Consider the following 57383-nt stretch of genomic DNA (forward strand, 5'->3'; position numbering starts at 1 on the left):
AATCCGGCTATGCGGTCGAAAAGGTCGAGTACCTCTTCGACATGTATGCGAGCCCCGGCACGCTGACGGAAAAGGTCAGTCTCTTCGTCGCCCGCATCGATCTTGATGTGCAGGCCGGCAGCGGCGGCGGGCTGGAGGACGAAGGCGAGGATCTGGAGGTCCTGACCTACGGGCTCGATGAAGCCTTCGCAATGATCGCATCGGGTGAAATCGCCGATTCCAAGACGATCATTCTGCTGCAATGGGCGATGTTAAATCGCGCCCGGCTTTGAGGGCAGGGTTATTCGAGCGCATCTGGTAAACTCGTACATCGAGTAATACCGTCGCAATCAGAAGCGTCCTTTCACACCCATCCCCACGAAAATCGACTGCAAGTCACCGCCGCCGGCATTCTTTTCCGATGACAGGTTTCCGGCGCCTGCGCCGCTGTAGTGGGTGTCTCCGCGTCCGAGGCTGGTATAGTCATACGCGCCGTCGAGATAGACCGAGGCATTCTCGGTCAGGTCATAGGCAACGCCCGCCTTCACCCCGAACATGCCGGCAACGTCGAATTTGTCGGTGAAGCGCATGTCGCGCAGATGATGATCGTCGGTCGCCTTGCCATAGACCATCGCGCCGCCTTCTAGGCCGGCATTCAGCGACCAGTTGCCGAACCTCTGGCCGCCGGTCAGGTTGCCGTAGAAAACCGGTATCTGCTGACGATAGGTGATGCCTTTGACATCATCCTTGAATTTTACACTCAAATCCCTTGGCGAGAAAAGACTGTAGACGCCTCTGCCGCCATAGGCAGACCATTGCACATCCGTGTAACGGAAGCCGACGCCGGCGCTGAGATATTGCTGGGGATCGTCCAGCAGCATGCGGTTGAGTTCGAGGCTTCCCGAAAAATAATGGTCGAGCCGCGTATCGTCGTGCTGGGAACGATGGCTCCAATTGTCCTTGGAGCTATCCCGGGAAAAAGGCCATATCCAGTCATAGTCGGTCATGTAACCATCGCCTTCGAAGCCGACGCGGCCTTCTGCCTTCACGCGCCAGCCGGGCGCAAGCTCAAGCCCGAGCGAGCCGCGCAGCGCCATGGCATTCTTGGTTTCCCATTCGAGTTCACTGACCTTGCGACCGCGCAGATGAACGGTTTCCGTCGCGCGGAGATTGAGGACACCGGCATCCAGCGAGGCTGTAACACCGCCTTGCTCGGCCAGGACCGGCAGGCTGGCACTCATCAGCAAAACCGCCGAAAGCGGCAGGAAGAATCTCGAAAATGGCATAATCGCTCCTGAATGACCGGAGGGCCCGAAATAGGGGCCGTTACGGGCATTAAAGATGATTATGGTAAATGATCGGTTTATTTCGCCGAAAATACCACTTATGATTATCGCTGTACTTTAGGTATAGCTTTATCAGAAAGCGGAAATCAGGTTGGAATACTCGGATTTACTCTCGTTATCCATGGATATGGCTTTGCCGTCTTCCATCCGCACCTTGCCTTCCGCAAGCCGCTTCAGCGTCAGCGGGTAAAGCTGGTGCTCGACGGTCAGGATGCGTGCCGCAAGCGTATCGGCCGTGTCGCCGGAAATGACCGGCACCGCTCCCTGCGCGATGGTCGGGCCTTCATCCATGCCTTCGGTAACGAAATGCACGGTGCAGCCGGAAATCTTCATGCCGCTGTCGATGGCGCGCTGATGGGTGTGTAGGCCCGGAAAGAGCGGCAGCAGGGAAGGGTGGATATTGATGATGCGGCCTTCATAGGGAGCAATGAAATCCCCCGATATCAGCCGCATGTAACCGGCAAGGCAGATGATATCAGGCGCGATTTCGCCAAGAGCGGCCAGAATGGCGCCCTCGTGCTCGGTCTTGCTGGCATAGGTCTTGCGTTCGAAGACCAGCGTGGGAATGCCCATGTCCCGTGCCTTTTCCAGCCCGCCCGCAGACGCCTTGTCCGAAATCACGCAGACGATTTCCGCCGGAAAATCCGCCGCCTGGCAGGCCTTGGCCAGCGCCACCATGTTGGAGCCGCTGCCGGAAATGAAAACGACGACGCGTTTGCGGCCGGTCGGGAAGGCGGCGCTCATCATAGGCCGAGGGCGCCCTTGTAGATCGTGCCATGTGCGCCCTCTTCGCGGGCGACCATGCGGCCGAGCGGGAAGACGGTCTCGCCTTCGGCCGTGAGCGCGTCGGTGACCTTGCCGGCATTTTCAGCCGAAACGACGACGATCATGCCGACACCGCAATTGAAGGTACGCAGCATTTCCTTGGCTTCAACGCCGCCGGTTTTCGCCAGCCACGAGAAGACGGCGGGAACCTTGATCGCTTCGAGATCGATCTCGGCAGCGAGATGCTTGGGCAGAACGCGCGGAATATTCTCCGGGAAACCGCCGCCGGTAATATGCGCCAGCGCCTTCAGCGCGCCGGTCTCGCGGATCGCCTTCAAAAGCGGCTTCACATAGATGCGGGTCGGCGTCAGCAGCGCTTCACCGAGCTTCTTGCCGTCGGCGAAGGGGGCGGGGGCGTTCCAGTCGAGACCGGAGACCGATACGATCTTGCGCACCAGCGAAAAGCCGTTTGAGTGAACGCCGGAAGAGGAAAGGCCGAGAATGACGTCGCCTTCGGCAATGTCGCCGGCCGGCAGAAGCTGACCGCGTTCGGCCGCACCCACGGCAAAGCCCGCGAGATCGTAATCGCCATCGGAATACATGCCGGGCATCTCAGCGGTTTCGCCGCCGATCAGCGCACAGCCGGATTCGCGGCAGCCGGCGGCGATGCCGGAAACGATGGCCGCACCCTGATCGGGGTCCAGTTTGCCGGTTGCGAAATAATCGAGGAAGAACAGCGGTTCTGCGCCCTGAACGACGAGATCGTTGACGCACATGGCGACGAGATCGATGCCGACGGTGTCGTGATAGTTGGCGTCGATGGCGATCTTCAGCTTGGTGCCGACGCCGTCATTGGCGGCCACCAGAACCGGATCGGTGAAACCAGCAGCCTTCAGGTCGAACAGGCCGCCGAAGCCGCCGATTTCGCCATCCGCGCCGGGACGCCGTGTCGAGCGCACCGCCGGTTTGATCTTTTCGACCATCAGGTTGCCGGCGTCGATATCCACACCCGCATCACTATAGGTAAGACCGTTCTTGCCCGACTGGCTCATGGCTCTCGTCTCCGCTGGTTCCTTTGGCGTCGCCATTCGCACGGGACGGGGCCTGATGCAAGGGTTTGAGTGGCAATAGCTCCGGTTTTTAACGGCTTTGGCGGGGTTAGCCGGATTGGGTGCTCACGATGGCTGCGGCGCGGCGCGACAGACGAGATTGAGCAGGCCGTCATTGGAAGTATCGGAATTTTCCTCGATCAGCCGTCCGTTCTCGCCATAACGTGCGGCGATCTCAAAACCAGCCGCTTCCAGCTGGCGGGTCTGGGCGGCAAGGTCGATGAAATAAAACAGGCCGCTCCAGCGGTGCGCCTGATCCGCGAGAATGGCATATTCCGGTGTCCGCCGTGTCGAAGCTTGCAGGCGCAGATAATTGATCCAGCTTTGCGGATGCAGCGAATTCACCACCTCGCGCGGGTGCCAGGAACGCCGGTGCAGCGGCATGCCGCCGGCCCGCTTCCATTGGCGATTGTGAAACGAAAAGATGAAATATCCGCCGGGTGCGAGAATGCTTCGCACGGCATGGATGATGGCAAGCCGGTCTTCATGGCCGAAGGCGCTTAGAATGGCGAGCGCGCCGAGCACGCAATCGAAACGCTCCGCGCCGAACTGGCCGATCGACCGCACATCCATGTCGAGAAACGTGGCTGAGGGAAAATTGCGCCGCGCCAGCGCCAGCATCGGCTGCGAGCGGTCAATGCCGATATAGTCTGCCACCAAGGGCAGAAGCGGCTTCGTCGTTCGTCCGGTGCCGACGCCGAGGTCAAGCAGCCGCTTGCCCGCATAGGCGTGGCGGAACTGATCGAGAATGATGCGTTCGGCCGGGTAAAGCTGCTGGTTGTCGTACCATTCGGCAACTTCGGGATTGTCGAAGAGACCGGCATTATATTCCGCGATGCCATTTTCACTGGTGCTCTGCATCGTGCCCCCCCGGCCGCCGGACAGGAAGGAGCGCTGCTGGCTCGCCCGGCAATATTTGATAGTTGTCTAATATTTACCGCCGGTCAACCTGCCGTTGCGAGGGGCGGCCGGAAATGAGGGATTTTGCCGCTGTGCCGGCAGTCTCCTTCTGTCGGCGTAGGAAAGCGCCGGTCTTGACCATGTGCATATGCGCATCCTATCTCCATCATGGGCGGTGACGGTGCGGCGATAAAGGATGAACGGATGCAACCCCATGTAAGCGGTACGAGCCTGCGCAGGCAGGTGTTTTTCTGGGTCGGCGTGCTTGCCGTCTTTATCCTTTTCCTGATGGTCTTCAGCTCCATTCTCCTGCCCTTCGTGGCGGGCATGGCGCTTGCCTATTTTCTCGATCCGGTTGCCGACTGGCTGGAGCGGCGCGGCCTGAGCCGGTTGATGGCCACCGTCGTCATCCTCGTTTCCTTCGTGCTGATCTTCGCGCTGTCGCTCATCATCATCATTCCGCTGATCGCCGCCCAGGCCTCGGAATTCATCACGCGCATCCCGCAATATATTTCGTCATTGCAGCAGCTGATTGCCGGCGCCGATACCAATCTTCTGCCCGATTGGGTGAGCAGCCAGATCAACTCGGTAAAGGAGAATTTTTCAAAGCTGCTGACCGAAGGCGCAGGTTTCATCGGCACGCTGCTGACGCAGATCTGGAATTCCGGCAAATCGCTGGTCGATGTCATGTCGCTGCTGGTCGTCACGCCCGTGGTCGCCTTCTATCTTTTGCTCGACTGGGACCGGATGATCGACAAGGTCGATAGCTGGATACCGCGCGACTATGTCCATACCGTCCGCCAGATCGCCCGCGACATGGACAAGACCATTGCCGGTTTCGTGCGCGGGCAGGGGTCGCTCTGCATCATTCTCGGCGTTTATTACGCCGTCGGCCTGTCGCTGGTGGGCTTGAATTTCGGCCTGCTGATCGGCCTTTTTTCGGGCCTCATCAGCTTCATTCCCTATATCGGCTCCATGGTCGGCCTCATCCTCGCCGTCGGCGTCGCCATCGTGCAGTTCTGGCCTGATTACATCTATGTCTTCCTGACGCTCGTCGTGTTCTTTTCCGGCCAGTTCATCGAAGGCAACATCCTTCAGCCGAAACTTGTCGGTAAAAGCGTCGGCCTGCATCCGGTCTGGTTGATGTTCGCGCTCTTCGCCTTCGGCGCGCTTTTCGGTTTCGTCGGCCTGCTGGTCGCGGTTCCGGCGGCGGCGGCGGTCGGCGTGCTTGTCCGCTTCGCCTTGTCGCGGTATCTTGAAAGCGATCTCTACCACGGGCACGCCGCCAACCTTCCCTGGGACACCAATCCTGCCCTGGAAGAAGGGGAAACGTCCTCCGGCAAGGTTGACTCTCAGAGCTGACGATGACTGACCAAATCAAAACCGACAACGCCCGGTCGAAGGCCGAGCAGCTGCCGCTCGCATTCTCGCACCAGCCCGCCTCCGGCAGGGACGATCTTCTCGTCTCCGCCTCCCTTGCGGCTGCCGTCAGCCTCGTCGATGAATGGCCCAACTGGCGCTCGCCGGTCGTCGTGCTGGCCGGGCCGCCGGGCTCGGGAAAATCGCACCTCGCCAATATCTGGAAAAGCATCGCCGGCGCCCGGGATATCCACCCGCAGGCGGGCACGGATGCCGCGCGCTTGGCCGAGAGCGGTGCCGTTCTTTTCGAGGACGCGGACCGCCGCGGTTTTAACGAGACCGAACTGTTCCATGTCATCAACAGCGTGCGTCAGCACGGGACCACGCTTTTGATGACGAGCCGGCAATGGCCGGCCGCATGGCCGGTGACGCTGCCGGACCTGCGTTCGCGCCTGAAGGCCGTGACGGTGGTGGAAACCGGTGAACCGGACGAGGGGCTGCTGGCACAGGTGCTGGTAAAACTCTTCGCCGACCGGCAGCTTTACATGGATGACAAACTCGTAGGTTACATCGTCAATAGAATGGAGCGTTCGCTCGATACGGCGCAGACGATCGTGGACAGGATCGATCGGCTGGCGCTCGCGCGTGGAACGAGAATTACACGTCCGCTGGTGGCGGAAGTCCTCAACGCGATGGACAAAGCACCGGCGGGCAGCGGACTGGACGTCGATTAACTGTCACAGTTCCGTCGTCAAACTGTTATACGGGCAAGAAGGACGATCGCGCGATGCAGCAGGATCACGGGACGGAAACAGGTCAGGGGATGGAACAGGGAATGGACGCTATCGTGCAGGAAGACTTCAACAAGGTTCAGCCGGCAACCGAGGGCGAAAGCCTGTGGGACAGCCCGGCGCGTTTCATCAACCGCGAATTCTCCTGGCTCCAGTTCAACCGTCGCGTTCTCGAAGAAACGCTGAACACGGATCATCCGCTGCTGGAGCGGCTGCGTTTCCTGTCCATTTCCGCCGCCAATCTCGATGAATTTTTCATGGTCCGCGTCGCCGGCCTCGAAGGGCAGGTGCGCCAGAAGATCACCGTCAAGACACCCGACGGCAAGACGCCGGCCGAGCAGCTCGAAGATATTCTGAAGGAAATCGACAATCTGCAAATGGAGCAGCAGGCTTCGCTTGCCGTTCTGCAGCAATATCTTGCCAAGGAAGAAATCTTCATCGTGCGCCCCGCCGCACTTTCGGATGCGGACCGGCTGTGGCTCGGCACCGAATTCGAGGAACGTATTTTCCCGGTGCTGACACCGCTGTCCATCGACCCTGCGCACCCGTTCCCCTTCATTCCGAACCTTGGTTTCTCGATGGGCCTGCAGCTCGACAGCGTCAACGGCCGCGAGCCGATGACGGCGCTCCTGCGCCTGCCGCCGGCGCTCGACCGCTTCGTGCGCCTGCCGGATGACAAGAACGCCATCCGCTACATCACGCTCGAAGATGTGGTCGGCCTGTTCATTCATCGGCTCTATCCCGGCTATAGCGTCCGGGGCTTCGGCACGTTCCGCATCATCCGCGACAGCGATATCGAGGTGGAGGAAGAGGCGGAAGATCTGGTCCGTTTCTTCGAAAGCGCGCTGAAGCGCCGCCGCCGCGGTTCCGTGATCCGTATCGAGACCGACAGCGAAATGCCGCAGTCCCTGCGCCAGTTCGTGGTGCATGAACTCGGCGTGCCGGATAACCGCGTCGCCGTTCTGCCCGGTCTGCTTGCGCTCAACACCATTTCGGAAATCGTGCGCGCGCCGCGCGACGACCTGAAGTTCGAACCCTATAACGCCCGTTTCCCGGAGCGTGTGCGCGAACATGCCGGCGATTGCCTTGCCGCCATCCGCGAAAAGGACATGGTGGTTCACCACCCCTATGAAAGCTTCGACGTTGTGGTGCAGTTCCTGCTGCAGGCGGCGCGCGACCCGGATGTGCTCGCCATCAAGCAGACGCTCTACCGCACCTCCAATGACAGCCCGATCGTTCGCGCGCTGATCGATGCGGCCGAGGCCGGCAAATCCGTCACCGCCCTGGTCGAGCTGAAGGCGCGTTTCGACGAAGAGGCGAATATCCGCTGGGCGCGAGACCTGGAGCGCGCCGGCGTGCAGGTCGTCTTCGGCTTCATCGAGCTCAAGACCCATGCCAAGATGTCGATGGTTGTGCGCCGCGAGGATGGCAAGCTCAGAACCTATTGCCACCTCGGCACCGGCAACTATCACCCGATCACGGCCAAGATCTATACCGACCTGTCCTTCTTCACCTGCAACCCGAAGATCGCCCATGACATGGCGAATATCTTCAACTTCATCACGGGTTACGGCGAGCCGGAAGAGGGCATGAAGCTCGCCATTTCGCCCTATACGCTGCGCGCCCGCATCGTGAAGCACATCAATGAAGAGATCGAGCATGCCAAGCGCGGCGCGCCGGCGGCGATCTGGATGAAGATGAATTCGCTGGTCGACCCTGAGATCATCGATGCGCTCTACCGCGCCAGCGCGGCGGGCGTGGAGGTCGATCTCGTCGTGCGCGGCATCTGCTGCCTGCGCCCGCAGGTTCCCGGCCTGTCGGACAATATCCGCGTCAAATCCATCGTCGGCCGCTTCCTCGAGCACAGCCGCATCTTCTGCTTCGGCAACGGTTTCGGCCTGCCTTCGGACAAGGCGCTGGTCTATATCGGCTCGGCCGACATGATGCCGCGCAACCTCGACCGGCGCGTGGAAACGCTGGTGCCGCTCACCAATCCCACCGTGCACGAGCAGGTTCTTTCACAGATTATGCTGGGCAATCTCATTGACAACCAGCAGAGCTACGAGATACTTGCGGACGGAACGTCGAGGCGCATCGAGGTGCGTAAAGGCGAAGAACCGTTCAACGCGCAGCACTATTTCATGACCAATCCCAGCCTTTCCGGACGTGGTGAAGCCCTGAAGTCCAGTGCGCCCAAATTGATTGCCGGGTTGATTTCGTCCCGCAAGAAACAGGCTGAATGACTCGATCAGAAGCACAGGGGCGGCTGACCGGCCTTGCCCCCGTTTCCGTCATAGATATTGGTTCGAACTCCGTTCGTCTCGTCGTATATGAAGGTCTTTCCCGCGCCCCCGCGGTGCTGTTCAATGAAAAGGTCCTGTGCGGCCTTGGCAAAGGGCTGGCGCTGACGGGGCGTATGCATGAGGAAGGCGTCAGCCGGGCGCTGATGGCGCTCAGGCGTTTTCATGTGCTGTCCGAGCAGGCGCAGGCGCAGAAGCTTTATGTGCTGGCGACGGCTGCGGCGCGTGAGGCGGAGAACGGCCCGGATTTCATCCGCGAGGCCGAAGCCATTCTCGGCTGCGAGATCGAGGTTCTGTCAGGCGAAAAGGAAGCGCTTTATTCCGCCTATGGCGTGATCAGCGGTTTCCATGATCCGGACGGCATCGCGGGTGACCTCGGCGGCGGTTCGCTCGAACTCATCGACATCAAGGGCAAGAGCTGCGGCGAGGGCATTACCCTGCCGCTCGGTGGCTTGAGGCTTTCCGAGCAATCCGATGGCTCGCTGGAAAAAGCGGCCACCATCGCCAGAAAACATGTCAAATCCTTTGCAAAGCTTCTGGCGGCGGGCGAGGGGCGCACCTTTTATGCCGTGGGCGGCACATGGCGAAATATCGCCAAGCTGCATATGGAAATTACCGGCTATCCGCTGCACATGATGCAAGGATATGAATTGCCGCTGGAAGAAATGCTGAATTTCCTGGAGGAGGTCATCGTCTCCCGGGACAGCAAGGATCCGGCCTGGCAGGCGGTTTCCAAGAACCGTCGTTCGCTGCTGCCCTTCGGCGCGATTGCCATGCGCGAAGTCTTGCGGGTGATGAAGCCGGCAAAGATCGCCTTCTCCGCGCAGGGCGTGCGTGAAGGGTATCTCTATTCGCTGCTGACGGAAGCCGAGCGCGAATCCGATCCGCTGCTGGTCGCGGCAGATGAGCTTGCCATCCTGCGCGCCCGCTCGCCGGAACATGCGCGCGAACTGGCGGATTGGAGCGGCCGCACCTTCCCGGTCTTCGGTGTCGATGAGACGGATGAGGAAAGCCGTTACCGGCAGGCGGCCTGCCTTCTTGCCGATATCAGCTGGCGCGCCCATCCGGATTATCGCGGATTGCAGGCACTCAACATCATCGCGCATTCTTCCTTCGTCGCAATCACCCATCCCGGCCGCGCCTATATTGCGCTTGCCAATTATTATCGCTTCGAAGGTTTGAACGACAACGGCACCACCCAGCCGCTCGCCGTCATGGCGGGCGACCGTTTGCAGGAGCTTGGGAAATTGCTCGGTGGCCTGCTGCGTGTCGTCTACCTCTTTTCGGCCTCAATGCCGGGTGTCGTCGATCACCTGAAATTCCGCAAATCCGGCAATCCCGATCTGGACCTGGAATTCGTCGTGCCGCACGATTATTGCGATTTCGCCGGCGAGCGGCTGGATGGCCGTTTGCAGCAGCTGGCGAGACTGACGGGCAAGCGGCTGGCCTTCGTATTCGAGTAACGAACGGCGATGCCCTGTTTTGCGGCGCTGGTTACGACCAGCGCTCGCAAAAGGCTTCGATGTCGCTCGACTGAAAGTCGGAAAGCCTGGCCATGATCGTTTCGAAGGGCCAGTCCCACCATGCGAGTGAAGCAAGTTTTTCCGCGATGGATCGCGAAAATCGCTCGCGAATGATTTTCGCGGGGACGCCGCCGACGATCGTGTAGGGTGGCACATCTCTGGTAACAACGGCCCCGGCGGCAAGTACGGCGCCATCTCCAACCTTAACGCCCGGCAAAACGATAACCCCGTGACCGATCCAGACATCGTGCCCGATGATGGCGCGATCCTGTCTCCGCTGGTCGAAAAAGGCGTCGTCGCGCACCGTATCGGCGGCGTAATATTCCGGGCAATAGCTGAAACGATGCATCGATGGCCGGTCCATCGGATGGTTGGGGGCGCCTATCCTGACCTCCGCGGCGATGGCGCAGAACTTTCCGATTGTCGCATCTCCCACCATGCAACGGGGGCCAAGATAGGAATAATCCCCGAGTTCGGCGTTGTGCAGGGAGGTGTCAGCCAGAATTTCGCAGCATTCGCCGATATTTGAATCTCTTATGCTCGCCGTCGCATGGATGACGGTCTCTGCGATTTTCGGGCGCTTGATCTGTGCGGTCGAATCCATTCCAGCCTCCGGATTTGCGTCTGCTTAACCGGCGATGATGAAGGCGCTGTGACGTGGAATGGCCAAAGAAGTCCGGTCAGGCCGGGCATTCCTTCCAAATGCAGGCCTCGCGCGATGCCGCGTGAACCGAATCTTGTCTTCCCGCAGGATGTGTCACTCGCCCGGGACATCCGCAGCGGCAGGTTTTTTCTTAAAGTAGTGGTCGGATATGTTCTGAGCGTTTCGAATGATGTGGCCGGCGATTTCGGGGTCTCCCCCCTCGAAGGTCTCCGGGTTCGCCCCGCATAACATCAGGAAGAGTTGCTGGTGTGCGACAGCGGCAAAATAGTCATGAGGCGGCGGCTGCATGTCTGAATCGGCGGCCTGGAATGCCTCGGCGACCTCCTTGCTGGTGCGCTCGAGCGCCGCGTGAATGGTGGCCATCATCGCGGCTTCTTTGCGGTGCAATAGATCCTGAATTTGCCGCTCCGCCGGTGTCAGGACCGGGCAACTCTCATTCATCGAAATCTCTCCTGTCGGTGCGCCCATTTCGCTGACCGATAGTATCGTATGGATTGTGTCGGCTTTGCGGGAAAGACTGAAATCGTGGTGGCGAAACGAAACACAATAGCTGAACGCATGCTGGGTTTCGCCGGGCGAAACGGCAACAGACTGGCAGTCCTCGCGCAAACGGCTCAGCCGTGCCCCAGCGCCTTGCGGATACACGCGCTGAGATAGGCATATTGCAACGGTGTTATCGTCGCCATGGCTTCCGTGCGGCTGGCAAGCCTGTCCTGATAGCCGACCGGAATATCGAATTGGCTAAAGGTGAAATCCCAACGGGTGCCTTCGACGATGTTATAAAAATGGTCGGCACCGCTGACCGCCGTTTTGGCAAGCTCACCGCCAAAAATATCCTGCACCACCAGCGCGGTGACGCTGCCTTGGCCCTTGGCGGGGTTTTCGCGCGACCAGAGGCCGCTCGTCTCGCCCGACCAGCTTTTCTTCAGGGCGTAATAAAGTCTCTCTGCATGGTCCTGCATGAAACGTCTTCTTTTCCGCAAGCATGTTTCGGTTAAAGCATTTCCAGCAAAAGTGTACTCGGTTTTGAGTCCGGAAATACGTAAAAACAAAGAGTTAGAGTAATGGAGGTGAACCGGTGTTCACCGGAATTGCTCTAGCTCCGGAGAATCGGAACGGAGCGCCCTGCAGACGTTGTGTCTGCCGGGCGCTCCGTCCGGATCATTGGCGGCTGCCAAAGTAAGTGACAGCAGCCCTGGTCTTATTTCGCGTCGAGCAGGTCCTTGACTTCCAGCAGCACGAATTCGTTGTCGTCAGCCTTGTCCAGCGCACGGCCGGCCGAGAAGGGCAGGTTGTTGTCATTGCCGACGATGATATGCGTGGCATCGACGCGGTCGACATTCTCGATGGTAACGAAAGGCATGTCGTAATAACCGTTGCCGCCACCCTGACGCTTCTTATTGTCAGGATCGGAAACCTTCATCAGGTCGATATAGCCGATCTTGCGCGCGGCCTTGCCGACATTGGCGTCGTTGAGTTCGATCTTGTAGATGCGCTTCAGCTTGGCAGGGCGGGCGAAGCAGTCCGCAGCCGGAGCCTTGGGGTCGGCGCAGGCCTTGTCGGCCGTGCCGGCGCCATTGTCGCGCTCGATGACGAGGGCGGTGGCCTCGTCCAGCATGTTGAAGTCGCCGATCGCCTCGCCGCCTTCCGCCAGCGGATAAAGCCAGCTGCGGCCGGTCCATGCCTTCTTGGCGGTGTCGAGTTCGATGATGCGCAGCGCGGTGGCGCCGTCTTCGGTTTTTTCCACCTGGCCGTCGGCCATGTAGAGCGGGCCTTCCAGCAGACCGTAAAGCTTCGAGCCATCCTTGGAGAGGGCCATGCCTTCATAACCGCCGGAACGCTTGAGATTGAAGGCAGGCATTTTCTGCGTCGGGTTGCCGGGCAGGGCGAGAGCCGGATGATCGGGAGACTTGACCTCGATGTCGCCAGCCTTGGTGGAAATCACGTCGGTCAGCTTGCCGTCGCGGGTGAATTTCAGGATGTAGGGGCCGAATTCCTCACCCACCCAGAAACCGTCAGCGACCGGCTGAATGGATTCGACGTCGAAATCCGCACCCGTCAGGTAACGCTTTTCGGTGCCTTCGAGAACGATGGGGAAGGGCGCCTTCATGTCGGGGTCGGAGAGGAACACGGTTTCAAGCGCGTTGACCTTGCCGGCATCCCAATCGAGTTTCAGATGGTGAAGCATCAGCATGGCGTCGCTGGAATTGAGCTTGGAACCGAAACCGTTGTCGGAAAGGCTCCAGAAGCTGCCGTCGGGCATGGTCTTGATGCCGGAAAAGCCCTGCATCGGCTGGCCGTTGAACGGCATGGAAAGGCCGGTCAGGCGCACGCCATCCTTGCCCGGCACGGTGCCGAGACCTTCGGCGCGCTTGCGGTCGGCGGTCGTGAACTTGGCGGAGGTCTTGAGATGTTCAGGCGCATCGGCCGGTGCCGCGATCATGGTGTTGGCCGGCAGAATGGCGTGGGAGACCAGCTTTGCCGGAAACTCCTTCTCAGCCGCATAAGAGGTGGTGGCAAGCGCGAGAACCGCGAAAGGCGCGAAAAGAATGTGCTTCATGATGGAGACCCCTCGATACCTGTTGAAGACAGGATTGACGCGATAGGGTCGTCGCATGACAGGCAGGTGATTGCCGTTTGAAGCTTTGATGAATTTTGATGACGGCCATCATCGGCAGACGGGCCGCATGGCTTTTTTGCCGCCGATGGCGCTTATGCGGCGGGCGCCTGATATTGGCTGAGCGTGCAGACACCGAGCGTCTGGCCACGGCCCTTCACCGCATGTTCGCCGAGATATTCGCTGCGCACGCCCTTGGGAAGCACCAGCTGATGGGCGAGATCGGCGGAAATCAGCACGGGATGGCCGAGCATCTTGCTCAGCGATTCGAGCCGCGAAGTCGTGTTCACCGTGTCGCCGAAATAGGTGATCTTGTGATGGTCGACGCCGATTTCCGCCGTGATGACCGGCCCGCCATGGATGGCGAAGCGCAGGCGCGGCACCTCGCCGAAGCGGGAGAGCCACATGTCGCGGGTGTTTTCAATGGTCGCCTGAATATCGAAAACGCAGCGCACACAGGCCGCCCGCCGGATCGCCATGTGATAGGGCCAGGTGATGATGGCGGCATCGCCAATATAGTCGTCGATGACGCCGCCGTGTTTTCTGACCGGCGCCGCATAGCTTGCAAAGATTTCGCCGAGAAATTCCTGGGCCTTCAGGTCGCCATGGGTTTCGGCGAAAGAGGTGGAACCGACGAGATCGATGAAGATGAAGACGCGGTCTTCGCTGACCGGGCGGCGATAACGGCCAAGAATGAGATCGATGAAGATATCGCGGCCGAGAAGCTCACGCACCCGCATGATGAAGACGATGATGCCGCAGACGATGAGGGTGAAGATCAGCGTCTGCACTTCCGCATGCACCGCCCGTTTCCAGGTGCCGGGAAAGATCCCGCTCAGCCACAGGATCGTGCCGCCGAGCCCGAAGCCGCAAAAGACGAGGATGGCGTAGATGATGAGGCCGACGGCGATATAGGCCGGTGTCGGCAAGGCGCTCACCTGCCGCGACAGGCCCGGCATGATATAACCGCGCTCGAATGCGAGGATGGGCGCGCAGGCAAACAGCGCATAGGTCGCCCCGATGAGTGCGCCGCCACCATATTCCAGAAAAGCGTAGGCCACGCCGCTGCCGGCCACGGCAACGAAGAGCACCACGTAATCCAGAATGGGCAGCAATTTTCTCATATCGGTTCTTGATCTCGGGAAGGGGAGGCTTTGGTCTCGGGAAAGAAAGGCAGGCCGCTCCCTTCGGGCGAAGCTTCTGTTCAGGTCATATGCGACATTAGTGTGGAAAAAGCGCCGCAAAAAGTGAGCAATCGGTAAGGTTGCATGAAGGATTGGTAAGGCTGTTGCGCTGTTGCCGCAAAATCGGCGTTGCCGCCGCTCTACGCCTAATAGGATGTTCTGTAATAGACGGTTTCAAGCGGGGATTGCGGCCGGTCGTCCTGCGAGCGGTTCGACCATTTGACGGGGAAGGCGGCAAAACGCAGCCGGTTGCCGTCGATCCATGCCCGGTCGAACAGGGTTTCTCCCTTGCGGGCGAAGGTGATGGCGGCGCAGGTGCGGCCGTCAACGTCGAAGGGAATGTTCTCCTTCCAGCCGCTCAAGCCGCAGCCCATGCCTTTCGGGTCGCGATTATAATGGTCGACGACGTCGCCGTCATTCGCTGTCATGGTGATCGCGGTGACTGTGTGGGCAAAGAGCAGGCCATCCTGGTCTTTCAGCCCGCCATCCAGCGTGCCTTCGTAACGCACCTGCACCGTGGGCTGCTGGCAGCCGCTGCGGGCATAGACCTGCGACACCGCATGCATGCGATTGTCGCGAATGGTGATGCGCGTGACAATGCCATGCCGGTCATTCTTGCCGATCTTCAGGCAGTCTGTCGTCCATTCACCCTGGAGGTCGACCTTGTCCTCGCCAGCCCGGGTGGGAAGCGACGGGAGAATGCCTGCCGCCGCGACAAGCGTGGCGAGCAGCAGCGTGCGGGCAGGTTTCATGGCAAGACCCTCAAAGCGCGACCATCGACAGAGAGATGGGACGCGATGCGGGCGAAATTGGGGTGAGAAAGGCGGGCGGTTACGACTCGCTCGCCGCAACCTCAACTTCCACCGCCTCGACCTTCTTGCCGGCAAAACGCAGGGCGACTTCGCCATTGATGAGTTTCAGGGCCACATCGCCGAAGAGTTCCCGCCGCCAGCCGGTGAGTGCCGCAACGGTTGCCTTCTCGCCCTCGGCGGCGATCTTGTCCAGATCGTCGCTATTGGCGATGACCTTGGCGGCGACGCCGTGCTTGTCGGCCGTCAGCTTAAGGAGAACCTTCAAAAGCTCCACGGCAGCGCCGGAACCTTCCGGCGCGTGGCTATGACGCGGTGCCTTCGGCATTTCTTCTTTCGGCAGCGCCAGCGCCGCATTCACGGTTTCGATGATGGCGGTGCCGGAGGCGGAACGCTCCCAGCCCTTGGGAATGGTGCGCAGCCGCGACAGCGCCTCGGCGTCCTTCGGCTGCTGCTGGGCGATTTCAAAGATCGCATCATCCTTGAGGACCCGCGAGCGCGGCACGTTGCGCGACCGCGCCTCACGCTCGCGCCAGGCGGCGATGAATTTGAGGATGGCGAGTTCCGTCGGCTTGCGCAGGCGCGATTTCAGCCTGAGCCAGGCATCGTCGGGATGCATGTCATAGGTGTCGCGTGATTCCAGAACATCCATCTCTTCGGTCAGCCACAGCGAGCGGCCTTCGCGCTCCAGCTGTGCCTTCAGCGAGAGATAGACATCGCGCAGATGGGTCACGTCGGCCAGCGCGTAATCCAGCTGCTTTTCGGTCAGCGGGCGGCGGCTCCAGTCGGTGAAACGCGAGGACTTGTCGATCTGCACGTTCTTGATCTTCTGCACCAGCTGGTCGTAGGAGATCGAATCGCCGAAACCGCAGACCATGGCGGCGACCTGCGTGTCGAAGATCGGATGCGGAATGAGCCCGCCGAGATGGTAGATGATCTCAATATCCTGCCGCGCGGCGTGGAAGACCTTCACGACATTTGGATTGGCCATCAGTTCGAACAGCGGCGTAAGGTCGAGACCCTTGGCGAGCGGATCGACCAGCACTTCCAGCGTCGGGCTCGCCATCTGTACGAGGCACAGCTCCGGCCAGAAGGTCGTTTCCCGCAGAAATTCGGTGTCGATGGTGATGAATTCCGATTTCGCCAGTTCCGTGCAGGCTTCGGCGAGGGCGGCAGTCGTTTCAATCATTGCAAATGGCCAATCGTGAAAATTATCCGTCTTACTTTCCCTTTGCCGGGCGCATGTCAATACAAAGCCCGCTTTTGAAGGCTCAAGGGTCGTTTTTCTCGGGCGGATCGGGCTCTGGCCCATCCTTTTTGGGTGGTGGAGGCGAAGCGAGCTTCTGGAAATAGGCTGAGGTGCGCAAAAGCGAACTGAACCGCCAGTTCCGCTCCTCCACGGGCACACCTTCGCGCACCTGCAGCCGGTAGATGGTATAGGCGATGAAAACGATCTGGATCGCGGCCGTATAGCTGAACAGCGCCTTGGGGCCAAACTGGTCGATCAGCAGCGAAGCGAGAAGCGGTCCGACCGTCGCGCCCACCGACCAGAAAAACAGGAGCCCGGCCGACATCATCGCATGTTCGCCTTCCCTGGCGTGATCGTTGCCGTGCGCGGAACTCAGCGAATAGAGCGGTAGCGCGAATGCACCGAAAATGAAGACACCGATGATGTTGCTCCACTCGTCGGTGCCGGCGAAGAAGGCGAGGAACAGGCCGACAACGACCGAGCCGGCGGTGGTGGCGAGAATGATGATGCGGCGGTCATAGCGGTCGGAATAGACGCCGAGCGGATATTGCAGCACCACGCCGCCGATGATGCCCGCACTCATGAAGGTCGCGATGGCGGTGACGGACATGCCGATCTGTTCGGCATAGATCGGCCCCATATTGCGAAACGCCGCCATGCTGAGCCCGACGGCCACGCAGCCGACAACGGCAAGCGGCGAAATGCGCCAGACCGCGAAAAGATTGAAGGGGATCTGTTTCGGCGGTGCGGGGTTGGATTTGTCTGCAAGCGAGATCGGCACCAGCGAAAGTGTCAGCGCCATGGCAATCAGCGAAAACACCACCGGCCCGCCAATGCCGGCGATGGGAATGATATATTGCGCAAGCGTCACGGAGCCGAGATCGACGAAACGATAGATGGAGAGCGTGCGCGCCCGGTTGGAATTCGTGACCTGCGCATTGATCCAGCTTTCGATCACGGCGAAAAGACAGGCGACCGCAATACCGATGACGAAACGCATCAGCATCCAGAATACGGGATGGATGACGAGTGGCATGGCGATCGACGCCGCGGAAGCGACCGCCGCCATGGTGGCGAAAGTTCTGATATGGCCGATCCGGCGCATCAGTTGCGTCACCGAAATGCAGCCGAGCGCAAATCCGATGCTGTAGGCGGCGCTGATGAGGCCGATGGTGCTGGCCGAAAATCCCTCGGAGAGGCCGCGCAGCGCAATATAGGTTCCCTGCAGGCCGTTGCCGCCGATCAGGATACCGGCGGTGACGAGAAGCGGGATAAGAGGTCTGATCTGGCTCATTGCGGGCCGACTCGGTTTGGCGGGCTGAATAAGCACTATCTAAAGCCAAGGCGGGGGAAAGGACAGGCGGAAGGCGACAATCTTGCGCTTTGCCTTGACAAATCAGGCTGGCCATGCGCTTTTCCGGCAAATTTCGACAGTGCCGCCCATCTGGCCTCCATCAGGCCCACGACACGTTCCAGGATAAAAAAATGCATCGTTACCGCAGCCACACCTGTGCCGCTCTCCGCAAGTCCGACGTCGGCGAAACCGTTCGCCTTTCCGGTTGGGTTCATCGCGTGCGAGATCATGGCGGCGTTCTCTTCATCGACCTTCGCGACCATTACGGCATCACCCAGGTGGTGGCCGATCCCGATAGCCCGGCCTTCAAGGTTGCCGAGACCGTGCGCGGCGAATGGGTCATCCGCATCGACGGCCTCGTCAAGGCGCGCTCGGAAGACACCGTCAACAAGGGCATGGCGACCGGCGAGATCGAGCTTTATGCGCAGGAAATCGAGGTTCTCGGCGTTGCCAAGGAACTGCCGCTGCCGGTCTTCGGCGAGCCTGAGTACCCTGAAGACGTTCGCCTGAAGTACCGCTTCCTCGACCTGCGTCGCGAAACGCTGCACAAGAACATCGTTCGCCGCACGCAGATCATCTCCGCCATGCGCACCGGCATGGCCGATGCCGGTTTTGCTGAATATACCACGCCGATCCTGACGGCCTCTTCGCCGGAAGGCGCGCGCGACTTCCTCGTGCCCTCGCGCATCCATGAAGGCAAGTTCTTCGCGCTGCCGCAGGCACCGCAGCAGTATAAGCAGCTTCTGATGGTGGCCGGTTTCGACCGTTATTTCCAGATCGCGCCGTGCTTCCGCGATGAAGACCCGCGCGCCGACCGCCTGCCGGGCGAATTCTACCAGCTCGACGTCGAAATGAGCTTCGTGACCCAGGAAGATGTCTGGACCACGATGGAGCCGATGATGACGGCCGTGTTCGAGAAGTTCGCCGAAGGCAAGCCTGTCACCAAAGAATGGCCGCGCATTCCCTATGACGAGGCAATCCGCAAATACGGCTCCGACAAGCCCGACCTGCGCAACCCGATCGTCATGGAAGCCGTGACCGAACACTTCGACGGTTCGGGCTTCAAGGTCTTCGCCAACATGATCGCCTCCAACCCCAAGGTTCAGGTCTGGGCAATCCCGGCCAAGACCGGTGGTTCGCGCGCTTTCTGCGATCGCATGAACGCCTGGGCGCAGTCCCAGGGTCAGCCCGGCCTCGGTTACATCTTCTGGAAAGAAGAGGACGGCAAGGTTGGCGGCTCCGGTCCGCTCGCCAAGAACATCGGCGAGGAACGCACCGAGGCGCTGCGCCAGCAGCTCGGCCTCGAAGCGGGCGACGCCTGCTTCTTCGTCGCCGGCGATCCCGCCAAGTTCTACAAGTTCGCCGGTGAGGCGCGCACCCGCGCCGCCGACGAACTGAACCTGATCGACCGCGATCGTTTCGAAATGTGCTGGATCGTCGACTTCCCCTTCTTCGAATACAATGAAGAAGAAAAGAAGATCGACTTCGCCCACAACCCCTTCTCCATGCCGCAGGGTGGTCTGGAAGCGCTTGAAGGACAGGATCCGCTGTCCATCAAGGCGTTCCAGTATGACGCGGTCTGCAACGGCTTCGAAATCGCCTCCGGCTCGATCCGTAACCAGTCGCCCGAGCTGATGGTCAAGGCCTTCGAAAAGGTAGGACTCAGCCAGACGGACGTGGAAGAGCGCTTCGGCGGTCTCTACCGCGCCTTCCAGTACGGCGCGCCTCCGCATGGCGGTTGCGCTTTCGGTATCGACCGCGTGGTCATGCTGCTGGTCGGCGCCAAGAACCTGCGCGAAATTACCCTGTTCCCGATGAACCAGCAGGCGCAGGACCTTCTGATGAACGCGCCGTCGCCGGCAACGCCGACGCAGCTTCGCGAACTGGCGCTGCGTGTGGTTCCGTCCAAGAAGGACTGATCGGGATCTATTCGGGTTTCAAACAAAGGGCTGGCGGCGACGCCGGCCCTTTTTGTTTTGCAACGAACGCGGCAAAGTCACAATTTTACCGCGCATTAAACCGAATTCCGCGCACAATCAGCCGAAATCCGATCCCAGTATAGGCGCCGCGTTCACCTCGGGGACGCAAGACTATTTGGGGTTTTAAACTTGGGACAGCGCCGGCCGAACTTCGATTTCGGTTCCGGCGCGATCATATTTAGAAGGATTTCAGAATGGTACATGAAACGGAAAAAGATGCCGTCCCGGCGGGTGGGCAGGTTCCTCCAGCCCCGCCGCGCGGCAATTTCGCTGTCAGCCTGCGTTCGCCCGGCGCCAAGTTCCTGATGATCGGTTTCATATCGATGGTTCTGCTCGTGCCGCTCCTGCTCGTCTGGGGTTTGACGGAAGAGCGCGCCTCGCGGGCGGAAGACGTTTCGGGGCGGATCGCCAGCGGATGGGGTGGCGACCAGGTGGTGAACGGCCCCTATCTTGCCGTGCCCTTCGACATGGAGCGCCGCCGCGAGGTGGATGGCCGCAGCATAGTGGACCGAACGACGGAATGGGTGCTGGTCATGCCGGAAACGCTTGATGTCACGGCTGACCTCAAGACCGAGGAGAAGCGTCTGTCGATCTACAGCCTGCCGGTCTATAACGGCAACCTCATGCTGAAAGGCCGTTTCGGTTCCGGCATCCTGCAGGACCTTGCGCGCTTCTCCGGCACGCCGCGGCTGGACAGCGCCATTCTCGTCCTCAGCATTCAGGATATTACCGGCATCCGGTCCAGCGCCGGCGTCAAAATCGATGGCGGCCCGGTTCTGCCTTTCGATCCCGGCATGCGGGATATTTCGGTAATGACCAACCGCGGCGGTTCGGAGATCGCGATCAGGTCCGATGCCGGTGTGCACAGGCCGATTGAGAAAAACCTCATCGAAACGGGATTCGCCTTCGACATCGCCTTTTCCCTGAATGGTTCCGGCAGTTTCGCCGTGGCGCCGGCCGGTCAGACGACGAGCTTTGCGGCAAACGCCGATTGGCCGCATCCGGGCTTTGAAGGCCTGTTCCTGCCCGAGCAGAAGACCGTCACCGCCACGGATTTCAAGGCCAGCTGGACCATTCCCTATCTTGCAAGGGGCATAGACCGGGTGGTGGAGGGCAAGCGCCTGCCGCTGTCGGGCAGCCTGATGACGATCAATCTCGTCGAACCCGTGAAGTTCTACCAGATCATCGCCCGGACGCTGAAATATTCGATCGGCTTCATCTCGCTGGTCTTCCTCGCCGTCTTCATCGTCGAACTCAAGGGCGGTAGCGTCGTGCACTGGATACAATATGTGCTGACGGGGCTGGCGCTGGTCATATTCTACGTTCTGCTGCTCGCACTCTCCGAACATACGGGCTTTACGATCGCCTATGCCACGGCATCGATATCGACGGCGGCGCTGATCGCATCCTATCTCGGAAGCGCAACCAATAGTCGTAAAAGCGGTATGGCGCTGTTTACGGTTTTGGCGGTCGCCTATGGCGTCATGTACCTGGTTCTGAATGAAGATGAATATGCGCTGCTGGCCGGCGCGGTGATTTCCTTCATTGCCATAGCCGCGACCATGTATGCCACAAGGCAGGTCGACTGGTCGGGCACGGGATCCTCAAGAACGGGCAACGCCACAGGCAATATGGCATAGTCTCCGCCCGCTCCGAAGGGGTTCGGACCGGATGCCACAACGCCTTATTTTCCTTATCCGGCTTGGCATTCGGCGTGAAAGACGGGAAGCACGAGGCGAGGCGGGAAAGCGATGTTTTCCCGTCTCTTATCTGCTCTTTTTACTGCCGGCAACTTGGTCGTACGGGGCCTGTTGCTTGCAGGTATCGTATGCTTCTTTCGATTTGACCTGTGGATTGTCATAAAAACTTAATCGAACTGACAAATCCGGTAGAGAACTTCTTAAGCCTTGTCGATCATTCATCGCCCCATTAAATTTCGCAAACGAGGGTTGAATGTTTTCGCTGGTCTCGACGTTCAAAATAGCGCATCGCGTCTCTATGCTGGCGCTGGCCGCGCTGTGCGGTATCGCCGTCATCGCGGGCATGCTGCTGTGGCAAAGGCAGATGGAGGCGCGTTATCGCGTCGCTGAAGATACGCTGATCCAGAGGGACGGCGTGTTGACGACGCTGGTGGATGCGCTGCATGAAAGCCGCCTGCACCAGAAGGACTTCCTGCTATCAAGGGATATGAATTCCGTCGCGCAGTTCGACCAGACGATGGCGAAGGTCGAGCAGTCCGTCGCTTCGCTTGAAAGCGGTGCGGCGTCGCAGACGCGTGCGAAGCTCGAGGCGCTGGCGCAGGGCGTCGTTGCCTATGGTGACCGCATGAAGGCGCTGGTTGCCAAGAACCGGGAGCTGGGTCTCACGCCCACGGACGGTCTTGAAGGCGCCATGCGCAATGGTGTGCATTCCATCGAGAAACTCATCGACGCCGTCGCCAATGCCGAAATCCGCGCCAGCATGCTGATGATGCGCCGGCACGAAAAGGACTTCATCCTGCGGCGCGACGAAACCTATGCGACGAAACACGCCACCGAGGTGGAAACCTTCAAGGCGCTGGTGAAGCTGGAATACCGGCCGGGAGCGGAGCGCCAGCGCATCATGGATGCCCTGGAAATCTACACCGCATCCTTCCGCTTTTACGCGCAGGCGGTGCTGGAGGAGCAGAAGGCACGCGAAACGGTCGCCACTGCCTATAAGGCGCTGCTGCCCGTCGTCGCCGATATTTCCTCGACCTATCGGCAGGAGCGGCAGGCCAGCGCGCTCGAGAACAAAAACGCGGCGGAAAGCACGGTTTCGATCGTCGTCGTCCTCATCGCCCTGACCGTTCTGGTCCTTTTTGCCGGTGTCTATCTCATTGGCCGGTCGATAACGCGACCCGCGACGGCAATAACCGGCGCGATGCGTCGCCTTGCCGAAGGCGAGACCGACTTCGCCGTTCCCGGTCTGCGCCGCAAGGATGAATTTGGCGCCATGGCGCACGCGCTGGAAGTCTTCCGGCATGCCGCCATCGCCAAGATCGAACTGGAGAACCAGACGCTCGCGGCCCGGCAGCAGGCCGAGGCGGAAAAGGCCCGCTTCCAGCGTGAGGCGGAGGCCGAAGCGCAGGCAAGGCTGATACAGGCGACGACCGGGCTTGCGGCGGCGCTTCACCGCCTTGCAGCCGGCGATCTTTCCTTCGAATTGAGCGAGCCTTTTGCCCCGGATTTCGAGGCGTTGCGCCACGATCTCAACCGGACGATCCGCCAGCTCGATACCGCCATGTTCGGTGTTGTGCAGTCGGGCGTAGCCATTGATGGCGGCAGCCAGGAAATCAGCCAGAGCGCTGCCGATCTTGCCCGCCGCACCGAGCAGCAGGCCGCCTCGTTGGAGGAAACAGCCGCGGCCCTCGATGAGCTGACGGCCAATATCCGCATCTCGGCGGAACGCGCGGTGGAAGCCCGTGCGGTTGCCCATTCCGCGGATGAGGATGCCAGCCGCACGGCCGATCTCGTGGTCGATACGATCATGGCCATGGAAAAGATCGAGCAATCGTCCGGCAAGATCGGCAATATCATCAGCGTCATCGACGAAATCGCCTTCCAGACCAACCTTCTTGCACTCAACGCCGGCGTGGAAGCGGCGCGCGCGGGTGAGGCGGGGCGCGGTTTTGCCGTCGTCGCGCAGGAGGTGCGGGAGCTGGCGCAGCGCTCCGCGAAGGCCGCTGCGGAAATCAAGCAGCTCATCCGGACCTCCGGGACGGAGGTGAAGGAGGGCGCGCGCTTCGTTCGGGAAACCGGTGCGGCCCTGTCGCGCATCGGCGGCTCGGTGAAGACGATCAACGACCATATCGAAGCCATCGCTGCCGCCACGCACGAACAGTCGCTGGGTCTTTCCGAGATCAACACCGCCGTCAATCATCTGGATCAGGGCACACAGCAGAACGCCGCCATGGTGGAGGAAAACAATGCCGCGAGCGCCATGCTGGCGGGCGAGACCGCGCGTCTCAAGGAACTGGTCTGCCAGTTCCGGCTGAGCGAGATGGAGATGTCGGACTATCACGCGCGGGAAGCGGCCTGAGACACCATTGCAGTCATCGAAAAGCGGGCGCGCAACTTGCGGCCCGCTTTTTCGCCGTTTATAGGTGGGGACACTCACCACGGACCCGGTGAAATTCCGGGTGGCTCTTCTGGCCGCCGATCCGCCAGACAACGCAAAGCACCGACATTCCTTTTCAATCTACCGGACATGGCTCCGGCCGGTGCGTCATTCTTTGCGAAAAAAATCAGATGAACAGATTTCAGACTTACAGACGTGAGTGGTTTTCCAATATTCGCGGCGATCTCCTTTCCGGCATCGTCGTGGCACTCGCCCTCATTCCCGAAGCGATCGGCTTCTCCGTCATTGCCGGTGTGGATCCGAAAGTGGGGCTTTTCGCCTCCTTCGCCATTGCCTGCGTTTCCGCCTTCACCGGTGGTCGTCCCGGCATGATTTCGGCGGCAACCGCCGCGACGGCCGTCCTGATGGTCACGCTCGTCAAGGAACACGGGCTGCAATATCTCTTTGCCGCCACCATGCTCATGGGCGTGCTGCAGATCGCGGCGGGCTTTGCGAAACTCGGCCGGGTGATGCGCTTCGTCTCGCGCTCGGTCATGACCGGTTTCGTCAATGCGCTGGCGATCCTGATCTTCATGGCGCAATTGCCCGAACTGATCGGCGTGCCGGTTGAAACCTACGTCATGATCGCGGCCGGCCTTGCGATCATCTATCTCTTCCCGCTGGTCACGAAGGTCATTCCCTCGCCGTTGGTCGCTATCGTCGCCATGACCTGCGTGGCGGTTTTCTCCGGCATGGATATCCGCACCGTCGGCGATCTCGGCGAATTGCCCTCGACATTGCCGATATTCGCCCTGCCGCAGGTGCCTCTGACCTTCGAGACGTTGCAGATCATCTTTCCCTATTCCGTGGCGCTCGCCGCCGTCGGCCTGCTGGAATCGCTGCTGACGGCCCAGATCGTCGACGACATGACGGATACCGGCAGCAACAAGAGCCGGGAATGCATCGGGCAGGGGACGAGCAATATCGCGTCCGCCCTCATCGGCGGCATGGGCGGTTGTGCCATGATCGGCCAGTCCGTCATCAATGTCAGTTCCGGGGGAAGGGGACGGCTCTCCACCTTCGTGGCGGGTGCTTTCCTGCTGTTCCTCATTCTGGTGCTGGATGATCTCGTGCGCATCATTCCGATGGCAGCACTGGTGGCTGTCATGATCATGGTCTCCATCGGCACCTTCTCGTGGCGCTCCATCCTTGATCTCCGCCGCAACCCGCCATCGTCAAGCATCGTCATGCTGGTGACGGTCTGCACGGTGCTTGCGACCCATGATCTCGCAAAGGGCGTGCTGGCCGGCGTCCTTCTCTCCGGCGTGTTTTTCGCGGGCAAGGTGTCTAAACTCTTCCATGTCAGCCAGGAGCTTTCAGCCGATGGCCGCGAGCGGATATACCTTGTCGACGGCCAGATTTTCTTTGCCTCGACGGAAAGCTTCATCGCCGCCTTCGATTTCGCCGAAGAGGTGGAGGCGGTGACGATCGACGTCACCCAAGCGCATCTTTGGGATATTTCCGCAGTCGGCGCGCTGGACAAGGTGGTGATGAAATTCCGCAAGGCCGGCAAGCGGGTCGAGGTGATCGGCGTCAACGAGGCGAGCGCCCACATGATCGACCGTTTCGCCCTGCATGACAAGCAGGATGCGGCGGCAGCCCCGCTGCACTGAGCGCAAAAGAAAAGCCCCGGAAAAACCGGGGCTTTTTTGTTTATTCGTTTGCCGTCACCGTCACGCCGAGCATTTTCGGCAGGGTGTTCGGCGCGCCCATCGCAGCGCCCATGATCATCGGGAACGGAACCGGCTTTTCCGGCTCTGCCGTGATCGAGAAGTTCTTCGGATTGTCGACATAGGCGTTGACGGCCGCAGACACCATGTTCTGCAACTCCGGAACATTGAGCGAGGCCATCATGATCGGGGCCATGCCCTTGATGGTCTGGGCAAGCTGATCGCCCGTCATGCCCTGCTGGCTTGCCGCATAGTCGATGGCGCGCTTGGTGATGCTGGCGTCCTCGAAGCTGATTTCGGCGTTGATGAAGGAAAGCTGCTGCATCAGGCCGAGCATGGCGAGGCTGGCTGCCTGATCCGCCTGTTCCTTGTTCGGGTTGGCGGCCTGCGCCTTCACCGTTTCCTGCATCGACTTGATGAAGTCGAGCGTGTAGCCCGAGAAACCGAACGACATGTTGAGACGTCCGACATCATCGAGATCGATGGCATATTCCTCGACATCGACGGTGCCGGAGGCCACTTCCCAGCTGCCGCTCATGGTCATGTCGCCGGAAAGCGCCTGCAGCTTCAGCTTTTCGACGGCGTCCTTGGTCGCGGGATCGGTGACTTCGCTGAGATCGGCCTTGAAGCCGGATGCATCGAGTTCGAAACCGATCGAGTTCTTGTCGTCGCTGACGGACATCGTCGCGCTGGTTTCCTCAAGCGAGAAAGCCTGCTTGCCGTCGATGGCAACGGAAACAGGGCCGCTATGGGCTTCGTCATAGAACATCAGCGCATCGACGGTGCCGGTGGTCGCATCGGCCGGAATGACGAGACCGGACATGTAGATGTCGCTCGCCTTGATCTCCACGTTTTCCTGCTTGTAGTCGATATTGTCGAAACGGGCGTTCTTGATCTTGTAACCGCCGTTATTTTCCTCGACGCCTTCGAGCGTCACATTGCCAACCGGGATTTTCTTGGCCGGATCTGCGACCGCGTTGAAGGTCACGCTGTTCAGGGTCACCGTCGAGCCGTTGACGGCGACGGAACCGGCGGCGATCTCGCCACCCTGTGCGGCATAGGCCGCATTGATCTTCTTCAGCACATCCCCGCCATCCAGCGCGAAAGCCGGTGCCGAAAGCGTAAGAAGCGCGGCGCTCGCGAAAAGAACCTGCCGGGTGGATTTCAGTCTCATGATGTTTCTTCCCTCAACGTACGGCTGTGCACCGTGTTCGAATTCGAATGGTGATACTTATATTCGCGATTATTCAAAGGTCTATAGGATTTAGATCGATTCCCATGACGGCGGCATTGCGGCATTTGCAACGCGGTTAACAAAAAATCGCATGAAAAGGTTGCTTTCATCCACAGCTGCACCCCCTGAATTTCTTGCCGGTTATCGGCATTTCCGCTAGTCAAGCACCATGGGAAAAGATCTTGTACCTCCGTCCGGCGGAGACGATAATATTCATCCGGTCGATTTGAAGGCGGCGCTTGAAGAGCGCTACCTCGCTTACGCCTTGTCGACGATCATGCATCGTGCGCTGCCGGATGTGCGCGACGGCCTGAAGCCGGTTCACCGCCGCATCATTCACGCCATGAGCGAAATGGGCATTCGTCCCAACTCGGCCTTCAAGAAATGCGCCCGTATCGTCGGTGACGTTATCGGTAAGTTCCACCCGCATGGCGACCAGTCGGTCTATGATGCGCTGGTGCGTCTCGCGCAGGATTTCTCGCAGCGTTACCCGATCGTCGACGGGCAGGGCAATTTCGGCAACATCGATGGTGATGGCGCCGCCGCCTATCGTTACACGGAAGCGCGCATGACCGAGGTGGCGGCACTGCTGCTCGAGGGCATCGGCGAGGATGCGGTGGATTTCCGCGCCACCTATAACGAGGAAGATGAAGAACCGGTCGTTCTGCCCGGCGCTTTCCCCAATCTGCTCGCCAACGGTGCCTCCGGCATTGCGGTGGGCATGGCGACATCGATCCCGCCGCACAATGCCCACGAACTTTGCGACGCGGCGCTCCATCTCATCAAGCACCCCGATGCGACGGTGGAAAAGCTGGTGGAGTTCATTCCCGGCCCCGACCTGCCGACCGGTGGCGTGATCGTCGAAAGCCGCGAGAATATCCTCGATGCCTATAAGACCGGCCGCGGCGGTTTCCGCGTGCGCGCCAAATGGGAAACGGAAGATCTCGGTCGCGGCGGTTACCAGATCGTCATCACCGAAATTCCGTTCCAGGTGCAGAAATCGCGCCTGATCGAAAAGATCGCCGAGCTGCTGATCGCCCGCAAGCTGCCGCTTCTCGAGGATGTCAGAGATGAATCGGCCGAAGACGTCCGCATCGTGCTGGTGCCGAAGAGCCGTACCGTCGATGCGACGCTCTTGATGGAATCGCTGTTCCGCCTGTCCGACCTCGAAAGCCGCCTGCCGCTCAACATGAACGTGCTGTCGCTTGGCAAGGTGCCGAAGGTGATGGCGCTGAACGAGGTGCTTAGCGAGTGGCTGGCACACCGCAAGGACGTGCTGGTCCGCCGTTCCCGCCATCGTCTGGCGGCCATCGACCGCAGGCTGGAGATTCTGGGCGGCCTGCTCGTCGCCTATCTCAATCTCGATGAGGTGATCCGCATCATCCGCGAAGAGGATGAGCCGAAACAGGTGATGATGGCCAAGTGGTCGCTCACCGACAATCAGGCCGAAGCGATCCTCAACATGCGGCTGCGCAATCTGCGCAAGCTCGAGGAAATCGAAATCCGTAAGGAACACGACGAACTCAGCAGCGAAAAAGCCGAGATCGAGGCGCTGCTGGCTTCCGATGAAAAGCAATGGCAGACCGTCGCCTGGGAAATCGGCGAGGTCAAAAAGAAATATGCCAAGGCAACCGAGATCGGCCGCCGCCGCACGCAGTTCGCGGATGCGCCGGACGCCGATATCGAGGCCATCCAGCAGGCGATGATCGAAAAGGAACCGGTCACCATCGTCATCTCGCAGAAGGGCTGGATCCGGGCGCTGAAGGGGCACATGTCCGATACATCGGCGCTGACCTTCAAGGAAGGCGACGGCCCGAAGCTCGCTTTCCCGGCGCAGACCACCGACAAGCTGCTGCTGCTGACGACCGGCGGCAAGGCCTATACGCTCGGCGCCGACAAGCTGCCGGGCGGTCGCGGCCATGGCGAGCCGATCCGCATCATGGTCGACATGGAAAACGATCAGGATATTCTGACCGCCTTCGTGCACGATCCATCGCGCAAGCTGCTGCTCGTCTCTACTGCCGGAAACGGTTTCATCGTACCCGAGAGCGAAATGGTCGCGAATACCCGCAAGGGCAAGCAGATCATGAATGTCTCAATGCCGGATGAGGCCAAGCTCGCCGTGCCGGTCACGGGCGACCATGTCGCCGTCGTCGGCGAAAACCGCAAGCTGCTCGCCTTCCCGCTGGCGCAGGTGCCGGAAATGTCGCGCGGCAAGGGCGTGCGCCTGCAGCGCTACAAGGATGGCGGCGTCGTCGATGTGAAATGTTTCGCGCTCGCCGAGGGCTTGTCATGGTCCGACACGGCCGGGCGTCTCTTCAACAAGGTGGGTGAAGAACTGCGCGAATGGTTGGCCGACCGCGCAACAGTGGGCCGCACTGTGCCGAAGGGATTTCCACGTAGCGGGAAATTTGGCGGGTAAAACTGTCCGACACCGACCGGGTATCGAAGAAACGCCGCGCATCGGAATGATGTGCGGCGTTTCGGTCTAGCCTAGAGGGACAACGTGGTCCTTTAGAAACAGGTATGCGCCGTCTTCTTCAATTTCGCCGGCAGCGACAGCAAGAACAAAAGTATAGAGGGTAGCCTCGTCGGTTTCGATCATATAGCCGTTTTCCATCAGGAAAACGCCGGCGGTAACAATGGCGATACGCTTGTTGCCGTCCACAAAGGCGTGATTGCGTGCCAGACCGAACAGGTAAGCCGCGGCGAGTTCACAGACGTCATCGACGCCATATCCAGCCTTATTAATAGGGCGATTGAGTGCGGATTCTAGTATCCCCTCGTCGCGAAGGCCATGGGCGCCGCCAAAACGTTCAATCTGCATTTTATGCAGTGCCTTGACCACGTCGATTTGAAGAAAAATAAATTCCGTCATTCGGCAAGTTTCTTCAATGCCACTTTGTATTTATCTATGAAGGCACGGGCATGATCGAGTTGCCTTGAGAAGGCGGCGTCGACTGCGTGCAACTCGAATCCGCCATTTTTTTCTTCCACGGCCAGTTCGTCGCCGGCCTTGAGACCCATGCGGTCCAGAATCTCTTTCGGAAGGATAATCCCTTCGGAATTGCCGATCTTGCGGATTGTGATGTTCATGACGGTAGCTCCTGTTATAACGAAGTTATAACATGGCCGAAGCTCGTACACAATGCCGCTTTCCGGGGGTCGCCGGTAAGGTGCGGTTACGTTTCTTCCGGCGTATAAACCTCCCACCCGCGCGGCGTCAGATGTTCCTGCGGATGATAGCGGGTCTTGTAGCCCATCTTTTCCGAACCATCGACCCAGTAGCCGAGATAGACATGCGGCAGGCCGAGCGCGCGGGTGCGGGTGATGTGATCGATGATCATGAAGGTGCCGAGCGAGCGCTTTTCGAGATCGGGATTGAAGAAGGAATAGACCATCGACAGCCCGTCGCTCATCACGTCGCTGAGCGCCACGGCCAGCAACTCACCGCGTTTGCTGGAATCGATGCCGGAGCCGGGTTCGCGCACGCGATATTCGATGATGCGGGTGTTTACATGGGTGTCTTCCACCATGATCGCATAATCCAGCGCCGACATGTCGGACATGCCGCCCGACTGGTGGCGGTGGTCGAGATAGCGGCGAAACAGGGCGAATTGTTCGGTGGAAGGTTCGGCAGCGTGAACCGTGGCGACGACATCCCGGTTCGCGGCAAGAACGCGCCGCATCGATTTCGTCGGCTGAAACTGTTCGGTCAGGATGCGCACGGAGACACAGGCGCGGCAGTTTTCGCAGGCCGGACGATAGGCGATGTTCTGCGAGCGCCTGAAACCGCCCTGGGTCAGAAGGTCGTTCATTTCCGAGGCGCGCGGGCCGACCAGATGGGTGAAGACCTTCCGCTCCATCTGGTTCGGCAGATAGGGGCAGGTGGCCGGCGCCGTAAGATAGAATTGAGGAGAGGGCGTCGCCTGCGTGTTCATCGAACCGTGATCGCCTCCTGCGTCTGTTATGAAAGCGCACCGCGATTTCACGGGGTTGGCGGCGGCGCTTCAAGCGACATGCATAATGTCACAGAATGGCAAAATGACGGAAAACGTCAACTGCGGGATGAGGTATTTGACGTGATGAAAGCCACGTTTCCGTGGCTTTCATCGATATCAGCGCGTTCTGACGATAACGGTGCCGAGCAGGAAGTCGTGAACGAGGCGCGAGCGCTCCGTAAACAGGCCTGCAAGCAGGATCAGCGGCGTCAAAACCGAGTTGATGACCCAGAAAAGCACGATGTGAACGGTCGACAGCAGGAAATCGATTCGCCGCCCGTCCATACGCGCCATGGCTATTCCCATCGCCCGCATGCCGGGGGTCGCCTGCGAGGGGCCGCCGAGTGTCATGCCGAAATAAAGCACGGCAACGATGACGAACAGCGCCGGGTAGAGGAAGAAGCCAAGGCCGAGGGTAATCACGCCGAGGAAGAAGACGATCACAGCCGCCGGAATGCACAGCAGGAGAACGATCGCATAATCAATCAGGAATGCGAAGATCCGCCGGCTCAGGACGCCGCTATAGGCGCGCCAGTCATCCGGTGCGGCATAAGTGGGGTTCTGTTCGAGGCTCATCGGTCGTTTTCTCCTGAGAGGGTATGACAGCGCGGCATGAGTGCCGTGTCAGCAGACAATATGGGAAGAAAACGACCGAATACAATAAGTGCGGGCCTCAGCCCTTAGCGAGTTTGCGTGCGGCCTCGATGGCGAAATAGGTCAGGATGCCATCGCAGCCTGCACGCTTGAAACAGAGAAGCGTTTCCATCATCACCCGCTCGCCGTCGATCCAGCCGTTCATGGCCGCTGCCTTGATCTGGGTATATTCGCCGGACACCTGATAGGCGAAGGTCGGCAGGCCGAAATTCTCCTTCAGCCGCCAGCAGATGTCGAGATAGGGCAGGCCGGGCTTGACCATCAGCATATCGGCACCTTCCTCCACGTCGAGCGCTGCGTCGCGGATTGCCTCCATGCCGTTGGCAGGGCTGATGTAATAGCTGTTCTTGTCGCCCTTCAGCAGACCGGCCGTGGAGATGGCCTCGCGATAGGGACCGTAATAGCCGGAAGAAAATTTCGTCGCATAGGACATGATGCCGACATTCTGGTGCCCGGCGGCGTCAAGACCGCGACGGATGGCGCCGATGCGGCCATCCATCATCTCCGACGGGGAAATAATGTCCGATCCGGCCTCGGCCTGCAGGATCGCCGCCTTGACGACCTGTTCCACGGTCTCGTCATTGACGATCTCGTCGCCGCGCAGAATACCGTCATGCCCGTGGCTGGTGAAGGGATCGAGCGCGACATCGGTGATCATGCCGATATTGGGAACGGCTTTTTTGACGGCAATGGTCGCCTGATTGATGAGATTGTTGGCCTCAAGCGCGTTCGAACCGGTCTCGTCGCGCAGCTCCATCTCGATATTCGGAAAGGTCGCGATTGCCGGAATGCCGAGATCGGCGGCTTCCTTCGCCGCTTCCACCAGCCGGTCGACGCTCATGCGGTTGACGCCGGGCATGGCGGGAATGGGCTCGACAATATTGCTGCCGGGCACGATGAAGACCGGCCAGATGAGATCGTCGACAGTCAGGCGATTTTCCTGCACCAGACGGCGCGTCCAATCCGCCTTGCGATTGCGCCGCATGCGGCGATGACCGGTGATCTCGTCGACCAGATGCGTTTTGTCCTGCATGTAAGAATGTCCCTCGATCAAATTTGGAAAGCTGCATAGCATGAAGCTTGGCCCATGCGAATGCGACAATCTTCCCTATCGGCGTCCTGCAATGACGATGATGTTTTGACAAGGCAGGCGGCGGGATTCAATATGGACTGGTCGCCCGCCCACCGAGACCGTATCTTCCGGCCATGGAACCTGATTCTCAACCTTTGCCGAAACGTCCGCTTACGGAAATCCTCTTTCTGGTCTTCATGAGGCTGGTCGCGGTTTCCTGTTTCTGGTTCGGCCTGCAATATTGGGCAATGCTGACGGGCTATTCGCTTGGAGGCCATGGACGCTTCGATATGCTGAACCTGCCATGGCGCGTGGCGGGCACCGCGCTGGCGGTTATCTTCCCGGTCGCGGCTCTCGGTCTCTGGCTTGGCGCCTCCTGGGGCGCCGTCATGTGGGTCATGGGCGCGGGCGCGCAGATCGCCATGTACAAGGTGTGGCCGCATATCTTCGGCGCCAACACGCTGGTCCCCGTCATGCACGGCCTTGTGGCAACCATTTATATACTATTCCTGGTCGCTTTCTGGCTGGATCACCGCCAGAATGAAGAACGCGCAAGAATTGATTTACCATAAGAATAAAGCAATTCGGCCTGATTTGCGGCCATATTTCACGGCTAAGCTATTGATTTGTATTGGGTGACCTTGAGCCGTTCCCGCTTCGCCACAAGTTGGGCCCTCCAGGGAAAATGCAGGTAACCATTTGTTAATCGTAGCTTTTAAGTAGAATTTTATGCGCATTGATTAGGTTCTCACTCAAGGCGGGAGACAAACAAACACACCGCCAAACAAAACAGTGAGGCAGTCATGATCAATAGCAAAGTTAAGCCGCAGGCCGTTGTTGCCGATGCACATGAAGATACCATCCGCTCGCTCTACATGGAGTCGCTGCATCTGGTGGAACGTCTCCACCGCCGCCTCCTCGATGTCATCAAGGATGAGTTCGACCGTCAGGGTCGCGATGACGTCAACGCCGTTCAGGCCCTGCTGCTGTTCAACATCGGCAATTCCGAACTGACGGCCGGCGAGCTTCGTTCGCGTGGTTATTACCTCGGCTCGAACGTCTCCTACAACGTCAAGAAGCTGGTCGACCTCGGTCTCATCAACCACCAGCGCTCGCGTGTCGACCGCCGCTCGGTCCGCATCAGCCTGACGGAAAAGGGCCAGGAAATCGCCGAAACGGTTGCCCGCCTTTATGAACGCCACGTCGGTTCGATCGAAAAGGTCGGCGGCATCGGCACCGGCGAGTTCTCCGAAATGAACAAGCTGCTGCAGCGCCTGGATCGCTTCTGGAACGACTCGATCGCTTACCGCCTGTAATACCGCGACGGTTTCACTGTTTAAGCCGGGGGCATCCTTTGCTCCCGGCTTGCGGATTCCGCGCCGCACGTTTTGCCTGTCAAGCCCGTCCCTTCGTCAAGCCTTCGCCCTGTTTCTCAGGCGAACAAAGCTTCGTGAGGTGAGGGCCGTGACACGAATCGGCCATATTGATATGGGACCGGCAAAGATGAAGGAGCCGGCTGTTTCTCCTGCTGTCGCGGCAAGTCCCGACTGTTCTGCCAGACAAGTGCGCCCAACCGATGGGTGTTGAGTATGACCAGCCGGCAGACACGTTGTACGTGTTTGTTAATCATATTGATTTAGGCATTATTGAGAATGCCGAAGAGAGTGGCTGGTAGGTAGAATGACAAAGAAATCCGTTTCCGATTCCGTATCGCGCCGCGCGCTTCTGCGTTCGGCCGTTTCCGTTGGTGCAGCAGCACTTGCCGCGCCGGCCTTTGCGCAGGATGCGTTCAACGATCTCATGGGCTCTTCGCGCCGCGGCAACTGGGATGACCAGTTCGACGCCAATACGTCGCGTTCGGCCGTGGGCGTCGTTTCCAACAATCCGGTTCTCGGACGCGAAGCCCCTGTCTACATGCAGCAGGCGATCATGCAATATCAGCAGATCGTTCAGAATGGCGGCTGGCCGGAAGTGCCCACTTCCCAGCAGCGTCTGCAGATCGGCGTCTCCGATCCCTCCGTACAGGCGCTGCGTCAGCGACTGATGGTATCGGGCGACCTGCCGCGCGAAGCCGGCATTTCCAGCGCCTTCGATTCTTACGTCGATGGCGCGCTGAAGCGTTTCCAGGCCCGCCACGGCCTTCCGGCTGACGGCGTCAGCGGCGAATACACCACGAAGGCGCTCAATGTTTCCGCGCAGATCCGTCTGGCGCAGCTGCAGACCAACCTCGTGCGCATCCAGTCCATGTCCGGCGATCTCGGCCAGCGTCACCTGATGGTGAATATCCCGGCCGCCGCCATCGAAGCCGTTGAAAACGAACGCGTCGTGCTGCGCAACACCGCCGTCGTCGGCCGCGCCAGCCGCCCGACCCATGTGATCAATTCCAAGATTTACGAGGTCATCCTCAATCCTTACTGGACCGCGCCGCGCTCGATCGTCGAAAAGGACATCGTGCCGCTGATGCAGAAGGATCCGACCTATCTGGAGCGGAACAACATCCGCCTCATCGACGGCAAGGGACAGGAAGTCTCGCCGACCGCGGTCGACTGGTTCGCCCCGAAGGCCCCGAACCTGATGTTCCGTCAGGACCCCGGCAAGATCAACGCCATGTCGTCGACGAAGATCAACTTCCACAATCCGAACAACGAATATATGCACGACACGCCGCAGCAGGGCCTGTTCAACAAGCTGATGCGTTTCGAATCCTCCGGTTGCGTGCGCGTGCAGAACGTGCGCGACCTGACCAGCTGGCTGCTGCGCGACACGCCCGGCTGGTCGCGTCAGGAAATGGAACGCGTCATCGCCACCCGGGTTAACACGCCGATCAAGCTGGCGCAGGAAGTGCCTGTCTATTTCGTCTACATCACCGCATGGTCGGCGAAGGACGGCGTGGTGCAGTTCCGCGACGATATCTACGGCAAGGACGGCAATGCCGAGCTGGCGCTCAACACCACGTCAGGCATGGAGCAGCCGGCCGGTGCGGTGGACGACGATCTGCTGCCGCGCAACTGATAGGGCTTAGCCGTCAGTTTTTCACCCCGGCTGGATGCCAGCGCTCCATCGGGTGCGGCGTGGTCCTCATACGCCGTCACCCCGGACTTGATCCGGGGTCCAGTGCGATCAAGTCCTTGATCGCGAAAAACTCCCTTCACGGCGCAGACGCGCCGTGGCTGGATGCCGGATCTAGTCCGGCATGACGGGAGAAAAGGTCGTAGCCTTTACTCGTAATTCTGGTCTTTCCCGACGGACGCGGCTTTTTTCTCGTCTCACCGCTGCTTTCAAAAAAACATCTGTCGTTTTTTGTCGTAACGTCGCAGTTTGACGGGCAAATCTCGCTGCCCGTATTGCTCTTGTCGGGGCAGGGCGCTAAGACGCCATCGCATTACTGTTTCAGGAGCCTTCACCATGTCGAACACAGATGCTTTCTTCTCCCGTCCGCTTGCCGAAGTCGATCCGGATATTTTCGGCGCGATCGAGAAGGAACTGGGTCGCCAGCGCCACGAGATCGAACTGATCGCCTCGGAAAACATCGTTTCCCGCGCCGTGCTCGAAGCGCAGGGTTCGATCATGACCAACAAATATGCGGAAGGTTATCCGGGCAAGCGCTATTACGGCGGCTGCCAGTTCGTCGACATCGCTGAAGAACTCGCCATTGAGCGCGCCAAGAAGCTGTTCGGCGTCAACTTCGCCAACGTCCAGCCGAACTCCGGTTCGCAGATGAACCAGGCCGTGTTCCTCGCGCTGCTGCAGCCGGGCGATACCTTCATGGGTCTCGACCTCAACTCGGGCGGTCACCTGACGCATGGTTCGCCGGTCAACATGTCCGGCAAGTGGTTCAACGTCGTTTCCTACGGCGTGCGCGAAGGCGACAACCTTCTCGACATGGACGAAGTGGAGCGCAAGGCCAAGGAACACAAGCCGAAGCTCATTCTCGCCGGCGGTACCGCCTATTCGCGCGTCTGGGACTGGAAGCGTTTCCGCGAGATCGCCGATGAAGTCGGCGCTTACCTGATGGTCGATATGGCCCACATCGCCGGTCTCGTCGCCGGTGACCAGCATCCGTCGCCGTTCCCGCATTGCCATGTTGCCACAACCACGACGCACAAGTCGCTGCGCGGTCCGCGTGGCGGCATGATCCTCACCAATGACGAGGATCTGGCCAAGAAGTTCAATTCGGCCGTATTCCCCGGCCTGCAGGGCGGCCCGCTGATGCATGTCATCGCCGCCAAGGCCGTTGCCTTCGGTGAAGCGCTGCAGCCGGAATTCAAGGACTATGCCGCACAGGTCGTCAAGAACGCCAAGGCACTGGCCGAAACGCTGATCGAAGGCGGTCTCGATGTCGTCTCCGGCGGCACCGACAACCACCTGATGCTGGTCGACCTTCGCAAGAAGAACGCCACCGGCAAGCGTGCGGAAGCAGCGCTGGGCCGCGCCTACATCACCTGCAACAAGAACGGCATTCCTTTCGACCCGGAAAAGCCCTTCGTCACCTCTGGCGTCCGTCTCGGCACGCCGGCCGGCACGACGCGTGGTTTCAAGGAAGCGGAATTCCGCGAAATCGGCAAGCTGATCGTCGAGGTTCTCGACGGCCTGAAGGTTGCCAATTCGGATGAAGGCAATGCCGCCGTCGAGGCTGCGGTGCGTGAAAAGGTCGTCGGCCTGACCGACCGTTTCCCGATGTATCCGTACATGTAAGGACAAGAGACGATGCGCTGCCCATTCTGCGGTTCCGAAGACACACAGGTCAAGGACTCGCGTCCGGCGGAGGACAACACCTCCATCCGTCGGCGGCGCATCTGCCCGGATTGCGGTGGCCGCTTCACGACCTATGAGCGCGTGCAATTGCGCGAGCTGATGGTCATCAAGAAAAGCGGCCGCAAGCTGCCTTTCGACCGGGAAAAGCTGGTGCGATCCTTCGAGATCGCGCTGCGCAAGCGCCCGGTCGATCGCGACCGGATTGAGCGGGCCGTGTCCGGCATCGCCCGTCGTCTCGAAAGTTCCGGCGAGACGGAAATCCCCTCGGAAGAAATCGGCCTGCAGGTTCTGGAAGCGCTGAAGAGCCTCGATGACGTGGCCTTCGTGCGTTATGCCTCGGTTTATCGCGATTTCAGCCATGCCGAGGATTTCGAAAACGTGATTGCCGAAATCAACGCCAAGATCGCCCGTGATACGGACGGTGGAGCATAGATGTGACCAGCCGTGCCGATGACGAAAGATTCATGGCGCGGGCCATCGAGGTTTCGCTTCGCCACCAGGGCCAGACGCTGACCAATCCTTCCGTCGGCTGCGTTCTCGTCAAGGACGGGCAAATTATTGCCGAAGCGGTAACCGCCATTGGCGGCCGGCCGCATGCCGAACGCCAGGCGCTGGAAATCGCCGGCGAGGCGGCGCGTGGTGCTACCGCTTATGTGACACTTGAACCCTGTTCCCACTGGGGCAAGACCCCGCCCTGCGCCAATGCGCTGGTGGAATATGGTGTTGCCCGTGTCGTGGTGGCGGTGGACGATCCGGATGAGCGCGTTTCTGGCCGCGGTTATACGATTTTACGCGATGCAGGCATCGTCGTGGAAACCGGTCTGCTGCGTGCCGAGGGTAAGCGGGCGCTTGCCGGATACCTCACACGACAGATGAAAAAACGTCCGCATGTGATTCTGAAGCTTGCGATTTCCGCCGATGGGATGATCGGCAGGAAAGGCGAGGGGCAGGTGGCGATCACCGGTCCCGAGGCCCGCCATGCCGTGCACGAACTGCGGGCGCGTTGTGATTGCATTCTCGTTGGTATCCGGACGGCGATTGCGGATGATCCGGAACTGACGGTGCGCCTCGCCGGTTTGGAGGAGCGCTCGCCGGTGCGCATCGTGCTGGATCGGCAGTTTGAGTTGCCGTTGACGTCTAAGCTGGTGCGAAGTGCGCGTGAAGTTCCGGTGGTGGTTGCCGCTTTACCCCCCTCTGCCCTGCCGGGCATCTCCCCCTCAAGGGGGGAGATCGATGGAGCGTCGGTCCTTCCGGCATCGACCGTCAGAGAGGGTGAACCGGGGTCGCTATTTGAACGAGGGGATAGCCCCTTGCCGATCTCCCCCCTTGAGGGGGAGATGCCCGGCAGGGCAGAGGGGGGTAACCCCGACCACCGCCGCCAACGCCTGACCGACGCCGGCGTCGAAATCCTCGAAGCCCCATCGCTCGAAAACCTCCTTCAGATCCTCGCCGAAAGCGGCATGTCGGAACTTCTGGTCGAAGGTGGCGCCTTTGCCGCAAAATCATTCCTTGAAGCCGGTCTGGTGGACCGTATCATGCTGTTCGAAAGCCCTGTCGTGATCGGTGAAGGCGGCATTGAAACGCCGCTTCGCCGTGCCGATATCACGGGCGATTATGCTCTGGTCAGCGAGATAGCCTATGGGCCGGATCGCTGCTTCGATTATGAAAGGCCGATTTGATGTTTACCGGAATTGTCACCGATGTCGGAACCGTGTCCGAGCTGGAAGCGCTGCCGGAGGGTGTCCGCCTGCGCGTGGCGACCAATTACGATCCGAAGACCATCGATATGGGCGCGTCGATCTCCCATGGCGGCGTGTGCCTGACGGTGACGAAGCTGCCCGATGATGGCAGCAATGAACGCTGGTACGAGGTCGAGGCATGGGAGGAGGCGCTGCGCCTGACAACGATCACAGGCTGGCAGAAGGGCACGCATGTCAATCTGGAGCGGGCGCTCAAGATCGGCGACGAACTCGGCGGCCACATCGTCTCCGGCCATGTCGATGGCAGGGCGGAAATCCTGTCGGTCGAGCCGGAAGGTGAGGCGGTGCGCATTCGCCTGCGCGCGCCGGAGCATCTGGCGAAATTCGTTGCTCCCAAGGGCTCCGTGGCGCTCGATGGCACCTCGCTCACCGTCAACGTCGTCGAGGGTACTGATTTCGACGTGCTGCTGATCCGTCACACGCTTGCCGTCACCACCTGGGGTGAACGCCAGCCGGGTGATTTCGTCAATTTCGAGGTCGATACGATGGCCCGTTATGCCGCAAGGCTTGCGGAGTTTCCGTCTGCGTAAGCTGAGGAGGCTCGGCGCTTTATTGTGTTCGCGGACTCTTCCTTCTCCCGTCATTCCGGCCTTGAGCCGGAATCCAGCCAGCCCAAGTCCTTGGGCTGAAAGGACTCTTCTCGCCGCGCAGACGCGCGTCGGCTGGATGCCGGATCAAGTCCGGCATGACGGAGGAGGAGCAGCGAGTTTGATCCTATTCGGTGTCGGTCGCCGCCACACTTCCGGTCGAACGTGGAAGGTTATACAGATATCGCTCGGTCGCCTGAAATCGACTGCTGGCCAAACGGGGTAGGGGAAATACATCATGCCGTCTTTTGAACTGCTGACAGCCTTTTTCATCACCACCGCTTTGTTTGCCTATATTCCCGGCCCGGCCATGCTTTATGCGGCGGCGCAAACCATGGCGCGTGGCCGGTTTGCCGGATTGATGGCGGTGCTCGGCATCCATGTCGGCTGCTATTTCCACATTTTTGCGGCTGCTACCGGTCTCTCGGTGCTGTTTCAGGCGGTGCCGTGGCTTTACCTTGTGGTGAAGCTGTGTGGCGCGCTTTATCTCATCTGGCTCGGTTTCTCGATGCTGCGCAGCAAGCTGGAAGGCGAGGCGGTCAATCTGACCATCGAGCCGAAATCGGCCCGCCGCGCCTTCATCGACAGCATCATCGTCGATGTGCTCAATCCGAAAACCGCGCTGTTCTTTCTGGCCTTCCTGCCGCAATTCGTCGATCCGGCGGCCGCCTTTCCCGTCTGGCTGCAGTTCCTGATCCTCGGCGTCGCCGTCAATTTCATTTTCTCCTCCGCCGATCTCGTCGGCGTGCTTCTGGCGGGCGCCATGGTCGGGCGTCTGAAACGATCCAGCGCCGTGCAGGCTCTGGCCCGGCGTGCCGCCGGAACGGTGCTGATGGGGCTTGGCGTGCATCTGGCGTTCCAGAAAAGCTGATTTTTCAGTCTTGCCGCACAGATATTAAGCCTTGCAGCGGCCCGTGCAAACGGGTCATGCTGCGCGGGCAATGCATGAAAATACTTGCCAAAAACGGCCAGCCGTGGTTTGACCGCCGCAAATGCCGGTATGATCCGGCGTAAAGCTTTTCGGGAAAATCCCCAGGAACCCTCACATGTCCAAACCCCATCTTCTTATCGTGGAAGCACGTTTTTATGACGATATGGCGGATGCCCTTCTCGAAGGCGCGAAGTTCGCGCTCGACGAAGCCGGCGCCACCTATGACGTCATCACTGTTCCCGGCGCGCTGGAAATCCCCGCCGCCATCGCCATGGCGCTCGATGGCGCCGACAATGACGGTACCGAATATGACGGCTTCGTCGCGCTCGGCATGGTCATTCGCGGCGAGACCTATCACTTCGATATCGTCTCCAACGAATCCTCCCGCGCCCTGATGGATCTCGCCGTCAGCGAATCGCTGCCGATCGGCAACGGCATCCTCACCGTCGAAAATGACGAGCAGGCCTGGGCGCGCGTGCGCCGCTCGGACAAGGACAAGGGCGGTTTCGCTGCCCGCGCGGCGCTCACCATGATCGAGCTGAAAAAGAAACTGGGTGGCTGAACGCATGTCGGATGTTGAAAACGGCGGTGAACCGCGCCAGCCTTCGGTAAAGCCCGCCAACCAGCGTGGCGCGGCCCGTCTTGCGGCCGTGCAGGCGCTTTACCAGATGGATGTCGGCGGAACCGGCGTGATGGAAGTCGTTGCCGAATATGAGGCGCACCGCCTCGGCCAGGAAGTCGATGGTGACACCTATCTGAAGGCCGATCCGTCGTGGTTCCGTTCGATCGTCTCGGGCGTCGTGCGCGACCAGACGAAGATCGACCCGCTGGTGCGCTCCGCCCTTCTGGAAGACTGGCCGCTGTCGCGTCTCGATGCCACCGTGCGCGCCATTCTGCGTGCCGGCACCTTCGAGATTCTCGAGCGTAAGGACGTGCCGGTTGCCGTCATCGTTACGGAATATGTCGAAATCGCCCGCGCTTTCTTCGAACATGACGAGCCCAAACTGGTGAATGCGGTTCTGGACCGCATCGCCAAGCAGGTGCGCGGCGAGGCAAAACGCTAAAAACAGGCAGGTGAGGAAGAGATGAGCGCGGTTTCCGTCCCCGGACTAGAGGTTCAACTGGACGAGGCGAAGCGCAACGTCTTTCTCCTCACCATGGCGCAGGCGATCATGGGATCGGCCGCGCCCTTGAGCTTTTCGGTCGGCGCGCTCGCGGGTTATCAGCTGCTCGGCACCGACAAGTCGCTCGCGACCGCGCCGCTCACCGGCTTCAATATCGGCGTGGCACTCGGCGCCATCTGCGTTGCGGCGGCATCCCGTTTCCTCGGCCGCAAGGCCGGCTTCATGGTCGGCGCGCTGATGTGTTCGATCGGCGGCGGCATCGCCGCGGTCGCGCTTTTCCGCTCGGATTTCTGGCTCTTTGCCGTCGGCCTGCTGCTGATCGGCATTTCCGGCGGCTTCACGCAGAAAATCCGCTTCGCCGCTGCGGACGCATCACCGTCCTTCTACAAGCCGAAGGCAATCTCGTGGATTCTGGCAGGCGGCATCATCTCCGCCATTGTCGGGCCGCAACTGGCGATTCTCGGCAAGGATCTGCTCGCACCGGTCACTTTTGCCGGCGCATTCATCGCGCTGGTACCGCTCGGCCTCGTCTCGATCGCTATTCTGGCATTCCTGAAATTGCCGGACCCGAAGGCGGCGTCCGCCCATACGGAAGCGGTGAGACCCCTGTCGGAAATCGTCCGCACCCAGCGATTCGTTACCGGCATGATCTGCGGCATAGGCTCTTACGCCTTGATGACCTTCATGATGACCGGCGCGCCGCTCGCCATGGTGATCGGTTGCGGCTTCCCCACGGAACTCGCCACGCTCGGCATCCAGTGGCACGTTCTGGCCATGTTCGCTCCGAGCTTCTTCACCGGCATGCTGATTTCCCGATTCGGCGCGGAAAAAATCGTCGCGGCTGGTCTCATCGTGTTGATGGCCTGCGCCGTCGTCGCCCATATGGGCATAGAACTGTGGAATTTCTGGGCAGCACTCATCCTTCTCGGTCTCGGCTGGAATTTTGGTTTCATCGGCGCAACCGCCATCATCACGTCAAGCTACCGCCCACATGAGGCGGACAAGGTGCAGGGCTTCCACGATATCGTGCTGTTCGGCACGGTGGCGCTGTCGTCCTTTTCGTCCGGCAAGGTGTTCACGGCCTGGGGCTGGTCGGTGATGAACCTTATCATCTGGCCGGTTGCGGGGCTTTGCCTTGTGCTTGTCCTCTCTCTGCTTCTGACAAGGCGCAAAAAAGCCGCCTGAGTCGCGCGCCGCACTCTACCCCTTTCAAGTTTCAGGCAAATTTGTGGGCTTGACGCGAGACCTCGCGCCAACGCAATCTCCGTGCGAGGACATTTTTCCTTGGGAGGGGAACAAATGCCCAATAGGGGATTTCGGACAGGCCGTCCGTCTCCCTCTGCACATGGTTCGCCGCGCCGGGGAGGGAGTGAGACCCGGCCTTTTGGGAGGTAAGTGCGCATGACCGTAATACCCATAGTAATTTTATGCGGTGTCCTGTCCGTGGTTTACGCGGTATGGGCGACCAAGAGCGTTCTCGATGCCGATCAGGGCAATGAGCGCATGCGTGAAATAGCAGGTTATATCCGTGAAGGTGCGCAAGCTTATCTCACCCGTCAATATCTCACCATCGCCATCGTCGGCCTGATCGTCGCCGTTCTGGCCTGGTATCTTCTCTCATCCATGGCTGCCATCGGTTTCCTCGTCGGCGCGGTGCTGTCGGGCGTTGCCGGCTTCGTCGGCATGCATGTGTCCGTGCGCGCAAACCTGCGCACCGCGCAGGCCGCCTCGCACAGCCTGTCCGCCGGTCTCGATATCGCCTTTAAATCGGGCGCCATCACCGGCATGCTGGTGGCCGGCCTCGCGCTGCTTGGCGTCTCGATCTATTATTATATTCTCACCGCGGTGATGGGCCATCCGGCCGGCTCGCGTGAGGTGATCGATGCGCTGGTGTCGCTCGGCTTCGGCGCGTCGCTGATTTCCATCTTCGCCCGTCTCGGCGGCGGCATTTTTACCAAGGGCGCCGATGTCGGCGGCGATCTCGTCGGCAAGGTCGAGGCCGGCATTCCCGAGGATGACCCGCGTAACCCCGCAACCATTGCCGACAATGTCGGCGACAACGTCGGTGACTGCGCAGGCATGGCGGCCGATCTTTTCGAGACCTATGCCGTTTCGGTGGTCGCCACCATGGTTCTTGCCGCGATCTTCTTTGCCGGAACACCGGTGCTCGAAAGCGCCATGGTCTATCCGCTGGCGATCTGCGGCGCCTGCATCCTGACCTCGATTGCAGGTACCTTCTTCGTGAAGCTCGGCACCAACAATTCCATCATGGGCGCGCTTTATAAGGGCCTCATTGCCACCGGTGTGTTCTCGGTGGTGGGCCTTGCGGTTGCCACCTATGCGACGATCGGCTGGGGAACGATCGGCACCGTCGCCGGAATGGAGATCACCGGCACCAACCTCTTCTTCTGCGGATTGGTCGGTCTCGTCGTCACGGCGCTGATCGTCGTCATCACCGAATATTACACCGGCACCAACAAGCGTCCGGTCAACTCCATCGCCCAGGCGTCGGTCACCGGCCATGGCACCAACGTCATCCAGGGCCTTGCGGTTTCGCTGGAATCGACGGCGCTGCCGGCCATCGTCATCGTCGGCGGCATCATCGGAACCTACCAGCTCGGCGGCCTGTTCGGCACCGGCATCGCGGTCACCGCCATGCTCGGCCTTGCCGGCATGATCGTGGCGCTCGACGCCTTCGGTCCGGTGACGGATAATGCCGGCGGCATCGCCGAAATGGCCGGCCTCGATCCGGATGTGCGCAAGGCGACCGACGCGCTGGATGCCGTCGGCAACACCACCAAGGCCGTCACCAAGGGTTATGCCATCGGTTCGGCCGGTCTCGGCGCGCTGGTGCTGTTCGCGGCCTATTCCAACGACCTGTCCTATTTCGCCGCCAATGGTGATACCTATCCCTACTTCAAGGACATAGGCGAGATTTCCTTCAGCCTCGCCAACCCCTACGTGGTTGCCGGCCTGCTGTTCGGCGGCCTTATCCCCTATCTCTTCGGCGGTATCGCCATGACGGCCGTTGGCAAGGCGGCGGGCTCGATCGTCGAGGAGGTGCGCCGCCAGTTCCGCGAAAAGCCTGGTATCATGGCCGGAACGGAAAAACCCGACTACGGCAAGGCGGTGGATCTGCTGACCCGCGCGGCAATCAAGGAGATGGTCATCCCGTCGCTCCTGCCGGTTCTGGCGCCGCTCGTGGTTTATTTCGGCGTTCTGCTGATCTCGGGTTCCAAGGCGTCGGCCTTCGCAGCACTTGGTGCATCGCTGCTTGGCGTCATCATCAACGGCCTGTTCGTGGCAATTTCCATGACGTCAGGCGGCGGCGCTTGGGATAATGCCAAGAAAAGCTTCGAGGACGGTTTTATCGACAAGGACGGCGTGCGCCACGTCAAGGGTTCGGACGCCCACAAGGCGTCGGTGACGGGCGATACGGTCGGCGATCCCTACAAGGATACCGCCGGTCCGGCCGTCAACCCGGCCATCAAGATCACCAATATCGTGGCGCTGCTGCTGCTGGCGGTTCTTGCCCATTGAGGACATGCGGCATTGACGGACAAAAAAGGCCCGGGGAGCGATCCCCGGGCCTTTGAATTTTCCACTCTCTCCGACGTTACGGGGTGTTGTCGCCCGAGCCGAGAATGCTCTTGGCGATGTTGGCGCCGGAGGTGCCGCCGGAAAGCAGCTGCTGCAGGAAGGTCAAATCCTTGCCGCCGGTCGGCGTGGTGCGCGAAATCGTGTCGAAGACCTTGCCGTCCTGCAGCGTGTAATTAGCCTTGCGCTCGATCACGCCGTCCTTGTTGAAATAGATCGCGAGAATGTTCTGTTCGACCAGCGCCGGCTTCATGAAGGCGGCGCGGCGCACGCGCTTCTGCGAGATGTAATAGAACACCTCGTTGCCGAAGGTCGCGGTGGTGGAGGGTGTGCCCATGGTCAGCAGAACCTGCTCGCGGCTCGAACCTTCCGGGATGAGCTGGAGCGACTGCTCGTCCATGACGTAGCCGTTATGGAAGACATCGGTGGTGCTGCTGCAGGCGGAAAGCAGGCCGGATGCGAGCACGATTGCGATGGCGGTCTTGCTCAGAATTTTGCCGTGACTTGCGGATTTCTGCTTGCTCAACTGCTTTTCCCCGACTGCGATCATGAATGGCACCTTCCGGCATTGCGTGGTGCACAGTGTCTGTGCACATGATTGTGTCAATCCGGGGACGGAAAACCCCGATCACTCCCCAAATTCAATGCTTTCCCGGTCTTTTGGAACGCCTCCGTTTCTCTTCGACTGTTTCAGGCGAAAGACGAACGTGACCGTGACAGCATTGCAATTCGTGGATGCTTCGGTAAACCAGCTTTGACGATCATGCAACAAGTGCGATGGGCGGTAAGCGCATTCACCCGTCCCGTTCGGAAAAAAAACGATGATATTCGGGCTGTTCAGACAGAAAAACAACAATCGCGCCATAGTCTACCGGCAATATGCGACCTTGACGGCGGCCGCGCGCACGCCCGGCTTTTATCTCGATCTGGGTGTTCCCGATACCGTCATGGGCCGTTTCGAGATGCTCTCGGTCATCATGATTCTCTATTTCCGCCGCACCAAATCATCAGGTGTCAGCGGGCAGGAGATCGCCCAGGAGATCGTCGATGCCTTTTTCCAGGATCTCGATCACTCCATCCGTGAATTGGGGATAGGCGATCAGGGTGTGCCGAAACGCATGAAGAAATTCGCCGGCATGTTCTATGGGCGGCTCGAATCCTATGCGGCGGCGCTGGATGCTTCCGACCGCGCCGCTCTTGCCGCAGCGCTCCGGCGCAATATATATCCGCAGGTAGATGACGAGGCTCCCGATATGGAAGGGCTGGCGGGCTGGATGATGGAAGCATCGCAAGCCCTTGCCGCCCAGTCCGAAGAGACGATAGCAACCGGAAGCCTGACGCTGCCCCTGCCTGGACAATGAGGTTCACGATGAACGCGCGACACGCCGCAAATGACGACCTGCCTTTTTCCTACCCCGTAAAGGTAGGCCATATTTCCGCCAATCCCGTCAGGATTGGTCTCGAAGCCAGTGCCGAGGAACTGAAGGCGCTGGCGAAATTCTGGGATGTGGTCTCCGTCGAATATCTGAAGGCGGAGCTGCAGGTTTCCCGCTGGAAGAAGGATGGCGTGAAGGTCAAGGGCGAGGTGCATGCGGCGGTCACGCAATCCTGCGTCGTCACGCTGGAACCGGTCTCGAGCAAGATCGATGAGGCCATCGAGCAGATTTTCGTTCCGGAAGGTTCGAAACTGGCGCGAATGGTCACCAATGACGAAGGCGAGATCGTACTTGATCCTGATGGACCCGATATTCCCGACCAGTTTACCGGCGACAGCATTGATGTCGGCGCTGTGGTTGCCGAATTTGCGGCGCTCGCGATCGATCCCTATCCTCGCAAGCCGGATGCGGAATTTCCCGAAACGGCCGACACGAAGCCCGAGGAAGAGAAGCGTCCATCGCCTTTTGCCGTGCTGAAAGATTGGAAAAAAGACTGAATGGCCCGACCGGGCTGAAATAATTTTATTGTAACAAGGGCCGGAAAAGGTATTTTCGCGCAAAACCGCCTGAGTGGCGGCAAGAAGGATAAGGGACGAGTGATCAGAATTGCAATTGACGTCATGGGTGGCGATTTCGGCCCAGATGTTGCCATACCCGGTGCCGCCAAGGCGCTTGAACGGCACAACGATGTAACTTTTCTGCTCTACGGGCAGAAGAGCAAATGCGAGCCCATTCTGGCACAATATCCCGCACTTCGGGAAAAATCGGTCTTTCACGATTGTGAAGTCTCGGTCAGCATGGATGAAAAGCCGAGCCAGGCGCTGCGCCGTGGCCGCTATGTTTCCAGCATGTGGCGCGCCATCGAGGCCGTGAAGCTTGGCGAGGCGGATGTCGCCGTTTCCGCCGGCAATACCGGTGCACTGATGGCCATGGCGAAATTCTGTTTGCGCACCATGGCGCGGGTGGAACGCCCGGCAATCGCCGGCATCTGGCCGACGCTGAAGGGCGAGAGCATCGTTCTGGATATCGGCGCGACGATTGGCGCCGATTCCCAGCAGCTTCTCGATTTCGCCCTGATGGGTGGCGCCATGGCGCGCGCTCTTTTCGATATCGACCGCCCGACCGTCGGCCTGCTGAATGTCGGCGTCGAGGAGGTCAAGGGCCAGGAAGAGGTGCGCGAGGCCGGACGGCTGATCCGCGAGGCCGATCTCGGTACCATCGATTATCGTGGTTTCGTCGAAGGCGACGATATCGGCAAGGGCACGGTGGATGTGGTGGTGACCGAAGGTTTCACCGGCAACATCGCGCTCAAAGCCGCCGAAGGCACGGCGCGCCAGATCACGACGCTTTTGCGCGAAGCGATCTCCCGCAGCTTCTTCGCCAAGATCGGTTATGTCCTGGCGAAAAGCGCATTCGATGTGCTCAGGGAAAAGATGGACCCGCGCAAGGTCAATGGCGGCGTGTTTCTGGGGCTCAACGGCATTGTCATCAAGAGCCATGGCGGCACGGATGCCATCGGTTTTGCCTCCGCCGTCGATGTCGGCTACGACATGGTCCACAACGGCCTGACGGCCAAGATTGAAAATGATCTGAAGATTTACCACGCAAGACGGCTTCCGCCCCCGGCGCCCGAAGCTCTCGTGGCTGACGAGGAATAAGGGAATGATCCGCTCTATAGTCCGTGGTTTCGGGGCAGCGCTGCCGAAGCGTGTCATGACCAACAGTGAAATCGAAGGTGTCGTCGAGACGTCAGACGAATGGATCGTGCAGCGCACGGGCATCAGGCAGCGCTACATCGCCGGCGAAGGTGAAACCACCGCGTCTCTCGGTGAGGCCGCCGCGCGTGCAGCGCTCGACAATGCCGGTCTCACGCCCGACGATATCGACCTCATCATTCTGGCCACCTCCACCCCGGACAATACCTTTCCGGCAACGGCGGTGAACATCCAGAACCGTCTCGGCATGACCCATGGTTTCGCCTTCGACATGCAGGCCGTCTGCTCCGGCTTCGTTTATGCCGTATCGACCGCCGATCTCTATATTCGCGGCGGCATGGCCAAGCGCGTTCTGGTGATCGGTTCCGAAACCTTCTCGCGCATTCTCGACTGGAAGGACCGCACCACCTGCGTTCTCTTCGGTGATGGCGCCGGCGCGCTGGTTCTGGAGGCCGGCGAAGGCGAGGGCACCTCTGCCGATCGCGGCATCCTGACCGCGCAGCTGCGCTCCGACGGCTCGCACAAGGAAAAGCTCTATGTCGATGGCGGGCCCTCCACGACAGGCACGGTCGGCCATCTGCGCATGGAAGGCCGGGAAGTGTTCAAGCACGCCGTCGGCATGATCACCGACGTGATCGAACAGGCCTTCGAGGCGACGGGCACGACGTCGGATGATCTCGACTGGCTCGTTCCGCATCAGGCCAACAAGCGCATCATCGACGGTTCTGCGAAGAAGCTCAACATCGATCCGGAAAAGGTCGTTATCACCGTCGATCAGCACGGCAATACCTCGGCCGCTTCCATTCCGCTGGCACTCGCTGTTGCCGCCGGTGACGGACGCATCAAGAAGGGCGATCTGGTGATGCTGGAGGCCATGGGCGGCGGTTTCACCTGGGGCGCGGTGCTGCTGCGCTGGTAATGGCGCATTCCTGCGTTTGACGGGGTGAGGGTGCGAAATCGGTTGTGTTTTTCGCGCTCATACCCCGGCCAGATGCGCCCGAGTGGTGTGAGCCTGTGTCAAAACCGTATCAGTCGCTCTAAGCCCTTGCACTGATTGCCGAAAGCCTCAAATGAATCTGGAACAATCCCTTGACCGGTCGCCACAAGGGAAATAATCTCGGCGGCTCCTAGAGAAGAGTTCAGACACGGTTTGCGGGGAAAAATGGCCGGGAAGACAGTGACACGCGCAGATCTTGCAGAATCTGTGTTTCGTAAAGTCGGGCTGTCCCGCACCGAATCCGCCGAACTGGTCGAGACGATCATCGACGAAATATGCAACGCGATCACCCGCGGCGAGGTCGTCAAGCTGTCGTCCTTCGCCACTTTCCAGATCCGGGAAAAGAACGAACGTATCGGCCGCAACCCGAAAACGGGTGAAGAAGTTCCGATTTCTCCTCGCCGCGTCATGACCTTCAAGGCCTCGAACGTGCTGAAACAGCGCATTCTGAAGGCCCATACGGCCCGCAAGGCCAAGCAGAAGGGCCAGAAGGCCGGGACGTAATCTCTCTCTCAAGGTCCAGTCGACACGCCTTTTTTGCCTTATCGCAAGCCTTTTTCACCATTCTTCTTGTGAACATACTTGAATTTCAACGTGCAAGCCGTTGAAATCCGGTCGACTCACATCATAATCAATTTTAGTGATTTGTATCTCGCCGCAACGGCGTCGGCGCGGGGTCTAACCGACTTTGCGTGGTGTTTGACCGGTGAGTGAAAAGCGTTCTCGTTCAGTGTCCGGCCGGATGCATGGCGCTCCGGTTCGGATGGGAGTGGAAATTTGGATAAAAGCCCCGACGCGTTTCGGACGATCAGTGAAGTGGCGGATGAGCTGAACCTGCCGCAGCATGTGCTGCGTTTCTGGGAAACACGCTTTCCGCAGATCAAGCCGATGAAACGGGGCGGGGGCCGCCGTTATTACCGCCCTGACGATATCGATCTCCTGAAGGGCATTCGTCACCTTCTTTATGACCATGGTTACACCATCAAGGGCGTGCAGAAGCTGCTGAAAGCCAATGGCAACCGCTTCGTGGCGGCAATCGCCTCCGGTGATCTCGCGACCATGGAAGCCATCATGGCGGCGAGCGGTGAAAAGGAAGTCGCCGAACCGCGCGTCGTCGATACCGATGGGGACGAGGTCGTCGGCCGCCCGAAGGCGAAGCCCAGCGGCCGTTTTTTCGGCTTCGGCGGCGGCAGCAGCGATGCCGAAATATCGGTCGGCAAGTCGAGCATCGGCAAGGATGATCAGGCGCTGCTGCAGGAAGCCCTGTTCGATCTTCTCGAATGCAAGCGGCTGCTCGATCAGGTTCGCTGACGGTTTATCCGCAGCTCACTTGTGTGCTTGTCATTCGGAAATTCGAAAAAACAAGGCGTTAGGGCGTTTTCCCGATTCCGGGAAAAGCGAAAACGCCAGGCAATGCCAACCTTTCGGAAACTCCTTTGGCCGATAATGCGGCTCCGTAAAAAGGAGTCCGATCGTGAGCAATCGAAAATCGACAGCACGACGCCGCACGGCGAAGAAATCGGGTGGCGGCAGCGTTTGGCCCTGGGTGCTGATGCTGGGCGTCGTTGCCGGCGGCATTCAGGTTTACGAACATCGCGACAGTCTTCTGCCGCAGCGGCATGTTGCGAAGGCGACATCTCCAGCCACGAATTCTCCGAAAGTTGCGACAGCGGCCAAGCGCGATTCCGTCACGCCGGAGAAAGTCGCATCCATTCGCCCCACATCGCCCATTCTGCCCGGCAATGGACCGGTGCCGCCACGCCCGATCGCCATGCCGTCTGCCTCGCAGCCGAGCCAGGTCGCAGCTACCCTGCCGGAAACGCGCCCTTCGGTCGAAAAAATCTCGCTCGGTGAAAAAAGCGGTACGTTTGCCTTTTGCGGTCGTTCGGGTCTCAACAATTGCGTGGCCGATGGCAACACCTTCTGGATGAAGGGTGTGAAAATGCAGCTCGCCGGCATCGAAGTGCCGCAGATCGACCGGGCGCGCTGCATGGAAGAGCGCCAGCGCGGTTTCGTTGCGAAGGTCAGGCTTCGAGACATGCTGAATGCCGGCGCCTTCGATGTGGCGTCCTCCGGTGCTGCGGGCGGGCAAGCCACGGAAGGCAAACGGCTTTCGCGCTCGGGCGTATCCTTTGCCGATCAACTCGTGCGGGAAGGGCTCGCGCATCCGGCATCGGCAAAAAATCAGTCCTGGTGTGGTTAGAGCTTTCTCGCTTTTCTTCGAAGCGCGAAAACGCTCCAGCTCTTTGTTTGCCGTATTTCCGGACGGAAAACCGGGTTCCACTTTTCCTGGAAATGCTCCGAGGCCCCGTTGACCGAAACGGTTCGGCCTGTGTAGATGAGGCACAGTCGTGTTTGGGATAGGCCCTGTGCCGGATGCCCGAAGCATGACGATTTTGCAGCGCCCGACCGGAACGGTACGCGGCGCGGCGATGCGGACGTGGCGAAATCGGTAGACGCAGCAGACTTAAAATCTGCCGACCATTGGTCTTGCGGGTTCAAGTCCCGCCGTCCGCACCATTAAATTCAAGAAAGTGACTTTATTTCAATTCTCTAGCATTAAGTCTGTATATCCAGTCCACCTTTCGTCTGTCGGTAGGAAGCTGTGCTGCCCATTCCTGAAGGGCGGAGACGTGATCAAACAGTCCGCGTAGGCGACTTGGAAGTTGATGGCGTCTGCCATGCACTTGGTGCGATTCTAGCCATGAGCATTTATCGAAGCATTCACGATTGGTGCAGTATCTGTGCGCGCAACCTCAGGGAGCAGCCAAATGAATTTTGCCAGTCCAGCCTTTGCCGCCTTCATCGCGTCTCTCAAAGATGATGGATGGGGCCGCTTTGCGTTCTTGGGAGACAAGGAGGCAACAATTGTCGCTGCTGAACTCTACAAACGCAAGATTTTGGCATCGCCAACAGGAGGAGATGGCCTTTGGGTCAACGACGAAATGTGGCGGGGTAGTTTCGAGCAATGGCTTAACTTCGATGTAATGCAAGAGCAGGGAGACGCCACATCGCCGGATAAGGTGGGCATAAAACGTATTTGAGCAACCGCAGGCGCGACGCCTCGTTACCAATCGGATATCTGTAGTGCAAATCGTGCAGGAGCTTAACGTCGTAGAGGTGAGTGACGCCCTTCATACAACGCGCCGTGTTGTTATCATCCAACGGGATGATGGCTTTTACAGCCATGCGGAGCAGTATTACTACGTGTCTAAAGACGAGGGTGAAGTTGCAGCCGAAGGTTGGTGTACGCTCCCCGCCGAAGGTATTTACGAAGACTTACGCGCCGCCTTGCTTGAGGGGCGTATTGCTTTTGCGCTCCAGCACGGAGTCGCCTATTGATAACGGTAGCGTCCAAGTACGTGCACGCGACTGGGGATAAAGTTTTTGTTCACTCCGCCCGAGAATAGAAAAGCAATGTCAACGGCGCGCCGACCACTTTGTCGATCATCATATTTATCAGATATTTACAGATACTATTCTCAATGTTTCCTAACCGGGAGACATTCATGAAATCCACAATCGCTTTGCTTTGCCTTATTTTTTTGACAGCCTGTCAGACGCCCCAAGCGAGCAACTCTAAGCTTGCTATTTCGAGCGCTAAAGGTCCTGCCTTCACCGTTACTGGCAGTTCGGCTGCGCTGCCCGAACAGTTGAAGAAGGAGATGACACATACAGCTGTCCGCGAAGCGCAACGGCGCGGATATCCGGTAGTCGCGCTCGTCAGGAATTCTCGAATGAGGACGCAAGACGGTCTTAATCATATGACTGCCTCGTACATGGGGTTGAACAGTTTCGCAGAAGCCGGGAACAGGCAGGTGGTTGCGGCGAGATCGTACCTCGAAGGTGAGAAGGTTTCCAATAACAGGCAAACAACAAATACGAGCAAATACGGTGGCGGACTGTTCCTGCCGACCACCCCGGAGGGACGTGCCGCTGATGCAGCGTTGGAACGTGTATCGGCGATAATATTCTGACTGCTTTCAGACCGGCATCAGCGTTTCGTTAATGCCACCGGTCGGCTTGCGATGGCAGACAACCTGCCACAGTGTTCATTGCGTTCTCTACCCCATGCAGAGATAAGTCATCACCTCCAATTGCCGGTGGTCATCAGGAACCTCGACGCGAAGCCCTTTGGGACTGGACCCGGCGAGGGAGTATTTCTTCTCCTCGTTGTCTTTCTCACGATCTGTAAAACGCCCTTTCACGTGCACGGCATCGTCACTTGAAAATCATCAAAAAGACCCTATTGACCTTGCCACGATGGGAAGCCCTATCTTTTTTTTAACACAAGAAAAGAGGGGTCATACGCATGTCACAAATGGAGATCCGGGCGAGTCATCAGATTGCGATCGATGGCATGACATGCGCCTCCTGTGTGGGCCGCGTGGAAAAGGCGATCGCCAGGGTGCCGGGCGTTCTGAAAGCGTCGGTCAATCTTGCGACGGAACGTGCCGACATTTCCTTTTCCGGGCCGCCGGATGTGCCGGCCGTTATCGAGGCGGTGCGGCAGGCCGGTTACAGCGTCGAAGAGCAAACCATCGAACTCGATATTGAAGGCATGACCTGCGCCTCCTGCGTCGGACGTGTCGAAAAGGCGTTGAAGGCCGTCTCCGGTGTTTCCGGTGCAAGCGTCAATCTGGCGACGGAACGCGCCACCGTTCGCGTTGCCGGCAACGCCGCCTCGGCAGCCAATCTCGCGGATGCCATCAAACGGGCGGGCTATAAGGCGAACGAGATTGTCGCCGACAAAGCCAAAGATGGCGAGCAGGACAAGCGCGAGGCGGAACTGCGCAGCCTGAAAATCAGCCTCGCCATTGCCGCTGTTCTGACGCTGCCGGTTTTCGTGCTGGAAATGGGGTCGCATCTGGTGCCTGCCATCCATGATTTCGTGATGGAAACGGTCGGCATGCAGGAAAGCTGGTATCTGCAATTCGTGCTGACGACGCTGGTTCTGTTCGGGCCCGGCCTGCGCTTCTTCAAAAAGGGCATACCCGCGCTTCTGCGGCTGGCGCCGGACATGAATTCGCTTGTCGTGCTGGGCACTGCCGCCGCCTGGGGATTTTCGGTTGTCGCGACCTTCATGCCCAGAATCCTGCCGAGCGGCACCGCCAATGTCTATTACGAGGCGGCGGCAGTCATCGTCACGCTCATCCTTCTCGGACGCTTCCTCGAGGCGCGCGCCAAGGGCCGCACCAGCGAGGCGATAAAGCGGCTGGTCGGCCTGCAGGCGAAGTCCGCCCGCGTGCTGCGCGATGGTGAGACCGTCGATGTGCCGTTGCAGGATGTGCGCACCGGCGATGTGATCGTCGTTCGCCCCGGCGAAAAAGTGCCGGTCGACGGGCTGGTCCTCAGCGGCTCTTCTTATGTCGATGAATCGATGATCACGGGTGAACCGGTGCCGGTCACCAAGGCGGCGGGTTCCGAAGTCGTCGGCGGCACGGTCAACCGCAACGGTTCTTTCACTTTCCGCGCCACCAAGGTCGGTGCCGATACGCTGATCGCACAGATCATCCGCATGGTCGAGGAGGCGCAGGCCGACAAGCTGCCCATTCAGGCGCTGGTGGACAAGGTCACCAACTGGTTCGTGCCGGCCGTCATGCTGGCTGCGCTCGCCACCTTTACCGTCTGGTTCATCTTTGGGCCTGATCCGGCCTTGACCTTCGCGCTTGTCAATGCGGTTGCGGTGCTCATCATCGCCTGTCCCTGCGCCATGGGCCTTGCCACGCCGACCTCGATCATGGTCGGCACCGGCCGCGCCGCCGAAATGGGCGTGCTGTTCCGGCGCGGCGATGCGCTCCAGACGCTCCGCGATGCCGATGTGATCGCCGTCGACAAGACCGGCACGCTGACACTCGGCAAGCCGAAACTGGTGCATTTTACCACGACCCACGGTTTCGATGCGGATGAGGTGCTGCGTCTCGTCGCCTCGCTGGAGAACCATTCCGAACATCCGATTGCCGAAGCGATCGTCGAGGCTGCGAAACATGGCGGCCTGACGCTTGCCGATGCGGAAGGTTTCGAAGCGACCCCCGGTTTTGGTGTTGCAGCCATGGTCGACGGCCGCAGGGTCGAAGCGGGTGCAGACCGGTTCATGGCCAAGCTCGGTTACGATGTCGCGATGTTCGCAGACGATGCCGAACGGCTGGGCAGGGAAGGGCAGTCGCCGCTTTATGCCGCCGTCGATGGCAGGCTGGCTGCGATCATCGCCGTTGCCGATCCGGTCAAGCAGACGACGCCGGAAGCGATTGCGGCACTGCATGCACTGGGCCTCAAGGTCACGATGATCACGGGTGACAATCGCCGCACGGCTGAAGCCATTGCCCGCCGTCTCGGTATCGATGAGGTGGTGGCGGAAGTACTGCCTGACGGCAAGGTGGAGGCTGTCAAAAGGCTTGCCGCCGGTGGGCGACGTGTCGCCTTTGTCGGCGATGGCATCAACGATGCGCCGGCGCTTGCGGCCGCCGATGTCGGGCTCGCCATCGGCACGGGCACGGATGTCGCCATTGAAAGCGCCGATGTGGTGCTGATGTCCGGCGATCTGCGTGGCGTTGCCAATGCCATCGCGCTCTCCAAGGCCACGATCCGCAATATCGGCCAGAATCTGTTCTGGGCCTTCGCTTACAATGCCGCTCTCGTTCCCGTGGCGGCCGGAATATTGTATCCTGTCAACGGCGTTCTGCTATCGCCTGTCCTTGCCGCCGGAGCCATGGCGCTTTCCAGCGTCTTCGTATTGACGAACGCGCTGCGCCTGAAAAGCTTCCGCGCGCCGCTGGTGGACAGATCGTCCGGCATGCAGCTCGCAGCGGCCGAATAGGAGGCGGACATGATGACGCCTGGCAACACAATCTATCTGCCGCAGATCGGACGCAGCATCATGGCGGCTGAGGGTGAGACCGTGCTTCAGGCCGCATTGGCCGCAGGGGTCACCTATCCGCATGGCTGTCGCATGGGTCGTTGCGGCGCCTGCAAATCGCATCTCATTTCCGGCGAGATCGACCTTCTCAAACATACACCCTTCTCCTTGACCGAAGAGGAAAAGGCCGATGGCCTGACGCTCGCCTGCCGGGCCGTGCCGTTGGGCGACATGACGATCAGCTGGCTCGATGGGGCGGATGAGATCGCCGATATTCCGACCGGCCGATTTGAGGGCGTGGTTGCGGAAGTGCTGGATGCCACGCATGATATCAAGCTCATCCGCATCCGGCTTGACGATCGCGGGCAGTTTACCTTCAAGCCCGGTCAATATGTACGCCTGCTTTATGCGGACTGTTCTCCGCGCGATTATTCCATTGCGAGCCGGGTGGATGAGGAACTGATTGAATTCCACATCCGGCATGTTCCCGGCGGCATGACGAGCGGCCGCATCTTCTCGCTCGCCAGCGCGGGTGACCCCGTCACGATCGTCGGGCCTTTCGGCTCTTCGTTCCTGCGGGAAAAACATTGCGGGCCGATCCTCGGCATCGCCGGCGGTTCGGGGCTTGCCCCCGTCAAGGCCGTTATCGAGGCGGCGCTTGCAACGGGCCGTGAACGGCCGGTTCATGTCTATTTCGGCGCGCGCGCCGAGCGCGATCTCTATATGCTCGACCGCTTCGGAGACCTTGCCGCGCGGCATGGCAATCTGAGTTTCGTTCCGGTTCTCTCGCATGAGGAACATGCCGATATCCGCTGCGGTTATGTCGGCGCGGCCGTGGCGGATGATTTCGACGATCTCGATGGCTGGAAAGCCTATATTGCAGGCCCGCCGGCCATGATCGAGGCGACGGTGCCGCAGCTTCTGGCGCG

The 57383-nt window shown here is 59.8% G+C and carries 53 protein-coding genes, 1 tRNA gene and 1 other annotated feature (2 of these 55 cut by a window edge); of the genes, 35 read left to right on the forward strand and 19 right to left on the reverse strand.

Annotated features, from left to right (window positions below; translation table 11 throughout):
• A protein-coding gene (locus ACIQUH_RS01405) for an NUDIX domain-containing protein (RefSeq protein WP_400812024.1) crosses the window boundary here: on the forward strand, positions 1–272 show its final stretch. It extends 346 nt beyond the left edge of the window; the window shows 272 of its 618 coding nt (coding positions 347–618); the start codon falls outside the window, past its left edge; its stop codon occupies positions 270–272.
• A gap of 57 nt (positions 273–329) precedes the next feature.
• Here ACIQUH_RS01405 and ACIQUH_RS01410 read toward each other — a convergent pair whose 3' ends face one another.
• The 4 genes from ACIQUH_RS01410 to ACIQUH_RS01425 all read right to left on the reverse strand — a co-directional run bounded on the left by ACIQUH_RS01410 (position 330) and on the right by ACIQUH_RS01425 (position 4060).
• Positions 330–1265: an omptin family outer membrane protease gene (locus ACIQUH_RS01410; protein WP_400812025.1), complete on the reverse strand. Its 936-nt coding sequence runs from the start codon at positions 1263–1265 to the stop codon at positions 330–332.
• 132 nt (positions 1266–1397) lie between these two features.
• Positions 1398–2072, reverse strand: coding sequence for a phosphoribosylglycinamide formyltransferase (gene purN, locus ACIQUH_RS01415; RefSeq protein ID WP_400812027.1), 675 nt, complete (start codon positions 2070–2072; stop codon positions 1398–1400).
• Positions 2069–3142: a phosphoribosylformylglycinamidine cyclo-ligase gene (gene purM / locus ACIQUH_RS01420; RefSeq protein WP_400812029.1), complete on the reverse strand. Its 1074-nt coding sequence runs from the start codon at positions 3140–3142 to the stop codon at positions 2069–2071. The genes purN and purM overlap by 4 nt, the downstream gene beginning before the upstream one ends.
• Before the next feature lie 123 nt (positions 3143–3265).
• A complete protein-coding gene (locus ACIQUH_RS01425) occupies positions 3266–4060 on the reverse strand; it encodes a class I SAM-dependent DNA methyltransferase (protein WP_400812031.1) in 795 nt (264 codons plus the stop codon).
• 243 nt (positions 4061–4303) lie between these two features.
• Here ACIQUH_RS01425 and ACIQUH_RS01430 point away from each other — a divergent pair, with 243 nt between their 5' ends.
• The 4 genes from ACIQUH_RS01430 to ppx are packed head-to-tail and all read left to right on the forward strand — an operon-like array spanning position 4304 to position 10012.
• On the forward strand, positions 4304–5461 hold the full coding sequence (locus ACIQUH_RS01430) for an AI-2E family transporter (RefSeq protein WP_400812033.1): 1158 nt from the start codon (positions 4304–4306) through the stop codon (positions 5459–5461).
• Between the two features lie 2 nt (positions 5462–5463).
• Entirely contained in the window at positions 5464–6192 is a 729-nt protein-coding gene (gene hdaA / locus ACIQUH_RS01435) for a DnaA regulatory inactivator HdaA (protein ID WP_400812034.1), read from the forward strand.
• 53 nt (positions 6193–6245) lie between these two features.
• Positions 6246–8492 carry an RNA degradosome polyphosphate kinase gene (locus ACIQUH_RS01440; protein WP_400812036.1) on the forward strand — a complete coding sequence of 749 codons (2247 nt, stop codon included), beginning with the start codon at positions 6246–6248 and terminating at the stop codon, positions 8490–8492.
• Complete coding sequence (gene ppx, locus ACIQUH_RS01445; protein WP_400812037.1) at positions 8489–10012, forward strand: exopolyphosphatase; 1524 nt, start codon at positions 8489–8491, stop codon at positions 10010–10012. The genes ACIQUH_RS01440 and ppx overlap by 4 nt, the downstream gene beginning before the upstream one ends.
• A gap of 31 nt (positions 10013–10043) precedes the next feature.
• Here the strand turns inward: ppx and ACIQUH_RS01450 are convergent, their stop codons facing one another.
• The 8 genes from ACIQUH_RS01450 to ACIQUH_RS01485 form a co-directional block, all read right to left on the reverse strand.
• A complete protein-coding gene (locus tag ACIQUH_RS01450; protein WP_400812039.1) occupies positions 10044–10676 on the reverse strand; it encodes a DapH/DapD/GlmU-related protein in 633 nt (210 codons plus the stop codon).
• 153 nt (positions 10677–10829) lie between these two features.
• Entirely contained in the window at positions 10830–11177 is a 348-nt protein-coding gene (locus tag ACIQUH_RS01455; protein WP_400812490.1) for a hypothetical protein, read from the reverse strand.
• A gap of 173 nt (positions 11178–11350) precedes the next feature.
• Positions 11351–11698: a hypothetical protein gene (locus ACIQUH_RS01460; protein ID WP_065654053.1), complete on the reverse strand. Its 348-nt coding sequence runs from the start codon at positions 11696–11698 to the stop codon at positions 11351–11353.
• Between the two features lie 239 nt (positions 11699–11937).
• Positions 11938–13296, reverse strand: coding sequence for an esterase-like activity of phytase family protein (locus tag ACIQUH_RS01465; protein WP_400812040.1), 1359 nt, complete (start codon positions 13294–13296; stop codon positions 11938–11940).
• Positions 13297–13448: 152 nt separating this feature from the next.
• Complete coding sequence (locus tag ACIQUH_RS01470) at positions 13449–14477, reverse strand: adenylate/guanylate cyclase domain-containing protein (RefSeq protein ID WP_400812042.1); 1029 nt, start codon at positions 14475–14477, stop codon at positions 13449–13451.
• A gap of 206 nt (positions 14478–14683) precedes the next feature.
• Positions 14684–15289, reverse strand: a complete 606-nt coding sequence (locus ACIQUH_RS01475) for a hypothetical protein (RefSeq protein ID WP_400812044.1) — start codon at positions 15287–15289, stop codon at positions 14684–14686.
• 79 nt (positions 15290–15368) lie between these two features.
• A complete protein-coding gene (gene rnd, locus ACIQUH_RS01480) occupies positions 15369–16535 on the reverse strand; it encodes a ribonuclease D (RefSeq protein WP_400812046.1) in 1167 nt (388 codons plus the stop codon).
• Between the two features lie 82 nt (positions 16536–16617).
• Positions 16618–17889 (reverse strand): MFS transporter, encoded by a 1272-nt coding sequence (locus ACIQUH_RS01485; RefSeq protein ID WP_400812047.1) that lies wholly within the window; start codon positions 17887–17889, stop codon positions 16618–16620.
• A gap of 191 nt (positions 17890–18080) precedes the next feature.
• Here ACIQUH_RS01485 and aspS point away from each other — a divergent pair, with 191 nt between their 5' ends.
• From aspS to ACIQUH_RS01505, 4 genes are all read left to right on the forward strand, one after another.
• Entirely contained in the window at positions 18081–19868 is a 1788-nt protein-coding gene (gene aspS, locus ACIQUH_RS01490) for an aspartate--tRNA ligase (RefSeq protein WP_400812049.1), read from the forward strand.
• 254 nt (positions 19869–20122) lie between these two features.
• Positions 20123–21568, forward strand: coding sequence for a cell envelope integrity protein CreD (creD, locus tag ACIQUH_RS01495; RefSeq protein ID WP_400812051.1), 1446 nt, complete (start codon positions 20123–20125; stop codon positions 21566–21568).
• Between the two features lie 313 nt (positions 21569–21881).
• Positions 21882–23987 carry a methyl-accepting chemotaxis protein gene (locus ACIQUH_RS01500; RefSeq protein ID WP_400812053.1) on the forward strand — a complete coding sequence of 702 codons (2106 nt, stop codon included), beginning with the start codon at positions 21882–21884 and terminating at the stop codon, positions 23985–23987.
• A gap of 78 nt (positions 23988–24065) precedes the next feature.
• Positions 24066–24121 (forward strand) — a sequence feature (sul1 is cis-regulatory element that is thought to sense ions involved in sulfur or methionine metabolism; They are found in Alphaproteobacteria).
• Positions 24122–24196: 75 nt separating this feature from the next.
• Positions 24197–25678, forward strand: coding sequence for a SulP family inorganic anion transporter (locus tag ACIQUH_RS01505; RefSeq protein WP_400812055.1), 1482 nt, complete (start codon positions 24197–24199; stop codon positions 25676–25678).
• Positions 25679–25718: 40 nt separating this feature from the next.
• Here the strand turns inward: ACIQUH_RS01505 and ACIQUH_RS01510 are convergent, their stop codons facing one another.
• Positions 25719–26909: a hypothetical protein gene (locus tag ACIQUH_RS01510; RefSeq protein ID WP_400812057.1), complete on the reverse strand. Its 1191-nt coding sequence runs from the start codon at positions 26907–26909 to the stop codon at positions 25719–25721.
• Positions 26910–27138: 229 nt separating this feature from the next.
• Between ACIQUH_RS01510 and parC the strand changes: the two genes are divergently transcribed.
• Entirely contained in the window at positions 27139–29391 is a 2253-nt protein-coding gene (parC, locus tag ACIQUH_RS01515; protein ID WP_400812058.1) for a DNA topoisomerase IV subunit A, read from the forward strand.
• 66 nt (positions 29392–29457) lie between these two features.
• On the opposite strand, the gene ACIQUH_RS01520 is transcribed toward parC, so the two are convergent.
• The 5 genes from ACIQUH_RS01520 to hemB all read right to left on the reverse strand — a co-directional run bounded on the left by ACIQUH_RS01520 (position 29458) and on the right by hemB (position 32657).
• Positions 29458–29847, reverse strand: a complete 390-nt coding sequence (locus ACIQUH_RS01520; RefSeq protein ID WP_400812059.1) for a type II toxin-antitoxin system death-on-curing family toxin — start codon at positions 29845–29847, stop codon at positions 29458–29460.
• Positions 29844–30065 carry an AbrB/MazE/SpoVT family DNA-binding domain-containing protein gene (locus tag ACIQUH_RS01525; RefSeq protein WP_400812060.1) on the reverse strand — a complete coding sequence of 74 codons (222 nt, stop codon included), beginning with the start codon at positions 30063–30065 and terminating at the stop codon, positions 29844–29846. The genes ACIQUH_RS01520 and ACIQUH_RS01525 overlap by 4 nt, the downstream gene beginning before the upstream one ends.
• 86 nt (positions 30066–30151) lie before the next feature.
• Entirely contained in the window at positions 30152–30910 is a 759-nt protein-coding gene (locus ACIQUH_RS01530; RefSeq protein WP_400812062.1) for an arginyltransferase, read from the reverse strand.
• A 177-nt stretch (positions 30911–31087) separates the two neighbouring features.
• Positions 31088–31546: an RDD family protein gene (locus ACIQUH_RS01535; RefSeq protein ID WP_400812064.1), complete on the reverse strand. Its 459-nt coding sequence runs from the start codon at positions 31544–31546 to the stop codon at positions 31088–31090.
• 97 nt (positions 31547–31643) lie between these two features.
• A complete protein-coding gene (gene hemB / locus ACIQUH_RS01540) occupies positions 31644–32657 on the reverse strand; it encodes a porphobilinogen synthase (RefSeq protein WP_269343950.1) in 1014 nt (337 codons plus the stop codon).
• A 173-nt stretch (positions 32658–32830) separates the two neighbouring features.
• Here hemB and ACIQUH_RS01545 point away from each other — a divergent pair, with 173 nt between their 5' ends.
• From ACIQUH_RS01545 to ACIQUH_RS01600, 12 genes are all read left to right on the forward strand, one after another.
• Positions 32831–33268 carry a DUF6163 family protein gene (locus ACIQUH_RS01545; RefSeq protein WP_400812066.1) on the forward strand — a complete coding sequence of 146 codons (438 nt, stop codon included), beginning with the start codon at positions 32831–32833 and terminating at the stop codon, positions 33266–33268.
• A gap of 234 nt (positions 33269–33502) precedes the next feature.
• Positions 33503–34012 carry a transcriptional regulator LdtR gene (gene ldtR / locus ACIQUH_RS01550; protein ID WP_026363448.1) on the forward strand — a complete coding sequence of 170 codons (510 nt, stop codon included), beginning with the start codon at positions 33503–33505 and terminating at the stop codon, positions 34010–34012.
• Between the two features lie 364 nt (positions 34013–34376).
• Complete coding sequence (locus ACIQUH_RS01555; RefSeq protein WP_400812068.1) at positions 34377–35708, forward strand: murein L,D-transpeptidase; 1332 nt, start codon at positions 34377–34379, stop codon at positions 35706–35708.
• A 393-nt stretch (positions 35709–36101) separates the two neighbouring features.
• Positions 36102–37391 carry a serine hydroxymethyltransferase gene (gene glyA, locus ACIQUH_RS01560; RefSeq protein WP_400812070.1) on the forward strand — a complete coding sequence of 430 codons (1290 nt, stop codon included), beginning with the start codon at positions 36102–36104 and terminating at the stop codon, positions 37389–37391.
• A gap of 12 nt (positions 37392–37403) precedes the next feature.
• Positions 37404–37883 carry a transcriptional regulator NrdR gene (gene nrdR, locus ACIQUH_RS01565; RefSeq protein ID WP_003502218.1) on the forward strand — a complete coding sequence of 160 codons (480 nt, stop codon included), beginning with the start codon at positions 37404–37406 and terminating at the stop codon, positions 37881–37883.
• A 2-nt stretch (positions 37884–37885) separates the two neighbouring features.
• Positions 37886–39130, forward strand: coding sequence for a bifunctional diaminohydroxyphosphoribosylaminopyrimidine deaminase/5-amino-6-(5-phosphoribosylamino)uracil reductase RibD (gene ribD, locus ACIQUH_RS01570; RefSeq protein WP_400812073.1), 1245 nt, complete (start codon positions 37886–37888; stop codon positions 39128–39130).
• Positions 39130–39741, forward strand: a complete 612-nt coding sequence (locus tag ACIQUH_RS01575; RefSeq protein ID WP_400812075.1) for a riboflavin synthase — start codon at positions 39130–39132, stop codon at positions 39739–39741. The genes ribD and ACIQUH_RS01575 overlap by 1 nt, the downstream gene beginning before the upstream one ends.
• A 295-nt stretch (positions 39742–40036) precedes the next feature.
• On the forward strand, positions 40037–40669 hold the full coding sequence (locus ACIQUH_RS01580) for a LysE family translocator (RefSeq protein ID WP_400812076.1): 633 nt from the start codon (positions 40037–40039) through the stop codon (positions 40667–40669).
• A 175-nt stretch (positions 40670–40844) separates the two neighbouring features.
• Positions 40845–41291, forward strand: a complete 447-nt coding sequence (locus tag ACIQUH_RS01585) for a 6,7-dimethyl-8-ribityllumazine synthase (protein ID WP_020809943.1) — start codon at positions 40845–40847, stop codon at positions 41289–41291.
• A 4-nt stretch (positions 41292–41295) separates the two neighbouring features.
• Complete coding sequence (gene nusB, locus ACIQUH_RS01590; protein ID WP_010971444.1) at positions 41296–41793, forward strand: transcription antitermination factor NusB; 498 nt, start codon at positions 41296–41298, stop codon at positions 41791–41793.
• 21 nt (positions 41794–41814) lie between these two features.
• A complete protein-coding gene (locus tag ACIQUH_RS01595; RefSeq protein WP_400812079.1) occupies positions 41815–43038 on the forward strand; it encodes an MFS transporter in 1224 nt (407 codons plus the stop codon).
• Positions 43039–43254: 216 nt separating this feature from the next.
• Positions 43255–45393 (forward strand): sodium-translocating pyrophosphatase, encoded by a 2139-nt coding sequence (locus tag ACIQUH_RS01600; RefSeq protein WP_400812081.1) that lies wholly within the window; start codon positions 43255–43257, stop codon positions 45391–45393.
• Between the two features lie 76 nt (positions 45394–45469).
• Here the strand turns inward: ACIQUH_RS01600 and ACIQUH_RS01605 are convergent, their stop codons facing one another.
• Positions 45470–46000, reverse strand: a complete 531-nt coding sequence (locus ACIQUH_RS01605; RefSeq protein ID WP_400812082.1) for an outer membrane protein assembly factor BamE — start codon at positions 45998–46000, stop codon at positions 45470–45472.
• A gap of 271 nt (positions 46001–46271) precedes the next feature.
• Between ACIQUH_RS01605 and ACIQUH_RS01610 the strand changes: the two genes are divergently transcribed.
• From ACIQUH_RS01610 to ACIQUH_RS01670, 13 genes are all read left to right on the forward strand, one after another.
• Positions 46272–46811 carry a ubiquinol-cytochrome C chaperone family protein gene (locus ACIQUH_RS01610; protein ID WP_400812083.1) on the forward strand — a complete coding sequence of 180 codons (540 nt, stop codon included), beginning with the start codon at positions 46272–46274 and terminating at the stop codon, positions 46809–46811.
• A gap of 8 nt (positions 46812–46819) precedes the next feature.
• Positions 46820–47383, forward strand: coding sequence for a YceD family protein (locus ACIQUH_RS01615; RefSeq protein WP_400812087.1), 564 nt, complete (start codon positions 46820–46822; stop codon positions 47381–47383).
• Positions 47384–47482: 99 nt separating this feature from the next.
• Positions 47483–48544 (forward strand): phosphate acyltransferase PlsX, encoded by a 1062-nt coding sequence (gene plsX, locus ACIQUH_RS01620; protein WP_400812088.1) that lies wholly within the window; start codon positions 47483–47485, stop codon positions 48542–48544.
• A 4-nt stretch (positions 48545–48548) separates the two neighbouring features.
• Entirely contained in the window at positions 48549–49520 is a 972-nt protein-coding gene (locus ACIQUH_RS01625; RefSeq protein WP_003520812.1) for a beta-ketoacyl-ACP synthase III, read from the forward strand.
• 243 nt (positions 49521–49763) lie between these two features.
• A complete protein-coding gene (locus ACIQUH_RS01630; RefSeq protein ID WP_035260182.1) occupies positions 49764–50102 on the forward strand; it encodes an integration host factor subunit alpha in 339 nt (112 codons plus the stop codon).
• Between the two features lie 273 nt (positions 50103–50375).
• Entirely contained in the window at positions 50376–50909 is a 534-nt protein-coding gene (locus ACIQUH_RS01635) for a MerR family transcriptional regulator (protein WP_400812090.1), read from the forward strand.
• A 163-nt stretch (positions 50910–51072) separates the two neighbouring features.
• Complete coding sequence (locus ACIQUH_RS01640; protein WP_400812092.1) at positions 51073–51801, forward strand: nuclease; 729 nt, start codon at positions 51073–51075, stop codon at positions 51799–51801.
• Positions 51802–52032: 231 nt separating this feature from the next.
• Positions 52033–52118, forward strand: a tRNA-Leu gene (locus ACIQUH_RS01645).
• A 251-nt stretch (positions 52119–52369) separates the two neighbouring features.
• Positions 52370–52642 carry a hypothetical protein gene (locus tag ACIQUH_RS01650; protein WP_400812093.1) on the forward strand — a complete coding sequence of 91 codons (273 nt, stop codon included), beginning with the start codon at positions 52370–52372 and terminating at the stop codon, positions 52640–52642.
• A gap of 43 nt (positions 52643–52685) precedes the next feature.
• Positions 52686–52940, forward strand: a complete 255-nt coding sequence (locus ACIQUH_RS01655; RefSeq protein WP_400812095.1) for a hypothetical protein — start codon at positions 52686–52688, stop codon at positions 52938–52940.
• A 167-nt stretch (positions 52941–53107) separates the two neighbouring features.
• A complete protein-coding gene (locus ACIQUH_RS01660) occupies positions 53108–53575 on the forward strand; it encodes a hypothetical protein (protein WP_400812097.1) in 468 nt (155 codons plus the stop codon).
• Positions 53576–53910: 335 nt separating this feature from the next.
• Positions 53911–56415 (forward strand): heavy metal translocating P-type ATPase, encoded by a 2505-nt coding sequence (locus ACIQUH_RS01665; protein ID WP_400812099.1) that lies wholly within the window; start codon positions 53911–53913, stop codon positions 56413–56415.
• Positions 56416–56427: 12 nt separating this feature from the next.
• Positions 56428–57383: the 5' portion of a 2Fe-2S iron-sulfur cluster-binding protein gene (locus tag ACIQUH_RS01670; RefSeq protein ID WP_400812491.1), read on the forward strand. 55 nt of this gene lie beyond the right edge of the window; the window shows 956 of its 1011 coding nt (coding positions 1–956); its start codon is at positions 56428–56430; its stop codon lies off the right edge, out of view.

It is taken from the genome of Agrobacterium sp. NPDC090283 (assembly GCF_044769685.1).
Lineage (GTDB): Bacteria > Pseudomonadota > Alphaproteobacteria > Rhizobiales > Rhizobiaceae > Agrobacterium.

What these genes read in the sequence shown, in the direction of transcription:
- ACIQUH_RS01485 (WP_400812047.1), bottom strand. Translation starts at nt 17,889, where the DNA reads ATGAGCCAGATCAGACCTCTTATCCCGCTTCTCGTCACCGCCGGTATC.
- purN (WP_400812027.1), bottom strand. Translation starts at nt 2,072, where the DNA reads ATGATGAGCGCCGCCTTCCCGACCGGCCGCAAACGCGTCGTCGTTTTC.
- ACIQUH_RS01450 (WP_400812039.1), bottom strand. Translation starts at nt 10,676, where the DNA reads ATGGATTCGACCGCACAGATCAAGCGCCCGAAAATCGCAGAGACCGTC.
- ACIQUH_RS01525 (WP_400812060.1), bottom strand. Translation starts at nt 30,065, where the DNA reads ATGAACATCACAATCCGCAAGATCGGCAATTCCGAAGGGATTATCCTT.
- purM (WP_400812029.1), bottom strand. Translation starts at nt 3,142, where the DNA reads ATGAGCCAGTCGGGCAAGAACGGTCTTACCTATAGTGATGCGGGTGTG.
- glyA (WP_400812070.1), top strand. Translation starts at nt 36,102, where the DNA reads ATGTCGAACACAGATGCTTTCTTCTCCCGTCCGCTTGCCGAAGTCGAT.
- ppx (WP_400812037.1), top strand. Translation starts at nt 8,489, where the DNA reads ATGACTCGATCAGAAGCACAGGGGCGGCTGACCGGCCTTGCCCCCGTT.
- ACIQUH_RS01475 (WP_400812044.1), bottom strand. Translation starts at nt 15,289, where the DNA reads ATGAAACCTGCCCGCACGCTGCTGCTCGCCACGCTTGTCGCGGCGGCA.
- nusB (WP_010971444.1), top strand. Translation starts at nt 41,296, where the DNA reads ATGTCGGATGTTGAAAACGGCGGTGAACCGCGCCAGCCTTCGGTAAAG.
- ACIQUH_RS01630 (WP_035260182.1), top strand. Translation starts at nt 49,764, where the DNA reads ATGGCCGGGAAGACAGTGACACGCGCAGATCTTGCAGAATCTGTGTTT.
- ACIQUH_RS01440 (WP_400812036.1), top strand. Translation starts at nt 6,246, where the DNA reads ATGCAGCAGGATCACGGGACGGAAACAGGTCAGGGGATGGAACAGGGA.
- ACIQUH_RS01650 (WP_400812093.1), top strand. Translation starts at nt 52,370, where the DNA reads ATGAATTTTGCCAGTCCAGCCTTTGCCGCCTTCATCGCGTCTCTCAAA.
- aspS (WP_400812049.1), top strand. Translation starts at nt 18,081, where the DNA reads ATGCATCGTTACCGCAGCCACACCTGTGCCGCTCTCCGCAAGTCCGAC.
- ACIQUH_RS01610 (WP_400812083.1), top strand. Translation starts at nt 46,272, where the DNA reads ATGATATTCGGGCTGTTCAGACAGAAAAACAACAATCGCGCCATAGTC.
- ACIQUH_RS01575 (WP_400812075.1), top strand. Translation starts at nt 39,130, where the DNA reads ATGTTTACCGGAATTGTCACCGATGTCGGAACCGTGTCCGAGCTGGAA.
- ACIQUH_RS01410 (WP_400812025.1), bottom strand. Translation starts at nt 1,265, where the DNA reads ATGCCATTTTCGAGATTCTTCCTGCCGCTTTCGGCGGTTTTGCTGATG.
- ACIQUH_RS01505 (WP_400812055.1), top strand. Translation starts at nt 24,197, where the DNA reads ATGAACAGATTTCAGACTTACAGACGTGAGTGGTTTTCCAATATTCGC.
- ACIQUH_RS01500 (WP_400812053.1), top strand. Translation starts at nt 21,882, where the DNA reads ATGTTTTCGCTGGTCTCGACGTTCAAAATAGCGCATCGCGTCTCTATG.
- ACIQUH_RS01625 (WP_003520812.1), top strand. Translation starts at nt 48,549, where the DNA reads ATGATCCGCTCTATAGTCCGTGGTTTCGGGGCAGCGCTGCCGAAGCGT.
- ACIQUH_RS01460 (WP_065654053.1), bottom strand. Translation starts at nt 11,698, where the DNA reads ATGCAGGACCATGCAGAGAGACTTTATTACGCCCTGAAGAAAAGCTGG.
- ACIQUH_RS01520 (WP_400812059.1), bottom strand. Translation starts at nt 29,847, where the DNA reads ATGACGGAATTTATTTTTCTTCAAATCGACGTGGTCAAGGCACTGCAT.
- ACIQUH_RS01595 (WP_400812079.1), top strand. Translation starts at nt 41,815, where the DNA reads ATGAGCGCGGTTTCCGTCCCCGGACTAGAGGTTCAACTGGACGAGGCG.
- ACIQUH_RS01465 (WP_400812040.1), bottom strand. Translation starts at nt 13,296, where the DNA reads ATGAAGCACATTCTTTTCGCGCCTTTCGCGGTTCTCGCGCTTGCCACC.
- creD (WP_400812051.1), top strand. Translation starts at nt 20,123, where the DNA reads ATGGTACATGAAACGGAAAAAGATGCCGTCCCGGCGGGTGGGCAGGTT.
- ACIQUH_RS01580 (WP_400812076.1), top strand. Translation starts at nt 40,037, where the DNA reads ATGCCGTCTTTTGAACTGCTGACAGCCTTTTTCATCACCACCGCTTTG.
- ACIQUH_RS01545 (WP_400812066.1), top strand. Translation starts at nt 32,831, where the DNA reads ATGGAACCTGATTCTCAACCTTTGCCGAAACGTCCGCTTACGGAAATC.
- ACIQUH_RS01510 (WP_400812057.1), bottom strand. Translation starts at nt 26,909, where the DNA reads ATGAGACTGAAATCCACCCGGCAGGTTCTTTTCGCGAGCGCCGCGCTT.
- ACIQUH_RS01555 (WP_400812068.1), top strand. Translation starts at nt 34,377, where the DNA reads ATGACAAAGAAATCCGTTTCCGATTCCGTATCGCGCCGCGCGCTTCTG.
- ACIQUH_RS01430 (WP_400812033.1), top strand. Translation starts at nt 4,304, where the DNA reads ATGCAACCCCATGTAAGCGGTACGAGCCTGCGCAGGCAGGTGTTTTTC.
- ACIQUH_RS01425 (WP_400812031.1), bottom strand. Translation starts at nt 4,060, where the DNA reads ATGCAGAGCACCAGTGAAAATGGCATCGCGGAATATAATGCCGGTCTC.
- ACIQUH_RS01470 (WP_400812042.1), bottom strand. Translation starts at nt 14,477, where the DNA reads ATGAGAAAATTGCTGCCCATTCTGGATTACGTGGTGCTCTTCGTTGCC.
- hdaA (WP_400812034.1), top strand. Translation starts at nt 5,464, where the DNA reads ATGACTGACCAAATCAAAACCGACAACGCCCGGTCGAAGGCCGAGCAG.
- ACIQUH_RS01600 (WP_400812081.1), top strand. Translation starts at nt 43,255, where the DNA reads ATGACCGTAATACCCATAGTAATTTTATGCGGTGTCCTGTCCGTGGTT.
- ACIQUH_RS01585 (WP_020809943.1), top strand. Translation starts at nt 40,845, where the DNA reads ATGTCCAAACCCCATCTTCTTATCGTGGAAGCACGTTTTTATGACGAT.
- ACIQUH_RS01660 (WP_400812097.1), top strand. Translation starts at nt 53,108, where the DNA reads ATGAAATCCACAATCGCTTTGCTTTGCCTTATTTTTTTGACAGCCTGT.
- ACIQUH_RS01455 (WP_400812490.1), bottom strand. Translation starts at nt 11,177, where the DNA reads ATGAATGAGAGTTGCCCGGTCCTGACACCGGCGGAGCGGCAAATTCAG.
- ACIQUH_RS01530 (WP_400812062.1), bottom strand. Translation starts at nt 30,910, where the DNA reads ATGAACACGCAGGCGACGCCCTCTCCTCAATTCTATCTTACGGCGCCG.
- hemB (WP_269343950.1), bottom strand. Translation starts at nt 32,657, where the DNA reads ATGCAGGACAAAACGCATCTGGTCGACGAGATCACCGGTCATCGCCGC.
- ACIQUH_RS01665 (WP_400812099.1), top strand. Translation starts at nt 53,911, where the DNA reads ATGTCACAAATGGAGATCCGGGCGAGTCATCAGATTGCGATCGATGGC.
- ACIQUH_RS01615 (WP_400812087.1), top strand. Translation starts at nt 46,820, where the DNA reads ATGAACGCGCGACACGCCGCAAATGACGACCTGCCTTTTTCCTACCCC.
- ACIQUH_RS01605 (WP_400812082.1), bottom strand. Translation starts at nt 46,000, where the DNA reads ATGATCGCAGTCGGGGAAAAGCAGTTGAGCAAGCAGAAATCCGCAAGT.
- rnd (WP_400812046.1), bottom strand. Translation starts at nt 16,535, where the DNA reads ATGATTGAAACGACTGCCGCCCTCGCCGAAGCCTGCACGGAACTGGCG.
- parC (WP_400812058.1), top strand. Translation starts at nt 27,139, where the DNA reads ATGGGAAAAGATCTTGTACCTCCGTCCGGCGGAGACGATAATATTCAT.
- nrdR (WP_003502218.1), top strand. Translation starts at nt 37,404, where the DNA reads ATGCGCTGCCCATTCTGCGGTTCCGAAGACACACAGGTCAAGGACTCG.
- ACIQUH_RS01535 (WP_400812064.1), bottom strand. Translation starts at nt 31,546, where the DNA reads ATGAGCCTCGAACAGAACCCCACTTATGCCGCACCGGATGACTGGCGC.